At 62.5% G+C, this 56931-nt stretch carries 52 protein-coding genes and 1 tRNA gene (1 of these 53 running past the window's edge); 22 read left to right on the forward strand and 31 right to left on the reverse strand.

Going from position 1 to position 56931, the window contains the following annotated elements; translation table 11 throughout:
- A protein-coding gene (locus LB516_RS05720; protein ID WP_224719098.1) for a lytic transglycosylase domain-containing protein crosses the window boundary here: on the forward strand, positions 1-944 show its final stretch. 1087 nt of this gene lie to the left of the window's left edge; 944 of the gene's 2031 nt are visible here — the last part of the coding sequence; its start codon lies beyond the left edge, outside the window; its stop codon occupies positions 942-944.
- Between the two features lie 109 nt (positions 945-1053).
- Entirely contained in the window at positions 1054-1953 is a 900-nt protein-coding gene (locus LB516_RS05725) for an alpha/beta fold hydrolase (RefSeq protein ID WP_015318587.1), read from the forward strand.
- Positions 1954-2011: 58 nt separating this feature from the next.
- Here the strand turns inward: LB516_RS05725 and LB516_RS05730 are convergent, their stop codons facing one another.
- The 4 genes from LB516_RS05730 to LB516_RS05745 all read right to left on the reverse strand — a co-directional run bounded on the left by LB516_RS05730 (position 2012) and on the right by LB516_RS05745 (position 5009).
- Positions 2012-3088: a tyrosine-type recombinase/integrase gene (locus LB516_RS05730; protein WP_015318588.1), complete on the reverse strand. Its 1077-nt coding sequence runs from the start codon at positions 3086-3088 to the stop codon at positions 2012-2014.
- Positions 3089-3330: 242 nt separating this feature from the next.
- Complete coding sequence (locus LB516_RS05735; protein ID WP_224719099.1) at positions 3331-4476, reverse strand: porin; 1146 nt, start codon at positions 4474-4476, stop codon at positions 3331-3333.
- A 96-nt stretch (positions 4477-4572) separates the two neighbouring features.
- On the reverse strand, positions 4573-4824 hold the full coding sequence (locus tag LB516_RS05740; protein ID WP_140618505.1) for a GIY-YIG nuclease family protein: 252 nt from the start codon (positions 4822-4824) through the stop codon (positions 4573-4575).
- A 94-nt stretch (positions 4825-4918) separates the two neighbouring features.
- Positions 4919-5009: transfer RNA gene (locus LB516_RS05745), tRNA-Ser, on the reverse strand.
- Between the two features lie 450 nt (positions 5010-5459).
- Between LB516_RS05745 and LB516_RS05750 the strand changes: the two genes are divergently transcribed.
- Positions 5460-6653, forward strand: coding sequence for a porin (locus LB516_RS05750; protein WP_224719100.1), 1194 nt, complete (start codon positions 5460-5462; stop codon positions 6651-6653).
- A gap of 188 nt (positions 6654-6841) precedes the next feature.
- On the opposite strand, the gene LB516_RS05755 is transcribed toward LB516_RS05750, so the two are convergent.
- Positions 6842-8506, reverse strand: coding sequence for a tetratricopeptide repeat-containing sulfotransferase family protein (locus LB516_RS05755; RefSeq protein ID WP_224719101.1), 1665 nt, complete (start codon positions 8504-8506; stop codon positions 6842-6844).
- A 143-nt stretch (positions 8507-8649) separates the two neighbouring features.
- A complete protein-coding gene (locus LB516_RS05760; RefSeq protein WP_224719102.1) occupies positions 8650-10317 on the reverse strand; it encodes a tetratricopeptide repeat-containing sulfotransferase family protein in 1668 nt (555 codons plus the stop codon).
- A 117-nt stretch (positions 10318-10434) separates the two neighbouring features.
- Between LB516_RS05760 and LB516_RS05765 the strand changes: the two genes are divergently transcribed.
- Positions 10435-11547 (forward strand): pyridoxal phosphate-dependent aminotransferase, encoded by a 1113-nt coding sequence (locus LB516_RS05765; protein ID WP_140878548.1) that lies wholly within the window; start codon positions 10435-10437, stop codon positions 11545-11547.
- Here LB516_RS05765 and LB516_RS05770 read toward each other — a convergent pair.
- Complete coding sequence (locus LB516_RS05770; RefSeq protein ID WP_181174105.1) at positions 11544-11813, reverse strand: hypothetical protein; 270 nt, start codon at positions 11811-11813, stop codon at positions 11544-11546. The genes LB516_RS05765 and LB516_RS05770 overlap by 4 nt on opposite strands.
- Before the next feature lie 68 nt (positions 11814-11881).
- Here LB516_RS05770 and LB516_RS05775 point away from each other — a divergent pair, with 68 nt between their 5' ends.
- The 7 genes from LB516_RS05775 to LB516_RS05805 all read left to right on the forward strand — a co-directional run bounded on the left by LB516_RS05775 (position 11882) and on the right by LB516_RS05805 (position 18685).
- A complete protein-coding gene (locus LB516_RS05775) occupies positions 11882-12166 on the forward strand; it encodes an acylphosphatase (RefSeq protein ID WP_140788136.1) in 285 nt (94 codons plus the stop codon).
- Between the two features lie 65 nt (positions 12167-12231).
- Positions 12232-12882 (forward strand): TetR/AcrR family transcriptional regulator, encoded by a 651-nt coding sequence (locus LB516_RS05780; RefSeq protein ID WP_224719103.1) that lies wholly within the window; start codon positions 12232-12234, stop codon positions 12880-12882.
- A complete protein-coding gene (locus LB516_RS05785) occupies positions 12851-14014 on the forward strand; it encodes an isovaleryl-CoA dehydrogenase (RefSeq protein WP_140726725.1) in 1164 nt (387 codons plus the stop codon). The genes LB516_RS05780 and LB516_RS05785 overlap by 32 nt, the downstream gene beginning before the upstream one ends.
- 1 nt (position 14015) lies before the next feature.
- The gene (locus LB516_RS05790; protein ID WP_224719104.1) at positions 14016-15623 is read left to right on the forward strand and encodes a carboxyl transferase domain-containing protein; all 1608 of its coding nucleotides are present in this window, start codon (positions 14016-14018) and stop codon (positions 15621-15623) included.
- A gap of 1 nt (position 15624) precedes the next feature.
- Positions 15625-16155 carry an O-acetyl-ADP-ribose deacetylase gene (locus LB516_RS05795; RefSeq protein WP_224719105.1) on the forward strand — a complete coding sequence of 177 codons (531 nt, stop codon included), beginning with the start codon at positions 15625-15627 and terminating at the stop codon, positions 16153-16155.
- Positions 16156-16275: 120 nt separating this feature from the next.
- Entirely contained in the window at positions 16276-16650 is a 375-nt protein-coding gene (locus tag LB516_RS05800) for a hypothetical protein (RefSeq protein WP_224719106.1), read from the forward strand.
- 49 nt (positions 16651-16699) lie between these two features.
- On the forward strand, positions 16700-18685 hold the full coding sequence (locus tag LB516_RS05805) for an acetyl/propionyl/methylcrotonyl-CoA carboxylase subunit alpha (protein ID WP_224719107.1): 1986 nt from the start codon (positions 16700-16702) through the stop codon (positions 18683-18685).
- An 81-nt stretch (positions 18686-18766) separates the two neighbouring features.
- Here LB516_RS05805 and LB516_RS05810 read toward each other — a convergent pair whose 3' ends face one another.
- Positions 18767-19888: a branched-chain amino acid ABC transporter substrate-binding protein gene (locus LB516_RS05810; RefSeq protein ID WP_140718108.1), complete on the reverse strand. Its 1122-nt coding sequence runs from the start codon at positions 19886-19888 to the stop codon at positions 18767-18769.
- A 427-nt stretch (positions 19889-20315) separates the two neighbouring features.
- Positions 20316-20582 carry a sel1 repeat family protein gene (locus LB516_RS05815; RefSeq protein WP_010915070.1) on the reverse strand — a complete coding sequence of 89 codons (267 nt, stop codon included), beginning with the start codon at positions 20580-20582 and terminating at the stop codon, positions 20316-20318.
- A gap of 439 nt (positions 20583-21021) precedes the next feature.
- Between LB516_RS05815 and LB516_RS05820 the strand changes: the two genes are divergently transcribed.
- The 5 genes from LB516_RS05820 (at position 21022) to LB516_RS05840 (ending at position 24697) form a co-directional block, all read left to right on the forward strand.
- The gene (locus LB516_RS05820; protein WP_140618524.1) at positions 21022-21363 is read left to right on the forward strand and encodes a DUF2147 domain-containing protein; all 342 of its coding nucleotides are present in this window, start codon (positions 21022-21024) and stop codon (positions 21361-21363) included.
- A 208-nt stretch (positions 21364-21571) separates the two neighbouring features.
- The gene (locus LB516_RS05825) at positions 21572-21727 is read left to right on the forward strand and encodes a hypothetical protein (RefSeq protein WP_224598326.1); all 156 of its coding nucleotides are present in this window, start codon (positions 21572-21574) and stop codon (positions 21725-21727) included.
- Between the two features lie 40 nt (positions 21728-21767).
- Positions 21768-21962: a hypothetical protein gene (locus LB516_RS05830; RefSeq protein WP_015318605.1), complete on the forward strand. Its 195-nt coding sequence runs from the start codon at positions 21768-21770 to the stop codon at positions 21960-21962.
- 117 nt (positions 21963-22079) lie between these two features.
- The gene (locus tag LB516_RS05835; protein WP_224641891.1) at positions 22080-23540 is read left to right on the forward strand and encodes an AMP nucleosidase; all 1461 of its coding nucleotides are present in this window, start codon (positions 22080-22082) and stop codon (positions 23538-23540) included.
- Between the two features lie 146 nt (positions 23541-23686).
- A complete protein-coding gene (locus tag LB516_RS05840) occupies positions 23687-24697 on the forward strand; it encodes an endonuclease/exonuclease/phosphatase family protein (protein ID WP_224719188.1) in 1011 nt (336 codons plus the stop codon).
- 63 nt (positions 24698-24760) lie between these two features.
- On the opposite strand, the gene LB516_RS05845 is transcribed toward LB516_RS05840, so the two are convergent.
- Positions 24761-25357: a DUF922 domain-containing Zn-dependent protease gene (locus LB516_RS05845; protein ID WP_015318608.1), complete on the reverse strand. Its 597-nt coding sequence runs from the start codon at positions 25355-25357 to the stop codon at positions 24761-24763.
- A gap of 138 nt (positions 25358-25495) precedes the next feature.
- Positions 25496-27175: an electron transfer flavoprotein-ubiquinone oxidoreductase gene (locus LB516_RS05850; RefSeq protein WP_224719108.1), complete on the reverse strand. Its 1680-nt coding sequence runs from the start codon at positions 27173-27175 to the stop codon at positions 25496-25498.
- A 220-nt stretch (positions 27176-27395) separates the two neighbouring features.
- Here LB516_RS05850 and LB516_RS05855 point away from each other — a divergent pair, with 220 nt between their 5' ends.
- The 3 genes from LB516_RS05855 to LB516_RS05865 all read left to right on the forward strand — a co-directional run bounded on the left by LB516_RS05855 (position 27396) and on the right by LB516_RS05865 (position 29854).
- Entirely contained in the window at positions 27396-28040 is a 645-nt protein-coding gene (locus tag LB516_RS05855) for a hypothetical protein (RefSeq protein ID WP_224719109.1), read from the forward strand.
- 90 nt (positions 28041-28130) lie between these two features.
- On the forward strand, positions 28131-28997 hold the full coding sequence (locus LB516_RS05860; protein WP_140618530.1) for a uracil-DNA glycosylase family protein: 867 nt from the start codon (positions 28131-28133) through the stop codon (positions 28995-28997).
- 53 nt (positions 28998-29050) lie between these two features.
- On the forward strand, positions 29051-29854 hold the full coding sequence (locus LB516_RS05865) for a helix-turn-helix domain-containing protein (protein ID WP_015318612.1): 804 nt from the start codon (positions 29051-29053) through the stop codon (positions 29852-29854).
- Here LB516_RS05865 and LB516_RS05870 read toward each other — a convergent pair whose 3' ends face one another.
- Positions 29855-30820: a DMT family transporter gene (locus LB516_RS05870; RefSeq protein ID WP_140618532.1), complete on the reverse strand. Its 966-nt coding sequence runs from the start codon at positions 30818-30820 to the stop codon at positions 29855-29857.
- A 269-nt stretch (positions 30821-31089) separates the two neighbouring features.
- Between LB516_RS05870 and pepN the strand changes: the two genes are divergently transcribed.
- Both pepN and LB516_RS05880 read left to right on the forward strand, forming a co-directional pair.
- Positions 31090-33735 (forward strand): aminopeptidase N, encoded by a 2646-nt coding sequence (pepN, locus tag LB516_RS05875; protein ID WP_224719110.1) that lies wholly within the window; start codon positions 31090-31092, stop codon positions 33733-33735.
- 196 nt (positions 33736-33931) lie between these two features.
- Positions 33932-36253 carry a PAS domain-containing sensor histidine kinase gene (locus LB516_RS05880; RefSeq protein WP_224525819.1) on the forward strand — a complete coding sequence of 774 codons (2322 nt, stop codon included), beginning with the start codon at positions 33932-33934 and terminating at the stop codon, positions 36251-36253.
- A 45-nt stretch (positions 36254-36298) separates the two neighbouring features.
- Here LB516_RS05880 and LB516_RS05885 read toward each other — a convergent pair whose 3' ends face one another.
- The 15 genes from LB516_RS05885 to LB516_RS05955 form a co-directional block, all read right to left on the reverse strand.
- On the reverse strand, positions 36299-36499 hold the full coding sequence (locus tag LB516_RS05885; RefSeq protein WP_224719111.1) for a hypothetical protein: 201 nt from the start codon (positions 36497-36499) through the stop codon (positions 36299-36301).
- A complete protein-coding gene (locus LB516_RS05890) occupies positions 36448-36771 on the reverse strand; it encodes a hypothetical protein (RefSeq protein WP_224719112.1) in 324 nt (107 codons plus the stop codon). Before LB516_RS05890 ends, LB516_RS05885 begins: the two co-directional genes overlap by 52 nt.
- Positions 36772-36821: 50 nt before the next feature.
- The gene (locus LB516_RS05895; protein WP_224719113.1) at positions 36822-39782 is read right to left on the reverse strand and encodes a bifunctional [glutamine synthetase] adenylyltransferase/[glutamine synthetase]-adenylyl-L-tyrosine phosphorylase; all 2961 of its coding nucleotides are present in this window, start codon (positions 39780-39782) and stop codon (positions 36822-36824) included.
- The gene (locus LB516_RS05900) at positions 39782-41257 is read right to left on the reverse strand and encodes an ATP-binding protein (protein ID WP_140618542.1); all 1476 of its coding nucleotides are present in this window, start codon (positions 41255-41257) and stop codon (positions 39782-39784) included. The genes LB516_RS05895 and LB516_RS05900 overlap by 1 nt, the downstream gene beginning before the upstream one ends.
- Positions 41258-41265: 8 nt before the next feature.
- Positions 41266-41940: a response regulator transcription factor gene (locus LB516_RS05905; protein ID WP_041163488.1), complete on the reverse strand. Its 675-nt coding sequence runs from the start codon at positions 41938-41940 to the stop codon at positions 41266-41268.
- A 354-nt stretch (positions 41941-42294) separates the two neighbouring features.
- Positions 42295-43845, reverse strand: a complete 1551-nt coding sequence (locus LB516_RS05910) for a Do family serine endopeptidase (RefSeq protein WP_140618544.1) — start codon at positions 43843-43845, stop codon at positions 42295-42297.
- A gap of 132 nt (positions 43846-43977) precedes the next feature.
- Complete coding sequence (locus LB516_RS05915) at positions 43978-44445, reverse strand: cytochrome c-type biogenesis protein (RefSeq protein ID WP_224525828.1); 468 nt, start codon at positions 44443-44445, stop codon at positions 43978-43980.
- A complete protein-coding gene (locus tag LB516_RS05920) occupies positions 44442-46427 on the reverse strand; it encodes a heme lyase CcmF/NrfE family subunit (protein WP_224719114.1) in 1986 nt (661 codons plus the stop codon). Before LB516_RS05920 ends, LB516_RS05915 begins: the two co-directional genes overlap by 4 nt.
- 32 nt (positions 46428-46459) lie before the next feature.
- Entirely contained in the window at positions 46460-46903 is a 444-nt protein-coding gene (gene ccmE / locus LB516_RS05925; protein ID WP_015318623.1) for a cytochrome c maturation protein CcmE, read from the reverse strand.
- Between the two features lie 8 nt (positions 46904-46911).
- A complete protein-coding gene (ccmI, locus tag LB516_RS05930; protein WP_140618550.1) occupies positions 46912-48048 on the reverse strand; it encodes a c-type cytochrome biogenesis protein CcmI in 1137 nt (378 codons plus the stop codon).
- 121 nt (positions 48049-48169) lie between these two features.
- Positions 48170-48610: a hypothetical protein gene (locus tag LB516_RS05935; RefSeq protein ID WP_041163489.1), complete on the reverse strand. Its 441-nt coding sequence runs from the start codon at positions 48608-48610 to the stop codon at positions 48170-48172.
- 186 nt (positions 48611-48796) lie between these two features.
- Positions 48797-50185 carry an ATP-binding protein gene (locus LB516_RS05940; RefSeq protein ID WP_224719115.1) on the reverse strand — a complete coding sequence of 463 codons (1389 nt, stop codon included), beginning with the start codon at positions 50183-50185 and terminating at the stop codon, positions 48797-48799.
- Between the two features lie 28 nt (positions 50186-50213).
- Positions 50214-50879: a response regulator transcription factor gene (locus LB516_RS05945; protein ID WP_015318627.1), complete on the reverse strand. Its 666-nt coding sequence runs from the start codon at positions 50877-50879 to the stop codon at positions 50214-50216.
- Between the two features lie 78 nt (positions 50880-50957).
- Positions 50958-51257 (reverse strand): hypothetical protein, encoded by a 300-nt coding sequence (locus LB516_RS05950; RefSeq protein ID WP_015318628.1) that lies wholly within the window; start codon positions 51255-51257, stop codon positions 50958-50960.
- Positions 51258-51427: 170 nt separating this feature from the next.
- Entirely contained in the window at positions 51428-51835 is a 408-nt protein-coding gene (locus tag LB516_RS05955) for a DUF3168 domain-containing protein (protein WP_015318629.1), read from the reverse strand.
- A 318-nt stretch (positions 51836-52153) separates the two neighbouring features.
- Here LB516_RS05955 and LB516_RS05960 point away from each other — a divergent pair, with 318 nt between their 5' ends.
- Positions 52154-52942, forward strand: a complete 789-nt coding sequence (locus tag LB516_RS05960; RefSeq protein WP_224719116.1) for a 2-keto-4-pentenoate hydratase — start codon at positions 52154-52156, stop codon at positions 52940-52942.
- Here LB516_RS05960 and LB516_RS05965 read toward each other — a convergent pair.
- From LB516_RS05965 to LB516_RS05980, 4 genes are all read right to left on the reverse strand, one after another.
- A complete protein-coding gene (locus LB516_RS05965; protein ID WP_140726684.1) occupies positions 52939-53754 on the reverse strand; it encodes an ABC transporter permease in 816 nt (271 codons plus the stop codon). The two genes, LB516_RS05960 and LB516_RS05965, sit on opposite strands and share 4 nt — an antisense overlap.
- Positions 53754-54587 carry an ABC transporter permease gene (locus tag LB516_RS05970; RefSeq protein WP_015318632.1) on the reverse strand — a complete coding sequence of 278 codons (834 nt, stop codon included), beginning with the start codon at positions 54585-54587 and terminating at the stop codon, positions 53754-53756. The genes LB516_RS05965 and LB516_RS05970 overlap by 1 nt, the downstream gene beginning before the upstream one ends.
- A 22-nt stretch (positions 54588-54609) precedes the next feature.
- Entirely contained in the window at positions 54610-55722 is a 1113-nt protein-coding gene (locus LB516_RS05975) for an ABC transporter substrate-binding protein (RefSeq protein ID WP_140663157.1), read from the reverse strand.
- Positions 55723-55792: 70 nt separating this feature from the next.
- Entirely contained in the window at positions 55793-56887 is a 1095-nt protein-coding gene (locus tag LB516_RS05980; RefSeq protein ID WP_224719117.1) for an ABC transporter ATP-binding protein, read from the reverse strand.
- Positions 56888-56931 lie beyond the last annotated feature (44 nt).

Below are 56931 nucleotides of genomic sequence, written 5' to 3' on the forward strand. Positions count from 1 at the left end.
CCGACCTTGCCCAGGGACCGATGACCCTGTCGCGCGCCTATTACTGGCTCGGCCGCGCGGCGGAAGTTGGAGGCCCTGGCAATGCCAAGGACTATTTTGGACGTGCGGCGACCTACGGCACCACGTTTTACGGCCAGCTCGCCGCCGAACGTGTCGGCCGGCAGGCGCTCAACATCGTCTATCCCCAGCCAAGTGCCGCCGACCGGCAGAGCTTTGCCGGCCGCGAGGCCGTCTCCGCCATCAAGCGCCTGCAAGAGGCGGGCTACGATCGCTATGCCGAAACGCTCTACCGCGACCTTGCCGGCCAGTTGACCAGTCCGGGGGAACTGGCGCTGCTCGCCATTCTGGCGGAAAAGCAGGATAACCATTTCATGGCGCTGAAAATCGGCAAGATCGCCGGAGCGCGGGGCATCGACGTCGGAGCGCTGTCCCATCCGCTCGGCGTCATCCCCGATTCGGCCAATATTTCCGGTTCCGGCAAGGCGCTGGCCTACGCGATCGCCCGCCAGGAAAGCGAATTCAATATCGGCGCCATATCCAGTGCCGGCGCGCGCGGGCTGCTGCAGCTGATGCCGGCAACCGCCAGGCAGTTGGCGAAGAAGGCCGGATTGCAGTTTTCGCAGACCAGACTGACAACCGACGCCGCCTATAATGCGACGCTTGGTTCGGCCTTCCTCGGCGAACAGCTGGATCGCTTCAACGGCTCGTACGTATTGACCTTCGCGGGCTACAATGCCGGCCCGGCCCGGGCCGGCCAGTGGGTGGCGAAATATGGTGACCCGCGCGGCAAGGACATCGATGCGGTGGTGGACTGGATCGAACGGATTCCCTACACGGAAACAAGAAGTTACGTGCAGCGCGTGATGGAGAATTACGAGGTCTACAAGATGCGTATCTCCGGCAAGTACGACATCGTCGGCGATCTCGTGAACGGGCGGAGTTGAAGTTTTTGCTCTTCCTTCGTGAGGAGAAGGAGGAGCCTTTCCCATTTGACCCTCCCGCGCTCCGTCTATAGCAGACGTGGACGATCCCTTCGGCTAGAGAACCCGTCCCATGTCGAGCAACCCAGGTTTCTCCGACTTCTTCTATGCCGCGCCAGATGGGCTGAGACTTCACGCGCGCGTCTATGGCGAAGCGAATTCCGCACATTGGCCGGTCGTCTGCCTGCCTGGCCTCACACGTAATGCGCGGGATTTTCACGAGCTGGCGCTCTATCTCTCAACGCGATCCGCCTTTGCGCGCAAGGTCATCGCCTTCGACTATCGCGGACGCGGACAGTCGGCCTACGATCCCGATGTCAGTCACTATAATGTCGGCGTCGAGGCGGGGGACATCCTTGCCGGGCTGACGGCGCTCGGCATCAAACAGGCGGCCTTCATCGGCACCTCTCGCGGCGGGCTGATCATCCATGTGCTTGGCGCGATGCAGCCGGCGGCGCTGAAAGCCATCGTGCTCAACGACATCGGGCCAGTGATCGAGCCCGCCGGCCTTGACCATATCCGCGCCTATCTCGATCCCACGCCAAGACCGAAGAGCCGTGCCGAGACTGTCGATGCCCTGCGCGACACCCATAGCAGCGACTTTCCCGCCCTCGCTTCGGCGGATTGGGAGCGGATGGCGTCAGCGCTCTATCGCGAGACAGATCAGGGGCTGATGCCGGATTTCGACCCGAGGCTGGTTGAAACGCTCGCCGCCCTCGACCTAAGCAAGAAACTGCCGGATTTGTGGGCGCAATTCGAGGCGCTGGCCGTCATGCCTATGCTGGTCATACGCGGTGCCAGTTCGAGACTTTTCTCCGTCGAGACGCTTGAAGAAATGAAGAAGCGCCACCCAAACCTCGAGGCGATCACGGTCGAGGGCCAAGGCCACGCGCCTTTCCTCGAGACCGGCAGCCTGCCCGTCGCCGTTGCTGCTTTTCTCGATCGCGCCGAGAGGCAAATAAGCGGCAAATAAGCCCCAAGACCAGATCAGATCCCGGGGCTGTTACGGCGGCAAAGGCAAACTGTCGGAACTACTTGGCCTTGGAGCTTTTGCGGGTCGCCTTTGGCGGCGCCTTCGCCGAAGCGCCCTCATCCGTCTGCTTCCGCTTCGCCGACGGCGTCGTCACCGGCGACGAAAACAGCGAGCTTTCCGCGTTGCCGGCCGGTTGCTCGCCGCGAGGCTTCTCCAGCACGACAACGCAACCATCGAGATCATTGGTGGCCAGATGCGCGTAGCGCATGGTCATCGACAAGGTCTGATGGCCAAGCCACATCTGCACGCGGCGGATGTCGATGCCGCCCTGGACAAGACGCGAAGCGCAGGTGTGGCGCAGGATGTGCGGCACGACCTGGTCGTCGGCGCCGAGCCCGACTTCCGCCTTGGCATCGTTCCAGATGGCGCGGAATTGTGCCTGGCTGAGCTGGGTGAACGGGCCCTTGGGTCGGCGTCCTTCGGCCGGAGGCAGCTTGATGACCTCCTTGACCCGTTCGGTCATCGGAATGGTCCGGCTGCGGCCGGATTTGGTGATCCAGAAGGAGACGCGATGTTCCTGGATATCGTTCCAGATCAGCCCGAGCGCCTCTCCGAGGCGGCATCCGGTGTCGACCAGGAAGACGGAAAGCCGGTAAGCATCCTCGCTGCGGCTCTTGATAGCGGCAAACAGCCTTGCCTCTTCCTCCCTCTCGAGGAAACGAATTCGTCCCGCCCGCTCCTTCTGGCGGCGAAACTCGGGCAAGCTGTGGATATCTCCCATCTTGTAAGCCTTGCGCAGCAGTTTGCTGAGAGCAGCCATCTTTCGATTGATGGTCGCGTTGCTGTTGCCGCGCTGGCGCAAGGTGCCGATAAGGTTGTCCAGGGTACTCTGGTCAAAGGCGCTGAAACGCTCCCCAAGGAGGATCTCGTCTATCTCGCCGATGAAGGAGCTGACATTATATTTATGTCGCCCATCATCCCACAATATGTCTCGATAAGCTGAAAAAAGCTCTCCGACCCGGTATGACTTTACTTCTCTTATCTTGTTATATGTGTAGTTGATCTTCGAGTTCTGAGAAGAAAACGTCGAAAACTGATCAGAGGGGTATCCCTCTTGAATCGCTTCGTTGGTCATTATCCGTCACTCCCCCGAGTGGATTGGAATCAGCCCTATCCGCTTGGGAGCGTCCTTTCAAGAGATTAAATCACGCAGTTGTGATCTCACCCGCCCACCGCGGATCCCACGAGACCAAGCCTACGGATCTGTTCAGCTACCGATTCCCCCTTTTCCTTCGTTTGCGTTGACCCAGTCACGAAACAAAAACAGCCCGGGCGTTTGTGCGCCCGGGCTGGATTTTACCTGTAAGGAACCAGCCCTTAGAAAGAGCGCTGGAAGCGGAGGAGACCGCCGATGTTGCTCTTCTTGTTGGCATGGGTCCAGTTGGAGAAGTCGGCGTCGTCGAACTTGCCCGCATTGAGGTAGTCGACTTCAGCCGTGACAGTGAAGCCGGGAACAATGTCGTAGGCGATGTTTGCGGCGATGCCGAGGTTCTTCCATTCGTCATACGAAGCCTGGAGATTGAACGAGGTCTTCTCGTTGAACTTGTAGGTGCCACCGCCCCACACTGCCCAGTTGCCGCCCCACTGCTTGTACATGCCGCGACCGCCAGCAGGGAAAGCCAACGTGCCGTCGGTGAGGTTGTCATCGGTGCCGTAGCCGACCATGGCAAACAGCGACAGTTCGTTGGAGACGTTGACGTCCAGGCGGACCTTGCCGGCGACTTCTTCGTAGTTGCTGTCATAGGATACAACGCCGGTGATGGCACCCCAGCCCTGCGTCCACTTCACGCCGCCCACGACATGCGGAACATAGCTGTCGATCGTGTAGGCGCCATAACCTTCTTCGAGGGAGACGACTGCCGAGAAGCCATTGCCAGCGTCGAAATAGTACTGGATGACGTTGGTGTCGAAGCCGCCATAGGGAACCAGCGTATCCTGGATGACGTTGCCGGCGTAGCCGATGAACGTATCGAAGGCGGATTCATCCTTACCGACGCGGAGACCACCGAGCTGGACCCATGCGAAGTTCAGCGAAACAGGTTCGTTGCCAGCTTCATTAATGAAGGGGCTCGTATCGCGCTGGGTGTTGCTGAAATTGAAACGGGTCTCCGTGTAGGTCTTCAAGGTGCCGAGTTCGGTTTCCTGGCCGGTCCAGGTCTTCAGCGCGAAGCGGGCCCGCTTGCGCCAGGTGTCGTTGCTGTCGCCGATATCCATGTGATCTGCGCTTCTAGCGCCATCGAACGAACCGACGTCGCCGCCGCCGATGTCATAGCGGATATAGCCGCCGATGCGCAGGCAGGTTTCGGTGCCGGGGATGTAGAAGTAGCCAGCGCCGTAGACGTCGCAAATCTTGACGTATTCAGCGGGTTCCGGCTCGGCGACGACGACGGCGTCGGCGGCGCGCGCACCGGAAACTGCGATCAGGGCCGCAGCGGAGCCGAGAAGAAGGCTCTTGATGTTCATTTTCTGACCTCCAGTCAGAATCGCGAGCGAAGGCCGACGAAAAGCTGCCAGGAGAGCCGTTTTCCTTTTTATTTCAGGTAGATAATATGGTGGCGGTCAGCGAGGCGCGGTCTGCAAGAAACGCTTGGTCGCGAAAGCCTTGCCCGATCCGGTCTTGAAATATCTCTCAAGTTGGCGAGCGTTGGCCTCGGTTTCGACCGCGATGTAGCTCTTCAAGGCTACGGGCAGGTAGGCCTTTGTCGATGGAACATTGCCCAATCGGTGCGATTCGGTGCGGCGTCGAAGGTCGTTTGTCGATCCGACATAGATATCGCCGTTACGGAGCTCCAGGAAATAGACGTACCACATGGTCCCCCTACGCTACTTCGTAGCTTCGGGCGACACTCCTACGCCCAAATGCGGTTCCGGGTGGCCTGCCACCCGAAGCCCGCAGGGCGTAGGGTGGCGGAGAGGATGGGATTCGAACCCACGAGAAGCTTTTGACCTCTACTCCCTTAGCAGGGGAGCGCCTTCGACCACTCGGCCACCTCTCCGTTGAGCCGCTGGATAAAGAAAAGCGCCGGCACAATCAACAACCCCGCATCATTAATATAGAAAATAACGGCGCTCTGTCGCCGCGGATTCCGCGATGGGGCGGTTATGCGGCAAACCCCTGGCAGGTGACTCGCGGCCTCGCCACGATTCCATCGGCCGAATGCCGGATTCGGCCGGAAATAGCCGGCTGCGGCGGGCCTGATGGTTAACGAGAGCTTTCTGAGTGAGGCCAAATCGTGTCATTTGTGCAACAACGCCGGGGGATAGCAGCCGAACAGCCCTTTCGCCGGTACGATCGTTGTTGAACGCCGCCGGCTCATGGGTAATGTCGAGTTCGAAGGAGCGGCGCGGTGCGCATCTTTTTCGGTAGTGGGGATGGGGCAGGGAACGCTGTCCTTCAGCAAAGAATACCCAGACCCGTTTTTTAACTTTTGACTGGAGGTCAGAAAATGAACATCAAGAGCCTTCTTCTCGGCTCCGCTGCGGCCCTGATCGCAGTTTCCGGTGCGCGCGCCGCCGACGCCGTCGTCGTCGCCGAGCCGGAGCCCGCTGAATACGTCAAGATTTGCGACGTCTACGGCGCTGGCTACTTCTACATCCCCGGCACCGAAACCTGCCTGCGCGTCGGCGGCTATATTCGTGAGGATATCGGTGTGGGCGACGGTGGCTCGTTCGATGGCGTCAATCACGTCACGGACCACCAGCACGGTGATGACGACTCGACCTACTGGAAGCAGACCCGCTTCACGCTGAAGACCTGGACTGGCCAGGAAACCGAACTCGGTACGTTGAAGACCTACACTGAGTACCGCATCAACTTCGGCAACAGCTACGGCGACTATGGCACCCCTGGTCTCGCAGGCAACACCGAAGCGAACCCTAACGCTGGCGGCGACGGCTGGCAGGCGCGCAACAAGACCAGCGCCTTGGAATTTGCCTGGATCCAGCTCGGCGGTCTGCGTGTCGGCGCTGACGAATCGGCCTTTGATACGTTCATCGGCTACGCCGGTAACGTCATCAACGACACGATCGTCCCTTACGGCAATTTCCAGACCAACGTCATCCAATACTACTTCGACGCTGGAAACGGCTTCTCGGCCGTGGTCTCGCTCGAAGAAGGCTCCGGTGAGGTTGGCACCATCGACAGCTATGTTCCGCATGTCGTCGGCGGTCTGAAGTGGACACAGGGCTGGGGCGCTCTCACCGGCGTCGTCGCCTATGACAGCAACTACGAAGAAGTGGCCGGCAAGGTTCGCCTGGATGTCAACGTTTCCAACGAACTGTCGCTGTTTGCCATGGTCGGCTATGGCTCGGACAACAACCTCAACGACCCGACCAACAACATCGATGCGCTCGGCCGCGGCTTCTACAAGCAGTGGGGCGGCAACTGGGCTGTGTGGGGCGGCGGCACCTACAAGTTCAACGAAAAGACCTCGTTCAACCTCCAGGCGTCGTATGACGACTGGAAGGACATCGGCGTCGCAGCGAACGTTGCCTACACGGTTGTTCCCGGTTTCACGATCACTGCCGAAGCCGATTGGCAGCGCGTCGGCCAGGGTGCCATCGACAATCAGTCCGTCTGGGTCAACGCGACCAAGAAGAACAACGTCGGCGGCCTCCTCCGCTTCCAGCGCGACTTCTAACCAATTTCGCCTTGGCGAAATCGAAACCCGGCGGGCAACCGCCGGGTTTTTTCGTGGGCTCAATAGAAGTGCGGCCCTGCTTCCCAGGCCGCGTGCTTCATCCTGTTTGGAGGCGACAGTAGCTGATCAACGAGGCTGAGGGAGCCGACTGATCGCGAGCCGGGCAACGCCTAGCCTTCATGCCCGGATCAATTCCCGGACAGATCACCCAGAGCCTCAATCAGCGGCAGGATTGAACTTCCATAGCCCTTCCAGCGATTGACCGAAGAGGTGTAGATCGGTTGTCGAACCTGCCAGCGGCTGAACGTGTTCACCGAACCTGGCTTGTCGAAGAAGCGCAGACAGGCGTCGTCCCAGGGCAGTCCCAGATGGTCGATCAAGCGGCGCGATTGCCTTTCCTGGTCGGAGACCATGTCCTCATAGCGGTTCTCAAGGATTTGGCCCGGTAAAACGCAGTCCCAATGACGCATAAGCCGGTCGTACTCACGATAATACAGCCCAAGCGTGTGGAGATCGGCCGTATAGGTATTGTCCTCGTTGAAACTCAGGAAGTAGCACGAGATGCAATTGTCGATGGCATCGCGACGGCAGTGAATGATGCGCGCCTTGGGAAACAGGATTCTAATCAGCCCGATAAGCTCGAAGTTATGAGGCAATTTGTCGACTATTCTCTCGGCATCGGGCGATTGCCGCCTGATGTGAGCGAGATATTCTTCAGCCAAGGACTTCGACTGATCAACCGTCATGTCCAGGATCGATCGCCGCAATTCCTCCGGCGAGCGCGTTTTAGGCGCGAGCCCATTCGTGATGCGCCGGAGTTTTGTCAACTCGCCTGCGCCACGAACCTCAGGATGGCTCCCCAGGATCTGCTCGGTCAAAGTGGTGCCCGAACGCGGCATGCCAAGCACGAAGACAGGCACTTCCGAAGAGCTTCCGTGCCCCGCCTTGTCAGCCAGCGTCTCAGGGCTGAACAAGTCGATCATGAAATCGATGCTGCGGCGGTAACCCTGGATGTCAAAGTGGCGCATCGACCGTTTTGCCTGCCGGAAATGATCCATCGCCTCGTCATAGCGCCTGATATCGTTGAGCACCTTCCCCGCCGCATAATGCAGTTGCTGTATGCTTTTCTCATCAAGCGCCGGATTTTTCAGCTCAGCCAGAATGGATTTGAATTCCGCCGGCTCATCCATGAATTTCCGGATGCTGACCAGGCCGGCATAGGCAGCGGCGACGTCCTGCCGATGCCCGATTGCTTCTTTCATGGAGCTGGTTGCCTCATCCATGCGACCGAGACTTACCAGAGCATTGGCCAGCCCCATTCGAGTGGCAGGATGGTTGCCGTCGATTTTGAGTGCTTTCTCATAAAGGGGCACGGCGATGTCGGCCTTGCCGTACCGGGTATAGGCGCGACCCAGTGCGCAAAGCGCCTCGACCCAATCGGCTTTCAACTCGCAGGCCCGTTCAAAATGCCTGATTGCATCCGGATGCTCGCCGACCTTCAAATAGGTTTCGCCCAATGTCAGGTGATAATGCGGGTTTAGGGGTGCCTCCTTCACTGCCCGCTCAAAACATCGAATGGCCATCTCGTCGTCCAGACCGAGAGCAAAGGTTCCAAGCAGATACAAGGCAAGGGGGTGTCGCGGGTTGTGAGCCAGGACGCGCTGACATAGCGCCTCCGCCTCCACCAACCGATTGGCTTGATGAAGTTCGAGCGCCTGCCGGAGCAGCGCGTCGTCAAGCCGCGCGCGCGATTGCGGGCTCGCTTTAGGCTGCGCAATTTTCGACTGCGGAATTTTCGGGCCGGGCGGACCTTTAAGGTGTTTGGACCATGCGGGCGGCAGGCGGTTGTTCATCGCGACTGGCTAGCAAAATAAACCAATCGAATCCACAAAATCCGACCCTATCGGTAGCTTCCAGGCAGAAGTCCTCGCTTAGCACCAGGCGCTTGAGAGTGGCCTAAACCGAGTTGTTGAGAGCGCAGCGGGCGCCTGACTTTTCAGACGTCCGCCAGGTCACCCAAGGCTTCAATCAGCGGCTGAATCTCCGCCTCATAGTTCTTCCAGCGCTTGACGGAAGATTTGTAGATCGGTTGACGCACCTGCCAGCGGCTGGGTGTGTTGACCGAACCATCCCTGTCGAAAAAGCGCAGGCAAGCGTCGTCCCAAGGCAGCCCAAGATAGTCAATAAGCCGGCGTGACTGCGCTTCCTGATCGTCAACCAGCGTTTCATACCGATTTTCAAAGATCAGGCCTGGAAAAACCTTGTTCCAATACCGCATCAGCCGGTCATATTCGCGGTAGTACAGGCCAAGCGTCTTTAAATCGGTGTTGTAGCTGTGTCCCTCACCGAACTTCAAGACAAAGCATGAGACGCAATTGTCGATGGCGTCGCGACGGCAATGAATGATCCGCGCATTTGGGAAGAGAATACCGATCAACCCGATCAATTCAAAATTGTGCGGCATCTTATCCACGATCCGAGGTGCGTCGGGTGCTCGCTCGCTCAGATAAGTCAGGTGCTCTTCCGCCAACGTTCCCGACAGGTTTTTTGTGATCGACGCGACCGCCTGGTTCAAATTTCCGGCCGACGACTTTCTGAGTCCGATCGCATTCGCGACCCGCCTAAGCTTCATCAGTTCGCCCGCGCCATGAACGCTTGGATGACTTGCGCATATCTGTTCCGTAAGCGTCGTACCCGAGCGAGGCATCCCGACCACGAACACAGGAACCTCGGAAGGATTTCCAAAGTCGCTTCTGGCAGCCAGCATCTCAGGCGTGAAAGTCTCGATCAGCGCGTCGACCCAGCGACGATATAGGTCGATATTAAAGCTGCGGCCTGAGGCCTGTTTCGACTTTTTGAAATGGTCGAACGCCTCCTGATAGCGCTTAAGGTCGTTCAGCACCTTGCCTGCCGCTAGGTGGAGCTTCTCCTCGCCATCGGCGTCAAGCTTGGGATTTCCAAGTTCGCCAAGGATGGACTTCAGTTCCTTTGGCTCTTCGGTGAATTTTTGCGTCTGCACAAGATCGTTATATGCGGTCGGCACCGCGATGCGGCGTTCGATTGCCTCATGGAGGTAACCGGCCGCTTCATCCATGCGTCCCAAGCTGGTGAGCGCACGGGCCAATCCGATCCGCACCTTTGGATGCTCCCGGTTGATTTTAAGTGCCTTCTCGTAAAGCGGCAAAGCCATCTCGGGTTTGCCAAAATCAAGATAAGCATCCCCCAATGCGCTAAGTGCCTCGATAAGGTTCGGCTGCAAATCCAACGCATGCTGCATATGTGTGATTGCTGGCGAATATTCGCTTACTTTCACATAAGCCGAGGCCAGGCCAAGATGGTAGTAAGGGTTCTTAGGTTCCTCATTGACCGCGCGAGCGAAATACCGCAACGCCGCCTCATCCTCGTAGCCCAGGCAAATAGTCCCCAGGATATACAGGGCGAGGGGGTGGTTTTGCGTACGCGACAGAACTTGAAGGCACAAGTCCTGAGCCTCGTTGAGGCGCTTGGCTTGCTGAAGGACGTATGCCTGCTTCAGCAGCGCCTCATCGGCCTGGATACGTGAAAGCGAATTTGCCGTCTGCGGATTGGCTTGTGGCGATCTTGGCTTCGGCGTGGGGCCAGGCTTGACGTGTTTGGACCAGGCGGGCGGGAGACGATTGTTCATGGAGCCTCGCTATCAAAAAGAGGCGAAGGAATCCAGTGTTGAGGGTGTAGCGTGGCGACCTTGCGCCAACCATCCGGTCACGTTAGCAAGAAGGTCCCTTCCAAGCGAGCTTCCGACATGCCTCAGCGCCCTGCCCTCTCACCCCTCATCGCAGCGCTTCCGTCGACCGTGCCGTTTGTCGGCCCCGAAGCGCAGCAGCGTGAGCGCGGGCGCGCTTTCCGTGCCCGTATCGGCGCCAATGAGAGCAGTTTTGGTCCTTCGCCGCGCGTCATCGCCCGCATGGAGAGCGTCGCGCGCGACCAGTGGATGTATTGCGACCCGGACAATTACGATCTGAAGGTCGCGGCTGCGGCGCATCACCATGTGGCGGTCGAAAATATCGTGGTCGGCGAAGGCATCGACGGTCTGCTCAGCCTGGTGGCGCGCATGTACGTGGCGCCTGGCGATGCCGTGGTCACCTCGCTCGGCGCCTATCCGACCTTCAACTTCCATATTGCCGGTGTCGGCGGCCGGCTGGTGACCGTCCCTTACGAGAATGATCGCGAAAGCCTTGACGGTCTGCTGGATGCGGTCGTCAGGGAGAAGGCGCCGCTGGTCTATCTGTCCAACCCGGACAATCCGATGGGCAGTTGGTGGGAAGCCGACGAGGTCATCCGCTTCATCGAAGCCTTGCCGGAAACCACCATGCTGGTGCTCGACGAGGCCTATGGCGAATTGGGACCAGCCTCGGCCCTGCCGCCGATCGACATCTCGCGGCCGAACGTCATCCGCATGCGAACCTTTTCGAAGGCCTATGGACTTGCCGGCATACGCTGCGGCTATGCGTTGGCCGAGACGCAAGTGATCAGCGACTTCGAGAAGATCCGCAACCACTATGGCGTCAGCCGCATGGCGCAGATCGCCGGCGTCGAGGCGCTCGCCGACCAGGCCTATCTCGAGACGGTGGTGGCCCGGGTCGCCGCCGGACGTCGGCGCATTGCCGATATCGCCGAACAGAACGGGTTGAAGCCGCTCGCCTCGGCGACCAATTTCGTCACCATCGACTGCGGCCATGACGGTGCTTTCGCCGTGAAAGTGCTGCAGGGGCTGTTGTCGCGCGACGTCTTCATCCGCAAGCCGATGGCGCCACGGCTCGACCACTGCATCCGCGTCAGCGTCGGTCTCGCCCACGAACTGGACATCTTCGCCGAGGAATTGCCTGGCGCCTTGGCAGCGGCGCGCGGAAACTAGGGCACTTCGCGGCGCTCGGGAGCCATCGCGGCGCCGAGCAGATGTCCGGCACGCGCCAGCACATCCGACAATTCCGCGGCTTCCCTGTCATTCAAGCCCGCGGTCAGGCGGGCCAGATCACGATCCGTGGCCGCATGAAGTGCGGCAAGCGCGGCCTGGCCGCGCGCGGTGAGCGAAAGAACGCGCGGCCGGAGTGGCGCGGGATCGGTACACATCTCGGTCAGGCCGGCGGCAGAAAATTTGGAACGGAGGCCCTCGATTTTCATCGGGGTCACCGTTTCAACCGTTGCCTTCGTTCGATGCTGCGCCAGACTCTATGGAACGGGAGCGAGCCATGAATGAGCGGAAAAGGGCAGTGCAGGCGCACATATACGGCACGGTCCAAGGGGTCGGCTACAGGGCGTGGACGCGCGATGAAGCGACAAGGCTCGGGCTGTTGGGCTGGGTGCGCAACGAAAGAGACCGCTCGGTGACGGCATGGCTTACCGGCGCCGACGCGGCGATTGCGGCCATGATTGAACGGCTTCGGCAAGGCCCGCCTGGCGCGGCTGTCTCTCGCATCGATGTGGAAGAGCTGGAAACCTGGGCCACGCCTGGAGATTTCAGGATCATCGGATAGACGGATTTCCGCCTGCTTGAATTAATTGAACGTTTGTTTTATTATTCTGCCGTCACGAGGCGACGATGGCGCGCACCACAGGATCACACGGCGAGCGAACCGAAGCGGCAGTCCGTGAAGCGGCGGCCACCCTGATTGCGCGTTACGGTTATGAAGCAATGTCGATGCGCCAGTTGGCCGCCGAGGTCGGCGTGCAGGCGGCCGCGCTCTATCGCTATTTTCCGACCAAGGAAGACCTGCTGTTCACGCTGATGCGCGACCATATGCAAGCGCTTCGCGAGGCCTGGGAGCGTTCCAGGCCGGCCGACGCGGATCCGGTGCGGCAGCTTGCCGCCTATGTGCGCAACCACATCGCCTTTCATATCCGGCGCCGCCACGCCACACATGTGTCGAACATGGAATTGCGCAGCCTGTCGCCCGACAGGCTGACACAGATCCTGCGCATGCGCACGGCCTACGAAAAGGAACTGCGTTCGATCCTGCGCGATGGCGCCGAGGCGGGTTTTTTCCGCATCGAGGACACCGGCCTGACGGCCATGGCTCTGATCCAGATGATGACCGGCGTCATCGTTTGGTTCCGGCCGGGCGAGCGATTGTCGATCGCCGAGGTCACGCAGACATACCTTTCGATGACAATGCGCCTGGTCGGCGCGAACATTGGCGTTGGTACCGGGGAGGAACGGCATGTACACGAACACGCTCAGCTTCGGGCATGATGAGGACATCGAGGCGTTGCGCGACCTGGTGCGCCGCTTCGCCCAGGACAGAATCGCGCCAATAGCCGCTGACATCGATCGCGAGAACGAATTCCCGGCGCATCTATGGGGAGAACTCGGCACTCTTGGCCTGCTCGGCATAACCGCCGATCCCGATTTCGGCGGCAGCGGCATGGGCTATCTCGCCCACGTGATCGCGGTCGAGGAAATCTCACGGGCCTCGGCATCGGTCGGCCTTTCCTACGGCGCCCACTCCAATCTCTGCGTCAACCAGATCAACCGCTGGGCAACGCCGGCACAGAAGGAAAAATACCTGCCGCCGCTATGTTCGGGCGAGCACGTCGGCGCGCTTGCCATGTCGGAGCCCGGCGCCGGCTCCGACGTGGTGTCGCTCAAGTTGCGCGCCGAAAAGCGCAATGACCGCTATGTGCTCAACGGCACCAAGATGTGGATCACCAACGGCCCGGATGCCGAAACGCTGGTCGTCTACGCCAAAACCGACCCGGACCGGAAATCGCGCGGCATCACCGCCTTCATCGTCGAAAAGGCGATGCCGGGGTTTTCGGTGGCGCAGAAACTCGACAAGCTCGGCATGCGGGGGTCCAACACCGGCGAACTGGTCTTTTCGGATGTCGAGGTGCCGTTCGACAATGTGCTGCACGAGGAAGGACGCGGCGTCGAGGTGCTGATGTCCGGCCTCGACTATGAGCGCACCGTGCTTGCCGGCGGCCCGATCGGCCTGATGGCGGCCTGCCTCGACGTAGCGATCCCCTATGTTCACGAGCGCAAGCAGTTCGGCCAGCCGATCGGGGAATTCCAGCTGGTGCAAGGCAAGCTTGCCGACATGTATACGGCGATGAACGCCGCGCGTGCCTACGTATACGCCGTCGCCGCCGCCTGCGACCGCGGCCAGACCAGCCGCAAGGATGCAGCCGGCTGCGTGCTGTTCGCCGCCGAGAAAGCGACGCAGATGGCACTCGACGCCATCCAGCTGCTTGGCGGCAACGGCTATATCAACGACTATCCGACCGGCCGGCTTTTGCGCGACGCGAAGCTCTACGAGATCGGCGCCGGCACCAGCGAGATCCGTCGCTGGCTGATCGGCCGCGAGATCATGGCGGAGGGGGTGTAGCATGGCTATCCTCCAAACCCAGATCTCGCCCTCCTCCGAAACCTTCCGTGCCAATGCCGAGCGCATGCGCGCGCTGGTTGCCGACATCGCTGAAAAGGCCACGACAGTCGAGCGCGGCGGCTCGGATGAGGCCCGCGATCGCCATGTCGGTCGTGGCAAGCTGCTGCCGCGCGAACGTCTGGCGCAATTGCTGGACACCGGTTCGCCCTTCCTCGAGATCGGCCAGTTCGCTGCATGGTCCATGTATGGCGAGGAGATTGCGTCGGCCGGCCTGATCGCCGGCATCGGCCGCGTCGAGGGCACCGAGGTGATGGTCGTTGTCAACGACGCCACGGTGAAGGGCGGCACCTACTATCCGCTGACGGTGAAGAAGCATCTGCGCGCGCAGGAGATCGCGCTGCAGAACAATTTGCCATGCGTCTATCTGGTCGACAGCGGCGGCGCCAATCTGCCCAACCAGGACGAGGTCTTTCCCGACCGCGAGCATTTCGGCCGCATTTTCTACAACCAGGCCAACATGTCGGCTGCCGGCGTTCCGCAGATCGCCTGCGTCATGGGCTCCTGCACCGCTGGCGGCGCCTATGTGCCGGCGATGTCGGACGAGACGATCATGGTGCGCAACCAGGCGACCATCTTCCTCGGCGGACCGCCGCTGGTGAAGGCGGCCACCGGCGAAGACGTCAGCGCCGAGGAATTGGGCGGCGCGGATGTACACACCAGGCTTTCCGGCGTCGCCGATCACTATGCGCTGGACGACGAACACGCGCTCGCCATTTGCCGGCGCATCATCAAGAACCTGAATCGGAACAAGGCTGTAAGCCTGAGCTTACAGAAAGCTCATCAGCCGCTTCATCCCGCGGAAGAGCTCTATGGCATCGTCCCGACCGACCTGCGCCAGCCCTATGACGTGCGCGAGGTGATCGCGCGCATCGTCGACGGCTCCGAATTCGATGAGTTCAAGCAGAACTACGGCACCACGCTGATCACCGGTTTCGCCCACCTCCATGGCATGCCGGTCGGCGTCATCGCCAACAATGGCGTGCTGTTTTCCGAAAGCGCGCTGAAGGGCGCGCACTTCATCGAGTTGTGCTGTCAGCGCAAGATTCCGCTGGTTTTCCTTCAGAATATCACCGGCTTTATGGTCGGCCGCAAATACGAGGCGGGCGGCATCGCCAAGGACGGCGCCAAGTTGGTGATGGCGGTGGCGACCGCCAGGGTGCCGAAGGTGACCGTCATCATCGGCGGTTCGTTCGGCGCCGGCAACTACGGCATGTGCGGCCGCGCCTACTCACCGCGCTTCCTGTGGATGTGGCCGAACGCACGCATCTCGGTGATGGGCGGCGAACAGGCGGCAACCGTGCTCGCCATGGTCAAGCGCGAAGGCATCGAGCGAAAGGGCGGCGAGTGGAGCGCCGAGGAGGAAGCGAAATTCAAGAAGCCGATCCTGATGAAGTACGAGCATGAAGGCCATCCGCTCTATTCCTCGGCAAGGCTCTGGGATGACGGCATCATCGATCCGGCCAGGACACGCGAGGTGCTGGCGCTCAGCCTTTCCGCGTCGCTCAACGCCGAGATCGAGGAGACACGCTTCGGCGTGTTCAGGATGTGAGATGAGCAAGGCCCAAGACAGGATCCGCATCCACACCGGCGACATCACGAAGCTGGATGTCGACGCCATCGTCAATGCTGCCAACACCTCGCTTCTCGGCGACGGTGGAGTCGATGGCGCCATCCACCGCGCGGCGGGTCGTGAGCTCGAGATAGAATGCCGGATGTTGAACGGATGCAGGGTCGGCGACGCCAAGATCACCAAGGGTTACAAGCTGCCAGCTCGACATATCATCCACACGGTCGGGCCGGTCTGGCAGGGCGGCGGCAAGGGCGAAGCCGAACTGCTGGCCTCTTGCTATCGCAGGTCGCTGGAACTCGCGACCGCCAATGATTGCCGTTCGGTGGCGTTTCCCGCGATCTCGACCGGTGTTTACCGCTACCCGAAAGACGAGGCGACCGAAATCGCCGTCTATGAGGTCAATGACTTCATCAAGCACAACGCGCTTCCCGAAATCGTTGTTTTCTGCTGCTTCGACGAAGCGATGGCGGAACTATACCGTCAACATCTTGCAACATTGGGTGGAGATTGAATTTTATAGGCCAGGCCTTTCGTTCGCTCACGAAATCGCGAGCTCATCCCGCAGCTCTGGCGGCGCCGGAGAATATTCGCTATCGCTCCTGCTGCACTTTGCAATGGGGATGGGGTGAGAATGAAACGGAAATATTCACGGAATGTGTCTACTTTAATACTTTCGGCATTGCTGCTAACCGCCGCGCATGGCGCGGGCGTGGCCGGATCGCTGGCGGGAAGCGAGGGAGACAAGCGTTTCCCGCCCTATTTGCCACGAAATTTGAAAGATCCATGTACCAAGACCTACAAGGCCTATGTGGCGGCCGGCGGCCATTCGGCCTACGCCACCACGCCTTATGCCCGGATCATGTCATCATACATAATCTGCGGCGGGCATCTGAACGCGCCGTCACAAAAGGCAGCGGAAGAACTGGCTATGAAATCCTGTCTGGCCACGCGCGCGCACTACAAGGTAACCACCGGCGGCGCCTGCGAGATCGCCGCTTCGAAATAGGCCGGTGCCTACCAAAATGGCGCCGCCCGATACTGACCCGGGAGGCTCCATGTTCACGAAAATCCTGATCGCCAATCGGGGCGAGATCGCTTGCCGCGTCATCCGCACGGCTCGCAAGCTGGGCGTGCACACTGTCGCCGTCTATTCGGATGCCGACGCGAGATCCCTGCATGTCGAGATGGCCGACGAGGCGGTCCATATCGGTCCTTCGCCCGTCGGCGAGAGCTATCTGCGCGGTGACAGGATTGTCGCCGCGGCCCTGGCCACGGGTGCGCAGGCCATCCATCCCGGTTACGGCTTCCTGTCGGAAAACCCCGATTTCGTCGACCAGGTGGTAGCCGCCGGTCTCGTTTTCATCGGCCCGTCGGCGACCTCGATCCGCGCCATGGGGCTGAAGGACGCCGCCAAGCGGCTGATGGAAAAAGCCGGCGTTCCGGTCGTTCCGGGCTATCATGGCGAGGCGCAGGAAATCGTGCTGCTTGCGTCAAAGGCCCGCGAGATCGGCTATCCCGTGCTGATCAAGGCGCGCGCTGGCGGCGGCGGCAAGGGCATGCGCCGCGTCGAGCATCCCGATGACTTTTCCGAGGCACTCTCCAGCGCCCGGCGCGAAGCAAAGGCCGCTTTCGGCGACGACCGCGTGCTGGTCGAGAAATATGTCGACAAGCCGCGCCATATCGAAGTGCAGGTGTTCGGCGATAATTTCGGCAATGCGGTGCATCTCTACGAGCGCGACTGTTCGGCGCAACGCCGCCACCAGAAGGTAATCGAGGAGGCCCCCGCCCCCGGCATGACGCCGGCTTTGCGCAAGGCAATGACCGAGGCGGCGGTGAAGGCCGCCAAGGCAATCAACTATTCCGGCGCCGGCACCATCGAATTCATCGTCGACGCCTCGCAAGGCCTCGAGGCCGATCGCTTCTGGTTCATGGAAATGAACACCCGGCTGCAGGTAGAGCATCCGGTCACCGAGATGGTCACCGGCACCGATCTCGTCGAATGGCAGCTACGGGTCGCCAGCGGCGAAAGACTGCCGAAGACACAGAGCGAGATCACGCTTTGCGGCCATGCTTTCGAGGCGCGCATCTATGCCGAGGATGCGGCCAAGGGGTTTCTGCCGGCGACAGGCACGCTGCACCACCTTAGATTTCTGGACGTTGCCCCCGAAGGCGCCGCGATACGCATCGAGACCGGCGTGCGGGCTGGCGATGCCATCTCGCCCTATTACGACCCGATGATCGCGAAGCTGGTCGTCCATGCCGGAGACAGACGGGCGGCGCTGGAGGCGCTCCGCACCGCGCTCGCGCAAACCGAGATTGCCGGCTCCACCGTCAACACCGCTTTTCTTGCCGCTCTTGCCGCCGATCCGGATTTTGCGGCTGAAGACATCGATACCGGCCTGATCGGCAGACACCAGGAGGCGTTGACGGCGGTCGCGCCGCCGACCGGCGAAATCATCGCGGCTGCCGCCCTGGCGGCCTCGGGCGCCGGAGCACTGCCGCCGTCGAACGACCCATGGTCGTCACTCGCCGGCTATGCGCATTTCCACGGCGTGGCGCGGCGCATGCGGCTGACGTTCGGCGACGAAGCCATTCAGGCAAGGATATCAGTGCGATCGGACGGGCGCTTCCAGGTGGCGCTCGATGCGCCTTATGACAGCACCGATTCGCATGATCTTCGCGCCGTTCCCCGCCTCGCCCGCTGGCCTGGCCACATCACAGCGTTCGAAGGCGCCGTCGGCTACACTTTCGCGGTGCCGGACCCCTTGGCCAGGAGCGATGAAGCGGCCGCCGCCACCGGCAGCCTGCGCGCACCGATGCCGGGCCTGGTCAAGCTTGTGCGCGTGGCGAAAGGCGACGCTGTGATCAAAGGACAACCTCTGCTGATCCTCGAGGCGATGAAGATGGAGCACACCATCGCCGCCCCGCATGACGGGGTGATCGCCGAGGTCGCCGGGGAAGGCGCACAGGTCACCGACGGGACAGTGCTGGTGCGGTTCGCCGAGGACCAGAACGCGTCCACCGCGGCCGCCGGCGGATAGAAGGAGCGCACCGCGGACCGCAAACGGAAATGGCCAGGACGAACCCGGCCATTCCCTTGGAGTACCCGACCGCCAGGGCGATTACTGCGCGATCGGCGCGTACTTGCCGTCATGCCACTGGTTGATGTCGTAGCTGGCATTCTTGAGGTCGCCCTTCTCGTCGAAGGTGACGTCGCCGACAACGGTGCTGATCGCCGTGCCATTCTTCAGCGCCTCGGCAACCTTGGCCGGATCATCGCTGCCAGCACGCTTGATGCCTTCGGCGAATGCCTGGACCACGGCATAGGAGAACAGCGTGAAGCCTTCCGGCACGAAGCCGCCGGCCTTGATCTTCTCGACGGCTGCCTTGGCTTCCGGCTTTGCCTGCGGATCCGACGGGAACACGAACATCGTGCCCTCGCCGGCCGGGCCGGCAACCTGCCAGAATTCCGGCGAAGCGATCGAGTCCGGCATGATCAGCTGGAACTTGAAATTCTGTTCCGCCGACTGACGCAGGATCAGGCCAGCTTCAGGATGATAACCGCCGAAATAGACGACATCGGCCTTGAGATCCTTCAGCTTGGTGACAAGCGCCGAATAGTCCTTCTCGCCGGGGTTGATGGCGTCATAATAGACCTCCTTGAGGCCACCGGTATTCATGGTCGCCTTGACGGCATCAGCCACGCCCTGGCCGTAAGCGCTCTTGTCGTGCAGGATGACGACGTTCTTGCCGGCGTATTTCTTGGCGATCCACGGGCCGATGAAGGCGCCCTGCGCGTCGTCACGCGTGTAGAGACGCATGATTGTCGACCAGCCGGCCTTGGCGGCCGCATCGGTCAGCACCGGGTTCGAGGAAGCCGGGCTCATCATCAGGGCGCCGGCTTCGGCATAGACCGCCGAGGCCGGAATGCTGGAGCCCGAGCAGGCATGCCCGTCGATGAACTTGACGCTGTTGGCGACGATGCGATTGGCGACCGACACCGCCTGCTTGGGATCGCACTGGTCGTCCTCGATGTCGAGCTTGATCTGGGAGCCGTTGACGCCGCCAGCCGCGTTGATGGCATCGGCGGCGGCCTGTGCGCCTTGCTTGAACTGATCGCCGATGGTGGCGAGCTGTCCGGTCATCGGGCCGACCACGGAGATGGTGATGTCATCGGCGAACGCGACCGGCGCGCTCATCATCAGGCCGAAAATGGCCGCGCTCAAAACACTCATTTTTTTCATGACAATAGAACTCCTCCACTCACGCGCGGCCGCCCGGCCGCGCTTCTTCCAGAGAGGCGGGACAATTTCATCCTTCATCGGACCTGTCTAGGCGCATTGGCGCCACTCGATTAGGCCTGCGCGGCCTCATCCACGCAAAAAGCCACGCCAGCCTTGTTCCGGCCGGTCGTGGCTTTTTTTGCCGGTCAGGCTGTTTCCCCGGCGCCCCCGCGCTGTGAACCCAACCCACCTTCCCTGTCTTCATGTTGGCCATGATCCTTCCGAAAACCGGAGTCTTCGGGATCATGGTCCGTCGCGCGGCTTGGACCTGTCGGCGTGCCGCATTCTCGTTGTCGATGGCCGTGGCCTGGCTGTTTGCGCAGCCTTTTCCCTGTTGGCCCGACCGTCTTTCTGCGGTCTTGGCCGGAGCGTCTCCGTCTGGCGGAACTCAGTGCATGGTCATCCATTCGCGGGCTTCGCGCAGCGCCTTGGCGATCTCGACCTTCGACATGGCCGCCGAGAGTTCCGAGCGCAACTCGGCGGCGCGGGCCGATCCCTTGATGGCGGCGATGTTGAACCATTTGTGGGCGGCAACGACGTCGGTTTCGCAATCGCGGCCGGTCGCATACATCATGCCCAGTTCGAAAAGAATGTCGGCCTGGGCAGTTGCCCCCATGGCGCCGAAGCCTGCTTCAAGCATTTCAAAACGTGCCATTTTTAGTCCCCTGTCTGGCTCCCGAGAGCTGCCTCCGTTCGTCTTGTCCGGGCCGCTCTTTCGATGCTTTCGAGAATGCCGCGCAGGCTTGAATCCGTCGTTAAATGGCGTGCTTAATTTGAGGAAAACAAAGCTAAAACAAGAGGTAAACGCGAAAATTCGTTAAGGATACGAAGCCAGCAATTCAGCTGGTTTTCGCCAAATTTGCCGAAAATTTTCGAGCGCGCGGTCAACACTCTGCTAACCCTAGAAAGCAAACACGAGGCGCTGGTCGTTTTCATTTCCGGGCCGACAGGGCGAATTCAGGCGCTTTCGAAATGCCAAAACCTTCCGTCGCGGCACCGCTTTCGTTTTGACGGAAGCTGGATTAGCTTACGTTTGCGTAAGCGGCAGACCGGCGAGGCGGAGCATTCGGCCGGCTATCCAAAGGGAGGAAGACATGTCTCGAAAAGTGAGCCTGGCCCTGGCGGCCACTTTGATCCTGAGCGGCGCGGCGTGGGCCGATCCGATCGAGGGCAACTGGAAAACGCAAGCCGGCGACACCGCTGCCATTTCAGGCAGCAGCTCGTTCTCCATCACGCTCAAATCAGGCAAATATGCCGGCAAGACCATCGGCTCGCTCAAGGCGGCCGGCGACAACAAATACACCGGCAACATCACCGATCCGGCAAATGACAAGACCTATTCGGGCAAGGCAACCTTGTCGGGCGCCTCGCTCAAGATGAGCGGTTGCGTGCTCGGCGGACTGATCTGCAAGAGCCAGACCTGGCACAAACTCTAAGCGACCATTTCCGTGTGATCTCTAAACGGGGCCTGGCGGGCCCCGTTTTCGTTCTGTCGATGAGCAGGCAGCGCTCGGTCGGCATTCTGGTTGCCGCAACCCAGTCAACATCCCTTCAATCAATTTGAACGGCAGATGAACGCCGGCATCAGAGTCGGTTCAGAGGCGTCAGGGCATTCTCATGCGTGTTGAAGGAGACACGGACCCAATGCTTGCTCGCCGCTTCGCCATCGTCTGCCTGCTGATGAGCCTGTTTGGAATGTTCTTCGCCATCCTTGTCGCCGAAGCGGGCCGTTCCCCGCGCTCCTGGGACGGCGCCACCAGAATGTGCCATCTCGCCTGCCCGACCGATTTTCGTCACTGAAGCAGAGAACCCGGACCTCGAAAAGAAAAGCACAGAGATCATGAACCGCATCGCCGCCAACCTCTCCAAGACCCTCCGGCTCCTGCCGCGGGCGGCGCTCATCCTGATACTTCTGGCCGCTCCGGTCCTGGCGGTGCCGATGATGCGCGCCGATAGCGGCTCGACGATCGAGGCGCCGGCGCTCAGAAAGTCCGGCGTCGGGTTCGTGCTGCTGGTCAGCCTGCAGCGGGGTTGAAGAAAAAAGCGCGCTTTGAGCGCCTTCGGCGGCGAGCCCCCTCCCAACCGCCCGTCCAAGTCTCTATATTGAGCCATGGAAAAGCGAATCTATCCCCAAGCCATCGAATCTGTCGTCATGCCCGAGCCCTTTGGCCGGCAAAGCTTCGATAACGCCGAAAAGGCCGTTGCCGCGCTGCAGGTGCTCTACGACCGCAATACCAAGTTTCTGCGCGATTCCTTCGCGGCCCTAGCCGCCGGCGGCGACAGCAGCAAGCGCTACCGGGCCTTCTACCCCGAGATCGGCGTCACCACGAGTTCGTTCACCCAGGTCGACTCGCGCCAGGCCTATGGCCACATGCCAACACCAGGGCATTTCGCCACCACGGTTACCCAGCCGGACCTGTTCGAGACCTACCTCATCGAGCAGCTTCGGCTGATCATGCGCAATCACGGCGTGTCGGTAGCCGTCTCGGAATCGACCACCCCGATCCCGCTGCATTTCGCTTTTCTGGAAGGCACCTATGTCGACGGCGCCGCTGCCGAACGCATCAAGCGGCCGATCCGCGACCTGTTCGACGTGCCGGATCTCGACGGCACCGACGATCAGATCGCCAATGGCACGTTCGAAGTGGCCTTCGGCGAGCCCCGGCCGCTGGCGCCGTTCACGGCGCAGCGCATCGACTATTCGCTGCACCGCATGACGCACTACACCGCAACCAGCCCGCAGCATTTCCAGAACTTCGTGCTGTTCACCAACTATCAATTCTATATCGACGAGTTCGTCGCCCGCGCCCGCGACCTGATGGAAAAGGGCGGTGACGGCTACACGGAATTTGTCGAACCTGGCAACGTTATCACCCGGGCCGGGCAGAGCGCGCCCAGCGAAGGCGTAGCGCCACAGCGCCTGCCGCAGATGCCGGCCTACCATCTGAAGAAGCCGAACCATGGCGGCATCACCATGGTCAATATCGGCGTGGGTCCTTCCAACGCCAAGACCATCACCGACCATGTCGCGGTGCTTCGGCCACATGCCTGGGTGATGCTTGGTCACTGCGCCGGGCTGCGTAACACCCAGGCGCTCGGCGACTATGTGCTCGCGCATGCCTATGTGCGCGAGGACCACGTGCTGGACGACGATCTTCCGGTCTGGGTGCCGATCCCGCCGCTGGCCGAGATCCAGGTCGCGCTGCAGGAAGCCGTCGCCGAGGTCACTGGCCTGTCGGGCTATGATTTGAAGCGCATCATGCGTACCGGCACCGTCGCCACCATCGACAACCGCAACTGGGAACTGCGCGACCAGCGCGGACCGGTGCAGCGCCTGTCGCAGTCGCGCGCCATTGCGCTCGACATGGAATCGGCGACCATCGCCGCCAATGGCTTCCGCTTCCGCGTCCCCTACGGCACGCTGCTGTGCGTTTCCGACAAGCCGCTGCATGGCGAGTTGAAGCTGCCTGGCATGGCAACCGAATTCTACAAGCGGCAGGTGGCGCAGCACCTGACTATCGGCATCAGGGCGATGGAGAAGCTGGCGGAGATGCCGATGGAGCGGCTGCATTCGCGCAAGCTCCGGAGCTTTTCGGAAACGGCATTCCAGTAGGCGACCGCGAAGCCTCGGCGAGGCAATTCGTCGTCTTGCTCAGGCCGCAATTTGGCCGATAAGCAAATCCAACGGACCGACAGGCGGCATTCAGCGGATACAACCTCGCAGACACGACCTCAATGGCAACAGGCGCGCGCTTGAACATGACGGCTGGGCTGGCATTCCTGGCGATGACGGCATTGTCGGCCGCTTTGTTGGCCGGATTTTTCGGCACGCTGCACCCGGCGTTCGATTCCTTCTCGCATTTCCGCATTCATCTCAGCGTGCTGATGGCACTTCTGGCGCTGCCGCTGCTCGCCAGCTCGTTTCGGCTGCAAGCGGCGGGTGGGCTGCTTTTCGCCATTTCCTGCCTGGCCACAACGACGGGTGCGCTGCCCAAATGGTGGCCACAACAGGCGGCCGCCAAGCCGACCGGCCAGATCGTCTACAGCCTGCTGCAGATGAATCTGCGCTTCAACAACCCAACACCTAAGAAAGTGCTCTCACTGATCGGCCGCACCAATCCGGACGTGATCACGCTCGACGAGGTGTCGCAGATGTGGACGACCGAGCTTGGCTACATCGCCAGCGCCTACCCCTACCGAATCCTCTGCCCCTACCCAAACGGCATGTTCGGCGTGGCGCTGCTGTCGCGCCGGCCCTTTGCCGCCGACGCCGCGCCGCGCTGCGAGCCGCGCGGCGCGATGGCTATCGCCACGGTCGACTTCGGCGGCACCGATGTCGATGTCGCCGCGATTCATTTGAGCTGGCCCTGGCCGAAGGAGCAATACTGGCAGATCGGCGAACTGGCGCAGCCACTGGCCGCGCTCGGCGAGACCGCGATCATGGCGGGCGATTGCAACGCCGTGCCGTGGAGTGCCGCGGTGCGGCGGGTCGCGGCTCTCGGCGGGCTGACACTCATGCCTTCCGCCGGCCCGACCTGGATCCACCGGACACTGCCGGACTTCCTGCGCCGCTATGCAGGCCTGCCGATCGACCAGGTGTTCAGCAAAGGCGGCGTGACGATCCTGTCTTCGAGGCGGCTGGAAGATACCGGCTCCGACCACCTGCCGGTGCTGGTCGAATTTTCGGTCCGGTCCGATGAGAAACAGCCTGAGGATGGGCACGCCACCGCGCTCGCGGCGCACGATTTGCCTGCTGAGCCGCACGGCTGACGCGTCAACGAATGGAGCACCCGCGCCGCGGCGAAGCGTTGAGATGGCGAACGGATTGCTCGTTCAAGGTTTCCCGATCAAGGCAGCGATCAGATGTTCGACATGGCCGCCATCGCGATGCTCACGCCGATCGAAGGCGTTTTGCCTCGCCTCATATTCTGCATAAACGGCCTTGATGCGAAGCCGAGCCTCGCGGCGCGCCTTGTCGCATGACGGGTCGTTGGCGACCCGCAGGCCAGTTATCGACCTTTCTGTCACGCGCATCATCTCCCTGGCGATGCGCCCATGTGTTTCCTCATGGGCGCGAACACCGGCGAAAAACCTGTTCCAACGCCTCTTCAACGTCGGCGCCATGGGCGAGCCGACGCGAGGGAAGGTGTAGAACAGATTGAGCGTGCCGTTGACCCGCCGCAGCCGGCAGACGCCGTTGTCCTGGCCTCCGCCGAGATCCCAGTCGACCGTATAGGCGGTTGTGGCGATGGCATGCGTCATGAAGCCATGCTTGGGCCCCTTGCTGTCCATAGCGTCGATGAAGGCCGTACCCGAGTTTCCCGTGATGTCGTAGGTCCGCGTCTGGACGATTGCCCTGGTGCCGGCAAAGGCCTCAGGCGCGCACAGTGTCCCGATGACGGCGAGGCATGTCAGAACTGTCCGGCGCATCGGCCTTCTCCTTGTCCCAGGAGAAGGGAACCATAAGCCGGTGATAGTTTCAACGATTCTGCTGCGCTGCATGGTCTCGAAGCCAGAACTCCGCTGCAATTTTGCTGCCGCGCCCTGGACGGCCCGGCGGCGCAGGGGTCACATGCCCTGGTAGACCGGTCCTTCACCGCCTTGCGGGGGCACCCAGTCGATGTTCTGGTTCGGGTCCTTGATGTCGCAGGTCTTGCAGTGGACGCAGTTCTGCGCGTTGATGACGAAGCGCACATCCTTCGCCTGCGGGTCGGCGGCGGCGTTGCCGTCCTTGTCGACCCATTCGTAGACGCCGGCCGGGCAATAGCGTGTGGAAGGTCCGGCAAAGACATCATGTTCCGAGCGTTTCTGCAGGTCCATGTCGCCGACCAGCAGATGGACCGGCTCGTTTTCCTCGTGATTGGTGTTGGATAGGAACACCGAGGACAGACGGTCGAAGGTCAGCACGCCATCCGGCTTCGGATAGACGATCTTCTTGTGCTGGGCGGCAGGCTCGAGCGTGGCATAGTCGGCCTTGCCGTGCTTCAGCGTGCCGAAGGGCGAGACGCCGAACAGCGTGTTCAGCCACATGTCGAGGCCGCCGAGGCTGACGCCGATGATGGTGCCGAAGCGCGACCACAGCGGCTTGACGTTGCGCACCTTCTTCAGGTCCTTGCCGATGTCGGTCGCCCGCCAGGCATCCTCATAGGCGGAAAGCTCGTCATTGGCTCGGCCGGCGCCGATCGCCTCGGCGACATGCTCGGCCGCCAGCATCCCCGACAGTACCGCATTGTGGGAGCCCTTGATGCGCGGCACGTTGACGAAGCCCGCCGCGCACCCCATCAGCGCACCGCCCGGGAACGACAATTTCGGCACCGACTGCCAGCCGCCCTCGGTTATGGCGCGCGCGCCGTAGCCCAGGCGCTTGGCGCCCTCGAACGTGCCCGCGATCGCCGGATGGGTCTTGAAGCGCTGGAATTCCTCGAAAGGCGACAGATAGGGATTCTTGTAATTGAGGTGGAGGACGAAGCCGACCGCCACCTGGTTATCCTCCAAATGATAGAGGAACGAACCGCCGCCAGTCTTCATGTCCAGCGGCCAGCCGAAGGAATGCTGCACCAGACCCGGCCGATGGTTCTCCGGCTTGACCTGCCAGAGTTCCTTGAGGCCGATGCCGTATTTGCCGGGCTCGCGGCCATCGGAGAGTTTATATCTAGCGATCAACTGCTTGGCCAGCGAACCGCGCGCGCCTTCGCCGATCAGCACATATTTGCCCATCAACGCCATGCCCGGCGCGAAGCCCGGACCATGCGTGCCGTCCTTCTCGACGCCCATGTCTCCGGTGACGACGCCGGTGACGGCACCTTCTTCATTGTAGAGCAGGCCGGCCGCGGCAAAGCCTGGGTAGATCTCGACGCCGAGCGCCTCGGCCTTGCCAGCCAGCCAGCGGCAGACATTGCCGAGCGAGACGATATAGTTGCCGTGGTTGTTCATCAGCGGCGGCATGAAGATGTTGGGCAGGCGGAACGAACCGGCGGGGCCGAGCACCAGGAAATGGTCCGCAGTGACCGGTGTCTTGAAGGGATGACCATCCTCCTCGCGCCAGCCAGGCAGCAACCGGTCGATGCCGATCGGATCGACGACGGCCCCCGACAGGATGTGGGCGCCGACTTCGCCGCCCTTTTCCAGCACGACGACGGAGAGCTCGGGATTGACCTGCTTGAGGCGGATGGCCGCGGCAAGGCCGGCCGGTCCGGCACCGACGATGACCACGTCGAATTCCATGCTTTCGCGTTCGATATCGCTCATCAACCCCTCCGCACTGGCTTGCCGCCGTTGGCGTATCTTGCTGGCTCCTGCGCTGCATAGCGCATCAATTGGCGACAGGAAACCGGCGCATACGTGACAATGCCGATTTGGCCAAAAAGTCGCGCTTTGCGCGGCAGAGAGGCCATTTCCGCGCGGCGCGGCCCGCGAGGCTTGCGTTTTTTATTGTTCGACGGCTTGCTTATCGGCCATACTTCCCGCCATGCGCATTCCCGGGCCAGGCGGCTTCTCTTCGACGCGCTTTCCATCAACGCCCGGCCGGGCCTGCCGGGCGCTTATTTTGGCCCTTCTGGCGTCGAGCCCGTGTCATGCCGTCGCGGATGAAGTGAAGGTCTGGGCGACAGGCGCATACTCGTTTTCCGACGAGCTTGGCGGTTTCCGCATCACCGGAGCCTCCGGCATCGGAACCAAGGACGATCCGCTGGTCATCACCGAAGAGCTGAATTCGGCGACACCCGTGACGCTGACCATCCGCACCACAAAGCCGATCCAGGCATTCGGCAGAGCAGGCGAGTTCGCCAATGGCATCATGTATATGCGCATCGACGCGCTCAACAACAGCGGCCAGGCCTGGATCGAGTTCCAGTTCGAGCTTCAGGAAATACTGGACCAGCCAAGCGTGTTCGGAGACGGGCTTTCGTTCGACCAGCGCAACAAGACGCCCGACAATATCTGGTCGAGCAATTTCGCCGATTTCGACCGCGATTTCGAGCCCTATGACCGACTGCTGTTCAAAAACGGCAAGGTGGACCCGCTGAAGACCGCCAGCTTCGAATTCCTGATGACCGACTACACGCCGCGATGGACCTTCTATTTGGTTCAGGATCCACGCATACCCACTGGCTAGACCGCGACCTCACCTTGGCAGGCGGGATTGGCTGCCGCCATCGACCTCGCCGAGGTTGCAAATTGATCCCGCCCGGACGATGGTGCGGCCATGACTGCCGCCTCTCCCAACAATCCGGTCGATTTGGCCGATCTGCTCGCCTTCTATGCCAGCGCGGGTGTTGACGAGGCTTTGGAGGATGCGCCGGTCAATCGGTTCGCGGAGGCCGTGCCGAAGCCGGCGGAGCGCACGCCGGCGGCGCCGCGCGAAAGCAAGGCACCGGAGCCGCCCACGGCTCCGCCGCGCCTCGATGGGCGCGCCGTGCCGGATGCTCCGGCCCCGCGCCCGCCGACCTCGGCCGTGCCCGACGAAGCGCAGGCGGCGCTGGCGCGCCAGCTGGCGACCGCGGCAATGTCGCTGGACGAATTACGCCAGCACATGGCCGCTTTCGAGGGCTGCAATCTCAAGGCGACCGCCAAGAACCTGGTATTCGCCGACGGCAACCCGCAAGCGGCTGTCATGCTGGTCGGTGAAGCCCCAGGCCGTGACGAGGACATTGAAGGACTGCCCTTCGTCGGCCGCTCGGGCCGCCTGCTCGACCGGATGCTGGCTGCGATCGGCCTCGACCGTAGCTCGGTCTACATCGCCAACGTCATTCCCTGGCGCCCACCCGGCAACCGCACGCCGACGCCGCACGAGACCGAGATCTGCCGGCCGTTCATCGAGCGTCAGATCGAGCTGGTCAATCCCAAGGTGCTGATCAATCTCGGCGGCCCGTCGGCCAAGACCCTGCTCAACACCTCGGAAGGAATCCTGCGGCTGCGCGGCAACTGGCGCGTGCACACAACGGGTTCCGGCATTGCCATTCCAGCTATGCCGACACTGCACCCGGCCTATCTCTTGCGCACCCCCGCGCACAAGAAGCTCGCATGGCGGGATTTTCTCGAAGTGAAGGCGAAGCTGCGGGAAGTGAGCTAACGATGACCTTGCAGGTAATTGAAATACATTCAGCGTCAGCCTAGTCGTCCTGCATGACAACGCCCCAAACCTCCGCCGGTAGCCTGATCCGCGAATGGCGCACGCGACGTCGCATGAGCCAGCTCGACCTCGCCATGGAGGCCGAGATCTCGCAACGGCATCTCTCCTTCGTCGAAAGCGGGCGTGCCGCGCCCTCGCGCGACATGGTGCTGCATCTGGCCGAGCAGCTTGCGATCCCGCTGCGGCAGCGCAATCAATTGCTGCTGGCCGCGGGCTTCGCGCCGAGCTTCAGCGAACGGCCGCTCACCGATACGACGCTGGCACCGGCAATGGCGGCGGTCGAGATGGTGCTCAAGGGGCATGAGCCGTTTCCGGCATTGGCGGTGGACCGGCACTGGAACCTGGTTGCGGCGAACACGGCGATCGGGCCATTCCTGGCCGATGTTTCCGAGCCCTCTCTGCTCCAGCCACCCGTCAATGTGCTGCGGCTCAGCCTGCACCCAGGTGGTGTCGCGCCACGGATCGTGAACCTCCAGGAATGGCGCACCCACCTGCTCGAACGGCTGAAACATCAGAACGATGCCGCCGGTGACCCGGTGCTGGTGGCATTGGAGCAAGAGCTTCGCGGCTACCCCTCTGGCCTGCAGAGCAGCCGGCCGGCGCCAGTCGAGCCGAATGCGATCGTGCATCCGCTGCGGCTTGCCCATGGCGACACGGTGCTTTCCTTCATCAGCACCATCACCGTGTTTGGCACGCCACTGGATGTCACCCTTTCGGAACTGGCGATCGAATCCTTTTTCCCGGCCGATGAGCAGACACGGGCGATGCTGGTACGCTTGGCGAAGGAACGGTCCTGATCACCCTTGCGGCAGCGCAGCTTTGCGGGTGCGCGTCCGCTCCAGACCCAGCTGCCGTTCGCGCCAGATGATGAAGATGCCGGCGGCGACCACGATCACGCCACCGACCAGCGTGCCGGGCGAGGTCACGTCGCCGAAAACGAAGTAGCCGACGACGACGCCCAGGATCATCGAGGTGTATTCGAAAGGCGCCACGACCGAGGCTTCGGCATGACGGTAGGCCGCGGTCATCAAAATCTGGCCGAGCCCGCCACAAAAGCCGGCGAGGATGAGCAACGTGGCTTGTATTGGCGTCAGCGACTGCCAGCCGAAGGGCAGCGTCAACAGCGAGAGCACGCTCGCCGTCGACGAGAACCATAGCACGATGGTCGCCGTCTTCTCCGTCTGCACGAGATTGCGCACCAACAGCATGGCGACAGCGGAGATTGCCGCGGCCGCCAGCGCGGCCATGACGCCCAGGACCTCCTGGTCGTCGAGACCTTCATCCGAATTGAGCAGCGTCAGCTCCGGCCAGGAAATGACGAGCACGCCAATGAGGCCGATCGCGACAGCGCTCCAGCGATAGACGCGGATCGTCTCGCCAAGGAAGACCGAGGAGAACACCACGACCAGCAGCGGCTGTGCATAGTTCAGGGTGATCGCCTCGGGAAGAGGCAGCCTGGTGAGCGCGAAAAAGCCGAGCCCCATGGCACCGACGCCGACGACGCCACGCGCGACGTGGTTGAAGGGGCGTTTCGTCACAAATGCCGTGGCCAGATGTCCCTTCAACGTCAGGAAGACAATGATCGGGAAGATGGCGAAGAAGGAACGAAAGAAGACGATCTGCCCGGCAGGCACATCGCCTGCCGCCTTGATACAGGTTTGCATGCCGACAAAAACCGCCACGGAGACGATCTTCAGCACGATGCCTCTCAGCGTGCCGTGGCCGCCCGTCGTCTCTGGTTGCGCCCCCGCTCCTGATGTCACTTTGGCAATGCGTCTCTGCCCGCGGTCGAGGGCACGTTGCGGTTCTCGAAATGGCAGAACGGGAAATTGTCGGGGCGCCGAACGAAAGCGCCCATCCCGAATTTCGGTGTGACGGCCGTCATGACTGCCTCACGACAAGGAAAGGATGACCTGAATTAGGCCCTGCCGCAGTTTTGTCGAGGGAGTGTTTCGTGTAAAGAGCGCGGACTTCGAATTTTTGGACCGGTCAGATCATGTCCGGTCCCGGAAAAGACAGGAAAAGCCAGGGAATGCGCACCGATACAGGTCAGGTCTTCAAACTCGAGGACTATCGCCCCAGCGACTACCTCATTCCGAAAACCAGCCTTGAATTCCGTCTTTCGCCGCAGGCAACGGTCGTCACCGCGATACTGACCGTCGAACGCCGCGAGGACATATCCACGTCGGCTCCGCTGGTGCTCGACGGCGATGGGTTGACGCTCAAACGCGTCGAAGTCGACGGCAAGGTGGTGAGACCGGCGGATCTGCTGGCGAGCCCCGACCAACTGACCCTGCTCAAACCGCCGGCGGCACCTCGTTTCCAGCTGCTGATCGAAACCGAACTGGCCCCAGCCGGCAACGAGGCCTTGATGGGCCTTTACCGCTCGAACAACGTGTACTGCACGCAATGCGAGGCGGAGGGTTTTCGCCGCATCACCTATTTCCTCGACCGCCCCGATATCCTGTCGGTCTACACGGTGCGCATCGATGCGCGACGCGACGAAGCGCCGCTGCTCCTGTCGAACGGCAATCCGGTCGAGAGCGGCGATCTCGCCGAAGGCTGGCACTACGCCACATGGCACGACCCCTTCCCCAAACCATCCTATTTGTTCGCGCTGGTGGCCGGCAATCTCGGCCAGGTCGCCGACAATTTCGTCACCATGTCCGGCCGTAAGGTCGAGCTCGGCATCTATGTCGAGCCCGGCAAGGAGGCGCTCGCCGGCTACGCGATGGACGCGCTGAAGCGGTCGATGCAATGGGACGAGGAGGCGTTTGGCCGCGAGTACGACCTCGACGTCTTCAACATCGTCGCCGTGTCGGACTTCAACATGGGCGCAATGGAGAACAAGGGCCTCAACATCTTCAACGACAAATACGTGCTGGCCGACCAGGAGACGGCGACGGACGCCGATTTCGCCAATATCGAGGCGATCATCGCGCATGAATATTTCCACAATTGGACAGGCAACAGAATCACTTGCCGCGACTGGTTCCAGCTTTGCCTGAAGGAAGGGCTGACGGTCTTCCGCGATCATGAATTCTCCGCCGACCAGCGCTCGCGCGCGGTCAAGCGCATAGCCGAGGTGCGCACGCTGCGGGCCCACCAGTTTCCCGAGGACCAGGGCCCGCTGGCGCATCCCGTGCGGCCGCGCCGCTACCGCGAGATCAACAATTTCTATACGGCGACGGTCTACGAGAAAGGCTCCGAAGTGGTGCGCATGATCCGCACCATTCTCGGGGCCGAGGTCTTTCGCGCCGGCATGGACCTCTATTTCGAACGCCACGACGGCGAGGCCGCGACCATCGAGGATTTCATAAAGGTGTTCGAGGACGCGTCCGGCCGCGACCTGTCGCAATTCGCGCTATGGTATCACCAGGCGGGCACACCCAACCTGACGGTGAGTTCGACGCACAATCCGGCCGCACAGGAATTCACGCTCGAGATCGAGCAGTCGGTGCCGCCGACCCCCTCCGAAAGCCGCAAGCGGCTGATGCACATCCCGCTCGCCTTCGGCCTGATCGGCGCCGGCGGCAAACCTGTCGCGTATAGCGGCGTCGAGGGCGCCAGCGTCGAGGACGGCGTCATCCATGTCCGCAAGCGTCGCCATGTGGTGCGTTTCTCGGGCGTGGCCGAGCGCCCGGCGGTGTCGCTCAACCGTGGCTTTTCGGCGCCGGTGACGCTCTCGGCCGAGCAGAAGGCGGCCGACCAGTACTTCCTCGCCCGCCATGACAGCGACGCCTTCTCGCGCTGGCAGGCCTTCAACACGCTGTTGACCGATGCTCTGATCGCTGCCTTCCGCCAGATCCTTGGCGGCAAACAGCCGGACTTCGCCCCACGGCTGACCGAGCTTGCCGGCAGCATCGCCAGCGACGAGACGCTGGAGCCAGCCTATCGGGCCCTGGCCCTGGCGCTGCCTGGAGACGCCGATATCGCCCGCGACATCGGCAAGAACATCGATCCCGACGCCATCCATGCGGCCCGACAGGCGCTTGCGCTGGCGATCGGCATGGCCAATGGCGAGGCATTTTCCGGCCTCTACGACAGCCTTGCCGACAAGAGCGCTTTCAGCCCCGACGCGGCGAGTGCCGGACGGCGCGCCTTGCGCAACATTCTGCTGGATTATCTCTCGCTGCTGCCAGGTGGAGCGGCGTTGGCGGCCGGGCATTTCCAGTCCGCGAGCAACATGACCGACCGGGCGGCCGCATTGGCCGTGCTTGCGCATCGCCACCAAGGATCGCCGGAGGCAAGCAAGGCGCTGGCGGCTTTCGAACAGACATATGCGTCCGACCCGCTGGTGATGGACAAATGGTTCCAGATCCAGGCCAGCGTGCCTGGGCCGCAGGCGGTGGAGACGGTTCGCGCCCTGACCGCTCATGCCGGCTTCTCGATGGGCAATCCGAACCGGGTGCGCTCGTTGATCGGCACATTCTCCAGCGCCAACCAGACCGGCTTTCACCGCGCCGACGGCGAAGGCTACCGCTTCTTCGCACGAACGGTGCTCGAGGTTGAAAAGCGCAATCCGCAAGTGGCGGCAAGGCTGGCGACGGCGCTCAGGTCATGGCGCTCGCTCGAACCGGGCAGGCAAGCCCAGGCTCGGGAAGTGCTGGTTTCGATCGCCAATGCCGAAAACCTGTCGGCGGATCTGCGCGACATCGTCGAGCGCACGTTGGCTTAGGCGCTCCCGCCTTCTTCCCTGCGGGAGAAGGCCGGGTTCTAAAAGCCCATTATTTTAGTCGATTTTTAATCTTTTTTCGCCCGACCACTGGACAAGGCGAATCACCTTTGATTCTTTAATGGCGATTCGGAAGTGCGGTGTTGCCGGATCACCAGCACATAGAAATGCGGCATACTGAAATCGGGGAGTGCCATTTATGGCAAAGGCGGACGCGTGGGGCGCGCCCGGTGGGATGGTTTTTGCGCGTCGCGAGACGCGCGGCGACGGCCTTGCCGGGAATACGCGGCTCATTGCCGAACCGGCCTACAAGCGGCTTCTGGCGGCCGAACCGCTGCTGCGCCGGTCGATACCGGCCCTCATCGTCATCTTCCTGCTCGTCATCGCGGCGCTGCGTGTAATCTCGCTGATGAACGAGCGCGACGACGTGGAGCGCGATGCCAAGGCTATCCTGACGCTGGCCGCCGCGCAGCTCGCCAGTTCGCTCGCCACCACATCGGACACGCTGCCGGGCGCCACCCAGGACCTGCTGGAGACCACCAGCCGCCAGGGCGCCATGGGCCGCAGCCATGTGCTGGTCATCACCGACAGCGCCTTCAGGATCACCGCGGTGACGCCGCGTTCGGTGCCCTGGCAAGGCCATTCGCTCGACGGCCTCGTCCAGGGCGGCCAACCTCTGTTCATGTTCGGCGACCGGGCTGGCGTCATGGAGGTCAACATCGGCGGGCAGGACTGGTACGCGGCGGTCAGCCTGAGCAAGGACAGGAAGGGAGCCGCGGCGGCGCTCGTCCCCCAAGAGGCGGTCTTCGACACGTGGCGCAAGACCGTCTCGCTCAACGTCACCCTGTTTGTGCTGACGGCCGGCGTGCTGATCATCATCCTCTATGCCTATTTCGGACAGGCGGCGCGCGCGCAGGCAGCCGACCGCATCTATGTCGAAGCGCATCAGCGTATCGACATGGCGCTGGTCCGCGGTCGCTGCGGCCTGTGGGACTGGGACATGGTGCGCGGCAAGATGTACTGGTCACGCTCGATGTACGACATGCTCGGCTATGAGCCCTGCGAGACGATGCTGTCCTTCGGCGAGGTCGACGAGATCATCCATCCCGAGGATGGCGACCTGTTCGAACTCGCCAACAGGATCGTCGCGCGCGAGATCGACCACATCGACCAGGTGTTCCGGATGCGGCATGCCGATGGCCAGTGGGTGTGGATGCGCGCCCGCGCCCAGGTCATGGACCCGGAAGCGCCGGAGATCCAGCTCATCGGCATCGCCGTCGACGTCACCGAGCAGCGCCATCTGGCGCTGCGCTCCGAAGCGGCCGATCTTCGCCTGAGGACCGCGATCGAGAACATCAATGAATCCTTCGTGCTGTGGGATTCGGCTCAGAACTTGATCATGTGCAATTCCAAATATCAGCAGGACAACGGGCTCTCGGATCGCGACGTGATGCCAGGCGTGACGCGCGCTTCCCTGGAAGAGCGGATGCTGGCCTTCGCTTCGGAGCGCCGGCTCGCCAATACCAACGGTCCGCAGGGCGGCGCCACGTTCGAGCGGCAGCTGTCCGACGGCCGCTGGCTGCAGGTCAACGAGCTCAGGACCAGGGACGGTGGCATCGTCTCGGTCGGGTCCGATATCACCCAGATCAAATTGCACCAGGAGAAACTCGTCGACAGCGAACGCCGGCTGATGGCGACGATCCATGATCTCAGCCTCGCCCGCCGGGCCGAAGAGGAACGGGCGCGCGAACTGGTCGACCTCAACCGCAAATACATGAAGGAAACCGAGCGCGCCGAAGCGGCGAACCGGGCCAAATCCGAATTCCTGGCCAACATGTCGCATGAACTGCGCACACCGCTCAACGCCATCATCGGCTTCTCCGAACTGATGGAACAGAGGCTGTTCGGTCCGTTGGGCTCGGAGCGCTACGAGGAGTACGCCACCGACATCAACAGCAGCGGCAAATACCTGCTCGGCGTCATCAACGACATTCTCGACATGTCCAAGATCGAAGCCGGCCAGTTCTCGTTGGACCAGGAACAGATCGACCTCGGTCCGCTGATCAGCGAGACGGTGCGTGTCGTCTCTCTGCAGGCGGCGCAGAAGGCGATCACCGTGGAAACGCGCATTGCCGACGCCTTGACTTTGTTTGCCGATCGCCGGGCGATCAAGCAGATCGTCATCAATCTTCTGTCCAACGCGGTGAAATTCACCGGCCAGGGCGGCCACATATCGGTCAGGGCCCGCAACACGTCAGGCGCGCTGGTGCTGACGATCGAGGACAATGGCTGCGGTATCCCGAAGGAAGCCCTCGGCAAGCTGGGGCGCCCCTTCGAGCAGGTGCAGAACCAGTTTTCCAAGAACCATGCCGGCTCCGGCCTTGGCCTTGCCATTTCGCGCTCGCTTGCCGAGTTGCAAGGCGGTGCACTGAAGATCCGCTCGACCGAAAGTGTCGGCACGATCGTATCGGTGCGCATTCCCGTGAAGAAGGCGCCAACAGCGGTCAAGGCCGCGGCCTGAGCGGCAGGCTCCGGTTGGCGATGTCGGAGCCCGCATCAACCAATCTTACTGCACGCCGCCTTCGTTGCCTTCGCCATCCCATTGACGGTCATCGCGCCCGTCCTTCGGCAGTTCGCCCTTCTCGATCTTGCCGTCATTGTTCTTGTCGAGCATCGCAAAAAGCTTCTTTTCGCGGCCGGTGATGTCATCCGATGTCAGCGTGCCGTCGTCCTTGCTGTCGTAACGGGCGATGATGCGCCTGGCCATGCGTTCGAAGCGCGCCTCTCCAGCGCGTCGGCGAGTTGAGCGACAGTCAGCTTGCCGCCATTGTCAGCGACAAGCTTCTTGAGCCGCGCGTCCATGACATCGGAGAACTGGTCGAAGGTGATTTTGCCGTCATTGTCCTTCATCGCCTTGTCGAGCCGCATCATGGTGCGCTCACGCACGTTGGCGCTGTCGAGGTTCTCGGCATAGGCCGCGCCGCCGACGGCTCCGGCCAGGGCGATGTATGCAAGTGCGAGCTTGGTTGTCTTTCTCATGGTTTTCTCCTGTTGCATCGTCACCCCCGATGCGGCCGAACGGTCGTTGGTCACGACCCTCCGGCACGAAGCAGAAGGTCGAAATCCTTCCTGACCTTTTGCGACGTCTCCTTGAGATGTGCTTCCAGCACACCGAAATCCGGCAGGTCGGTGACCGCCAGAAGCAGATCCGAAAGCCCCGGCGGAACGTCGTCACGTTCGAATGGTCCGGTGAGGCACAGCCGCGTCATCTGGGTCAGTGCCAGATAAAGGGAGTAAGCCTCGCCAAGGTCCTGCCGGATCACGGCATTGGCGAAACGGGGCGTCAGACGAGACAGGATCTCGGCCGTACCGGTGGCGCGTGGCCCGGCCTCGACCTGCCCAGTGATGACAGCCACCTGGGCGATGAATTCGAGATCGATCAGACCGCCCGGTATTAGCTTGATGTCCCACAGGTCGCGGGGCGGTTTTTCCTGCTGGATCATGGCGCGCATGTCGGAAGCTTCGGTTTTCACCTTCGCCGCGTCGCGTGGCTGACCGAGCAGCGCGGCGACCTCCGCTTCAACCTCGGCGCAGAGGCCGGCGTCGCCGGCAATCGGCCGCGCCCGCGACAGCGCCATGTGTTCCCAGGTCCAGGCTTCCTGGCGCTGGTATTTCTTGAAGGCATCGATATGGGTGGCGACCGGTCCCTTGTTGCCGGACGGCCGCAAACGCAGGTCGAGCTCATAAAGCACACCTTCCGCCGTCGGCGCCGATACCGCGGATATCAGCCGCTGCGTCATGCGGGTGTAGTAGTGCGACGGCGCCAGCGGCTTTTCACCATCGGAGTCCTCGGCGTCCGCATCGTGATCGTAAAGCAGGATGAGATCGACATCCGATCCGGCCGTCAATTCGCGGCTGCCGAGCTTGCCCATGCCGAGCAGCGAAACCACGCCACCGGCGATCGTGCCGTGGCGCACCGCGAATTCGGCGATCACCGCTTGCAACGCCGCCGCAATGGTCAGGTCCGCCAGATCGGAGAAAGCGCGGCCGGCGCGGGCCGGGTCGATCGAGCCCGCGAGCAGCCGCACACCGATGAGGAATTTCTGTTCGGAAGCAAATATGCGTAAGCGATCGAGCACGTCCTCGTAGGCCCTGTCGCCCTCGAGGAAGGCGGAAAGCCGCCCCGAGAGATAGGCGCGGTCTGGCAGCTCGGTCAGCAATGCTGGGTCGAGCAAGCCGTCGAAGACATGCGGCCGGCGAGTGATGATGGCCGCCAGCCTTGGTGCCGCGCCCATGATCGTCGCCATCAGCTTGAGCAGTGCGGGATTCGACTGCAGCAGCGAAAACAGCTGGATGCCGGCCGGCAGGCCGGCGAGGAACTCGTCGAAACGGACCAGCGCCTCGTCGGCCCGGCGCGTTTGGCCAAAGGCCTTGAGCAGTGCCGGCGTCAGTTCCGTCAGCCGCTCGCGCGCCTCCGCCGACTGGGTGACGCGATAGCGGCCGAAATGCCAGCCGCGGATGACACGGCAGATATCGCTCGGCCGCTGAAAGCCGAGGCCGTGCAGGGTCTGCAGCGTGTCCGGGTCGTCGACGTCACCGGTGAAGACCAGGTTGCCGATGCCGGCCGAAAGCTCGGGCGCGGTTTCGAACAGCGCCGCATAGTGGCGCTCGACCTGCTGCAGCGAGGCACGGAAGGCCCCGGCGAACGCGGCGGCGTCGGCGAAGCCCAGCATGCGGGCAATGCGCTCCAGCCCTTCATCGTCTTCCGGCAGCGTGTGCATCTGCTCGTCGGCCACCATCTGGATGGCGTGTTCGACCCGGCGCAGGAACCAGTACTGGAGGGCGAGTGCGTCTCTTGCGTCCGATGTGATCCAGCCTCGGGCCGCGAGCTGACCGAGCATCGGCACGGTTTCGCGGCCGCGCAGCTCCGGAAAGCGGCCGCCGGCGATGAGCTGCTGGGTCTGGACGAAGAACTCGATCTCGCGGATGCCGCCGCGCCCGAGCTTGACGTTGTGCCCCTTCACCGCGATGTCGCCATGGCCCTTATGGGCATGAATCTGGCGCTTGATCGAATGGACGTCGGCAATCGCCGCGTAATCCATGTATTTGCGCCAGATATAGGGCTGGAGCTCCTTGAGGAAGGCATCGCCCGCGGCGAGATCGCCGGCCACCGGGCGGGCCTTGATCATCGCGGCACGCTCCCAGTTCTGGCCGCGCGCTTCGTAGTAGCGAAGCGCGGCTTCAACCGGGATAGCCAGCGGGGTGGAGCCGGGATCGGGACGCAACCTCAGATCGGTGCGGAAGACATAGCCGTGCTCGGTGCGGTCCTGCAGGATGCGAACCAGCCGGCGCGTCAGGCGTGAGAACAGGTCGGTGGCGTCGAGAGGATCGACCACGGCGGGTGCCTCCGGATCGAAGAACACGACGAGGTCGATGTCGGAGGAGAAATTCAGCTCATGCGCGCCGAGCTTGCCCATGCCGAGCAGGATCCAGCCCGATCGATGCGAGGGGGTGTCGAGGTCGGGCAGCTTGAGCTTGCCCTGGCCATGCGCGTCACGCAGCAGGAAATCGACTGCCGCGCGGGTGCAGGCGTCGGCGAGATCGCTCAACCGCCTTACGGTCAGCGAGGTTTCGGCTTCGCCCGAAAGATCGGCGAGCGCGATCAGGAAATGCGCCTCTGCCTTATGCCGGCGCAGCGCCATCATCAGGCCGGATTCCGAGACCGTTTCGGCCAGCGGCGCCTGGTCGATCGCGGCGGTGATCGCCTTCAGACGGGCCTCTATCGGCAGGTCGAACAGCCCGTCCAGGATTTGCGGCCGGCGGCGCGCCGTGTCGCGCAGGAATGGCGAAAGGTCGAAGACAGCGGCGAGGAGATCCTGCGCCTTGCCTTTGCCGGCCAGGAATTTGGCCACCCGTGTCAGCCCCTCTTCGCGCGCTGCGTCCGCGACTTCGGCCAGCTCCTGTCGTGCCCGGGCTGCGCCGAGCGGGACAAGCGGGGTTTCCAGGCTGAGCAGCCAGTCTGTCTTGCTCCGCTTGGCAACGGCCGCCATCAGTGATCCTCGCGTGCCGGGAAACTCATGACCACGGATAGTCCTGGATTGCCAGGCAGCAGGTCAAGCCGGCCGTAATGGAATGTCATGACCGCCTTGGCGAGACTGAGGCCAAGGCCGGAACCAGGCTGCGAACGGCTCTTCTCCAGCCGCACGAAGCGCTCCGTCGCCCGGGCGCGATCGGCGTCGTCGGGAATGCCCTGGCCATTGTCCGTGACGGAAAGCCTGATCTCGCCATGCGTGCGTTCGAGCTTTACACGGACCGCCGGCTTGGACGTCGAATCGGTCGAGTACTTGATCGCATTGTCGACGATGTTGGAGAGCGCCTGGCCGATCAGCTCGCGGTTGCCGTCGACGACAAAAGCACCATTCACCTCGGCGTCCAGCGAAACGCCAGCCTCCTCGGCCACCGGCTCATAGAGTTCGACGACATCACGGACGGCCACCGCCAGATCGACGCGGCTGGTGTGCTCGGAAGAATAGCCCGCCTCCAGGCGGGAGATCATCAGGATGGCGTTGAAGGTCTTTATCAACTGGTCGGACTCGGCGATGGTGCCTTCCAGCGCCTGTCGATAGTCCGATGTCTTCTGCTTGCCGGAAAGCGTCGCTTCGGCCCGGTTGCGCAGCCGGGTCAGCGGCGTCTTGAGGTCATGCGCGATGTTGTCGGAAACCTGCTTGAGGCCTTCGTTGAGCGTGGCGATCCTGGCCAGCATGGCGTTGAGGTTTTCCGAAAGCCGATCGAACTCGTCGCCGGCGCCGGTTACCGGCAGCCGGCCGGAGAGATCCCCGCCCATGATGCGCCGGCTTGCCTCCGATACGCCATCGATACGCTTCAGCGCCGCGCGGCCGACAAAGAACCAGATCAGGATGCCACCCAGGGCCATCATGCCGAGCGCCAGCATCAGCGAACGGCGGATGACGGCACGGAACCGCTCTGGTTCCCCGAGATCGCGGCCGACCAGCATGATCATCTGGTTCGGCAGCCGCAGCACCAGGGCAATGGCGTTGTGGCCCTTCTCGCCCTGCGCTTGCGTGTCGCTCTGGTCGGGCTGTGCGGTCCCCTTGTCGGCAGGCAAGTTGCGTAGACGGTCGAGTTCTCCCTCGCCAAAGCGCTGATAGGAAAAAGGGCTGGTGGTCCAGCCTTCGTTTTCGAGAACGCCCGGCTCGAGGCTCTGCACGTTACCGGTCAGGATCTGGCCGTTGGCATCGGCGATCAGATAGAGATTGGCGCCGGGCTGTCGCGAGCGGGCCTCGACCACGCGGACCAATACGGGAAGGCCACCGCGCTGATAGGCGCGGGCAAGGCCGAGCACCTCGTCGTTGATGGTCTCCTGCGTCTGCCCGGTCAGCATGCGCGCCGAGAGCGAAGTCATATAGAGGACGAGCAGCACCGCGCAGAGCGCGAAGAGCAAGAGATAGAGCGCCGAAAGCCGCGCGGCCGTCGTCTTCATGATGGCGGGCACGGAAAGCGCCATGCCGCCGCCTAGCCGCCCTTCAGCATGTAGCCGGCGCCGCGAACGGTATGCAGGATCGGCTTGTCGAAGCCCTTTTCGATCTTGCCGCGCAGCCGAGAGACGTGGACGTCGATGACATTGGTCTGCGGATCGAAATGATAGTCCCAGACATTTTCGAGCAGCATCGTGCGCGTCACAACCTGGCCGGCATGGCGCATGAGATATTCGAGCAGGCGGAATTCGCGTGGCTGGAGCGTGATCTCACGGCCCGCCCGGCGGACAGAATGCGATAGCCTGTCGAGTTCAAGATCGCCAACCCGGTAGACGGTCTCGGCCTCCTTGGCGCTGGCGCGTCGGTTGAGCACCTCGACACGAGCCAGAAGTTCGGAAAAGGCATAGGGCTTGGTTAGGTAATCGTCACCGCCGGCGCGCAGGCCGGTGACCCGGTCATCGACTTCGCCCAGCGCCGAAAGGATGAGCACCGGCGTCGTGTTGCCCCTGGAGCGGAGGGCGGCAATAACCGACAGGCCGTCGCGGCGCGGCATCATCCGATCGATGACCATCACATCGTAGTCACCCGCATCGGCAAGCGCGAAGCCGGTCTCGCCGTCACCCGCAACATGCGCGGTATGACCGGCTTCGGTGAAGGCTTTCTGCAGATAATCCGCAGCCTCGCGATCGTCTTCTATGACGAGAATCTTCATAGGGCCGTTATACGCGATTTCGCTTGAAGGTTGAGTAGCCGGCATCTGCATTTTAGCCTTTGCCAAAGCGCATCGCGATCAAGACGATCGAGAGCGTACGCGATAAAATCTTTGTTCCGTGGCGTCGTTAGGCCGAACATGCCAGTTCCCGGTCATGTCGTTACCTGCAACCCGGGACCAACCGGCATCGGGCACGAGGGCCTGAGTGGGCAGCCACATACGGGCGCGGCAGCGGGCGATGGGAAGCCCGCTGCCGCTGAAGGAGAGCGCGATGACTGACTAACGGGCTCTCCTTCTTACTTTCCCCATGCGGCGACTCGGGGGTGTTGAAACCGCCGCATTGGAAAAGTCGTCTCAGCCCTTGGCCACCGGCACCGCGACGAATCGGTTGTTGTCGTCACGGGTGATCTGCATCAGCACCGCCTTGCGTCCGGATTTGACCGCATCGGCCATGGCCTTGGTGACGTCTTCGGTGCCATTGACCTCCGCCGAGTTGACCGCGGTGATGACGTCGCCCGGCTGGATGCCGCGATCGGCGGCGGCGCTGTCGGGGTCGACGTCTGTCACCACCAGACCTTTGCCGTTTTCAGACTTGGTGACGGTGAGACCGAGATCAGCCAGCGTGTCAGGCTTTGCCGGAGCGGCAGGCTGCTGTTGCTGGTCGTTCGAGGCCTGCTTGTCGCTCGCCGGCAGTTTGCCGAGATCGACCTTGACCGTCTGGCTCTTGCCGTCGCGCCAGACCGTGACATCAACAGACTTGCCGGGCGAATAGGCGCCGATCAGGCGGGCGAGCTCCTTCGGCGACGCAACGTCCTTGCCGTCGACCTGGGTGATCACGTCGCCGGCTGATATGCCGGCCTTCTTGCCGGGGCCATCGTCCTGGGCGCTCGAAACCAAGGCGCCATTGTTGGACTTCAGGCCGAGCGACTCGGCGATGTCGGAGGTGACCGGCTGGATTTCGACGCCCAGCCAGCCGCGCTGCACCGCACCGCTCTTCATCAGGTCCCCGACGACCTGCTTGGCGGTCGAGGCCGGAATGTCGAAGGCGATGCCGACGCTGCCGCCGGAAGGCGAGAAGATGGCGGTGTTGATGCCGACCACCTGGCCGTTGAGGTTGAAGGTCGGGCCGCCTGAATTGCCGCGGTTGACCGAGGCGTCGATCTGGAGGAAATCGTCATAGGGGCCGGCGCCGATATCGCGGCCGCGCGCCGAGACGATGCCGGCGGTGACGGTGCCGCCGAGGCCGAACGGATTGCCGACAGCCACGACCCAGTCACCGACACGAACCTTGGAATCGTCGGCGAAGTCGACATAGGTGAACTTGCCGCCACCATCGACCTTGAGCACGGCGAGATCGGTGCGCGGATCGGTGCCAACCAGCTTGGCATCGAGTTCCTTGCCGTCATTGGTCACAACGGTGAAGGCGGTGCCCTCTTCGACGACGTGGTTGTTGGTGACGAGGTAACCGTCTTCGGAGATGAAGAAGCCGGAGCCCTGCGCTACCGGGCGCGGCTCGCCATTGTTGCGGTCGCGATGACCGAAGCGACGATGACCTTCGTCGTTCTGGCCGCCCTGGTCGCCAAAGCCGCGGAATTCCTTAAAGAAACGACGCAGCTGCGGATTGTTGGGAAGATTGTCGAGGCCGTCCTGATCGTCGGAGCCATCATCGGCGGTCGGCTGGATCTTGGCCTTGACCTTGACGCTGACCACGGCTGGCGACACACGCTCCACGACATCGGCGAAGCTCGGAACCTGCGGGGCCTCGACGCGCACGGCGTCAGCGAGAACGGGGCTGGTTCCGCTGGTCAGCGCGCCAACGCCGATCGCACCGGCGACCGCGATAGACGCGGCAGCAGCCAGAAGACGCTTGCGGGTGCGAAAATATGAATCGGGGGCAATATTCATGGATCTCTTATCCTCTTTCAAGCGGACGCGCCTTGATCGGCATCCTCAAGGAACGAGAATTAGGGAAGCGCACATTACGACGCCATTTCCGGCACATGAAACTTTGGTAATGTTGGCGGGCGACGGCAGCCGTCAGTCGCGGCGGAGGATCGCGTCCAATGCGGCCTGCTCTTCGACCGAAAGCGCTGCCGTTGCCGGAAGCCGGCGCGACCGCGCACTGAGCACTATAAACACGCCGCCGGCCAGAAGCAGGAGAACCGGCGTGCCCCACAGCAGCGCGTTGCGCAGATCGAAGCGTGGCTTCAGCAGCACGAACTCGCCGTAACGCGAAACCACATAATCCATCACCTGCCGGTCGGTATCGCCCGCGACAAGGCGTTGTCGCACCAGGATACGCAGGTCCCTGGCAAGGTCCGCATCGGATTCGTCGATCGACTGGTTCTGGCAGACCATGCAGCGCAGGCCTTCCGACAGCGCCCGCGCCCGCGCCTCGAGTGCCGGGTCGGCCAGCATCTCGTCGGGCTTCACCGCCATTGCCGTTCCGGCGAAGAACAACGCCAGCAGCAAGACCATCGACGTCAACGAAAGCCTTGCCCTCATGGCAGGCCCGCCGGCGCCACGGCCTGCTTGCGACGGCGCGAAGGCGCGCCGACCCGCAGGCGCCTGTCCATCAGCGACATCGCCGCACCCGCCATCATCACCAGGCCGCCGCCCCAGATCAGCGTCACCAGCGGCTTCCACCACAGACGCACCACGACCGAGCCGTCCTTGCCCTCGTCGCCGAGCGAAATGTAGAGCTGGGAAAGGCCAAGAGTCTTGATGCCAGACTCCGTCGTCATCATCTGCCGCACAGGATAGAAACGCTTGGCGGAGCTGACTTCGCCGACAGGGCTGCCGCTGACGCCGATCAGCTCGAAACGCCCGCGATCCTCGCTGTAGTTCGGTCCCTGTGCAGGATAGAGCCCGACGAACCGCACCGTGCGGCCGGAGATTTCGACGGTTTCACCAGCATGCATGGACAGGATCTTCTCCGTCCCGAAGCAGAGCGTGCCAACAATGCCGAGCACGGTCAGGCCGAGGCCAAGATGCGCGAAAGCAGTCCCGAAGACCGAGCGTGGCAAACCAACCAGACGCCTGACCATTGTCGGCGCGGCGACATTGCCGACCCCCGCCTTGGTGGCGAGGTCGGTCAGCGCGCCAAGGATCAGCCAGACGCCGAGGCCGACGCCAAGCGCGGCAAGCACCGAAGCGCCGTCGATGAACAGGACCGTAACCAGCGTCGCTAGAAGTGCGGCCGCGAACGCGGCCATCAATCGCTGCGCAACGCCGAAGACATCGCCGCGCTTCCAGGCCAGCAGCGGCCCAAAGGGAACCATCACGAGCAGCGGCACCATCAGCGGCGCGAAGGTAAGGTTGAAGAACGGCGCTCCTACCGAAATCTTGTCGGCCGAAAAAGCCTCGACCGCCAGCGGATAGAGCGTGCCGACGAGCACCGTGGCGGTCGCAGTGGTCAGAAACAGATTGTTGAGGACGAGCGCGCCTTCACGCGAAACCGGGTGAAACAGGCCGCCTGCCGTCAGCTTCGAGGCGCGCAGCGCAAACAGCGCCAGCGAGCCGCCGATAAACAGCGTCAGGATGCATAGGATAAAGACGCCGCGCGTCGGATCGGTGGCAAAGGCGTGGACGGAAGTCAGGACGCCCGAACGCACCAGGAAGGTGCCGAGCAGCGACAGCGAGAAGGTGAGGATGGCGAGCAGCAGGGTCCAGATCTTCAACGCCGAGCGCTTTTCCATGACGATGGCCGAATGCAGCAGCGCGGTGCCCGCCAGCCACGGCATGAAGGAAGCGTTCTCGACCGGATCCCAAAACCAGAAACCGCCCCAGCCGAGTTCGTAATAGGCCCAGTACGATCCCATGGCGATGCCGCCGGTCAGGAACATCCAGGCGACCAGCGTCCATGGGCGCACCCAGCGCGCCCAGGAGGCATCGATGCGACCCTCGATGAGGGCGGCGACCGAGAAGGAAAAGCAGATCGAGAAGCCGACATAACCGAGATAGAGCATCGGCGGGTGAATGGCGAGGCCAAGATCCTGCAGGATCGGGTTGAGATCGCGGCCTTCGATGGGCGCCGGATTGAGCCGGATGAAAGGATTGGAGGTCACCAGGATGAACAGGAAGAAGGCAGCGCCAATAGCGCCCTGCACGGCGAGCACATTGGCGCGCAGCGTCGCCGGCAAGTTGGAGCCGAAAGCGGCCACAAGCGCGCCGAAGAAGGTCAGGATCAGCACCCAGAGCAGCATCGAACCTTCGTGATTGCCCCAGGTTCCGGTGATCTTGTAGATCAGCGGCTGCAGCGAATGCGAGTTCTCCCAGACGTTCGCCAGGGAAAAATCAGAGCTTGCATAGGCGCCCGCAAGGGCCGCGAAGGACAGCGCCGTCAACGCGAAACCGGTCACCGCGACCGGACCGCCGACCGCCATCAGGCGCTGGTTGTTCAGCCGCGCGCCAAACAGCGGCACGATCGTCTGCACCAGTGAAAGCGCGAACGCCAGAACCAGGGCGAAATGTCCGGTTTCAACCATTCGCGCGGCTCACACTTGCTCTTCCGCCAGAGTTACTCACTCTTGCTCTCCTGCCAGACGCCCTTGGCCTTCAGGCCGTCGGCTACTTCCTTGGGCATGTAGCGCTCGTCATGCTTGGCCAGAACGCTGTCGGCGACAAAGACGCCGTCAGGACCGAAGGTACCCTCGGTGATGACACCCTGCTCTTCGCGGAAAAGGTCGGGCAAAATGCCGGTATAAGTCACCTTGACCGATTTGTGGGTGTCGGTGACCGAAAAGGCAACTGTTGCGCCCTGGCCGCGCTGGATGGTGCCTTTTTCGACCAAACCGCCGAGCCTGATGCGCTGGCCCGGCTGAACGCTGGCGGTGGTCAGATCGGCCGGCATGTAGAAATAGGACGCCTTCTGGCCAAGCGCATAGAAGGTCAGCCCGGTGGCGGCGCCCAGAAAAACCAATCCGCCCGCGATCACCGACAATCGTTTCTGCTTGCGCGTCATACCCAATTCTACTCCGTCGCCGTCAAGCCGAGCGAGGCGGCAAAGGCGGTGAATTTCTTGGCTTCGTCACTATCGGCGCCAAAGACCGCGATGGCGCGGCCCAGCGCATCGCGCGCCTGATCGGCCTTGCCCAGCACGACATAGGAACGAACCAGCCGCATCCATCCTTCCGGGTCGCGCGGATTTTGACGAAGTTTGTCGTCCAGGCCGGCGACCATGGTGTTGATCATGGCTTCCCTGTCCTGCTGCGACATTGAGGACGCCGCGTCGACATCGGCGGCATCGGGGCCTTTCGCGGTCGTGCCGGAGGCGACTTCCGGGCCGCCGGATTTGGCCAGCGCCTGTTCGACAGCGCCGCGCCACGGCGAATCCGGCGGCAGCGTACCAAGCATAGCCTGCCAGGCCGCGGCCGCTTCCTTGCCACGACCCTCCTGCGCCAGTGCCATGGCCAGATAGAAACCGGCTTTCGCATTGGCCGGGTCAAGCTTCAAGGCCGCCTCGAAGGCATCCTGGGCATCGGCCGAAACAATGCCGCCCGCCGCACCGGCGATCGCCTCGCCGAGACCGGCCTGACGGACAGCGCTGTCGCCGTCGAGGCGAATGGCGTTGCGGTAGGCCGCCGCGGCGTCGGCAAAGCGCTGCATACGCAGATAGACCGGCGCCAGCACGTCCCAGCCCCTGCCGTCGGAAGGATTGGCGGCAAGATGGGCCTCGGCGCGCGCCACCAGCTCATCGACCGAACTGTCGGCGGGGTTCTTGGCCAACCGCTCACTGAGCGGCTGCGACGGCAGGTCAGGCGAGCCGATCTGACTGTAGAGCCCCCAACTGACCAACGGAACCGCCAGCACCGCAACGGTCGCGACAAGCCGTACGGTGCCCGATGACCTGCCGGACGCCTTGGCCGCCATATCCGCGTTGCCCAGGCGAAGGATGCGGCGGGCGATCTCGGCGCGCGCCTCGGCCGCTTCAGCGGGCCCGATCAAACCGCGCCCGGCATCGCGGTCGAGTTCGGACAGTTGATCGCGATAGACTTCCAGATCGTGATCGCCGCTCGATGATGCGCCCTTGGAGGCACCAGCCAACGGCAAAAGCACCGCCAGGCTGGCGCCCAGCGTGAGAATTGCGGCTATGACCCAGAACAGCATGGTTCTTCCAATAACGGCAGAGCCCTGCCCTGCCAACACAGGCATCCTGCGACGCTTTGACGGCACGCGCCGAATGTCGCGATCGAAATCCACCGGCCGGATCGCAACGAGACCCGGCTGGCTAGGTCAATGGCGTCCAACTGCCGTCGGCATTGCGGCAGGCTGTTCCGTGCGCCGTGACGCTGGCGCCGCCCGTGAACACCGTCTGCGTGTATTGGCGGCAATCCTGCGAACCGACGCGGTAAGGCTGGGCAGGGACGACCTCGCCATAGCGTGAGGCCTGATCGCCCTTCCAGGTCACCTTCTGGCCGCTGGTGTTGTATTCGAGCGCCTTGTATTCGGCCTCGAGCGCGCTGCGCTTCTCCGTGTCGCTCAGACCGTTGCCGATCGACCCGCCAATGAGGCCGCCGCCCATGGCGGAGATGATCGACTTGGTAACGACCTTGCCGCCGGCCGGAGGCGTCGAGGCCGGTGTCGCCGCCACGGTCGGACCCTTGCCGCTCAAGGTGGTGCAGCCCGACACGGCCAGCAATGCGGAAACAAGCGCGACGCGAATCTTCATGCCAACAACCGGTTTTCTTGAGTTGGAGTCTGCCATGGATGCGCCGGGGGCCGCGTCATCGGAGAAGTAGGCGTGGCTATAGTGTTGATATTTGTCGGAAATTTGGCCGCTGGCGGCTGCTCTGGGGTCAATCGATATGCCGCCACAATATGCGCCTTCCATTGCTGCCGATTGGCCTGGGTAGCATTACTGCAGGCTCCGCAATCGCACCGTCGCCTTCAGTCCGCCCATGCCGGACCGCTCGAGTGCCAGGACGCCTCCATACTCGTTGACGAGATCGGCGACAATGGCAAGGCCCAGGCCTGTCCCAGGCTTGGTCTCATCGAGGCGCCGCCCTCGCTTCAGCGCTTCACGGGCCTTGTCCTCGGGAATACCCGGTCCGTCGTCCTCGATGCTGATCTCGAACAGGCTCTCATCCTTGCCGGCCAAGGGCACGACCGAGATCGCGACAGCACTCCTTGCCCATTTCACCGCATTTTCGAGAAGATTGCCAAGCAGTTCCTCGAGGTCCTCGCGTTCGCCGGCAAAGACGATCTCGGTGGCCGGCAGCGACAGCGACAGGCTGGTCCGCGGGTTCAGCTTCTGCAAAACGCGCACCATGCGCTGCACCAGCGGTGCCACCGGCGTGCGATAGACGACGCTGTCGCGCTGCGCCGCGACGCGGGCACGCTGCAGGTAATGGTCGATCTGCTTTTGCATGGAGGCGGCCTGCTCGGCGATCAACTGTCCCTTGGCGCCGCCAAGCGCCCGGCCCTCGTTGAGCAGAACGGCAAGCGGTGTCTTCAAGGAATGGGCGAGGTTGCCGACCTGGGTCCGAGAACGCTCGACGATGCGTTTGTTGTTTTCTATCAAGGCGTTGGTTTCGTTGGCTAACGGTTCGATCTCGGCCGGGAAGCGGCCGTCGAGCCTCTGTGCGGTGCCCTCGCGCACCATGGCGAGTGCGTTCCGGACCCTGCGCAACGGCTGCAGCCCGAGCAGGATGGCGATGGCGTTGATGGCGATCATGCCGATTCCGAACAGGCTGAGATAGGTCAGCAGGCGGCGCTGGAACGTTCCTATTTCCTGCTCCAACTCGGTCTTGTTGCCCATGACGCGGAAGCGCGCGGCGCGGTTCTTCGCGTCGAGAACGAATTCGCTCTCGAACACGACCAGCTCCTCGCCATTGATGCCTTGCGCGGCATAGCTGCGCTGGAAATTGGCGTTGAAGGGAACATCCGCCACGTCCGGCGACGGGATGGTCCGGGTCATGGACGACGAGTGAAGATCGCCATGCACGCCTTCCGAGGCGGGCTCGACGGACCAGTACCAGCCCGAATTCGGTTCCGAGAAACGGAGATCGCCAAGATCGGGGGAGCCGGTCAACGCGCCGCTGTCGGAGATGCCGATGGAGCCGATCAGGTTGAACAGATGCGCCGACAACAGGCTGTCGAAGCCCCGCTCGCTGGCCTGTCGGTAGAGCGTTGTGATCAGGGTGAAGATGACGACCAGGGTCAGGATCGCCCACACGGTGGAGAAGGCGATGACGCGGAACGTCAGCGAGCGCGGCCACGCGCGCAGCGAGAGCCGTCTGCCCACGGCCGGGTTGGTGGGGAGCGGTTCCGCCTTACGCCTCCGGCTCGCGCATGCGGTAGCCCATGCCGCGTACGGTTTCGATCATGTCGATGCCCATCTTCTTGCGCAATCGTCCGACAAAGACCTCGATGGTGTTGGAATCGCGGTCGAAGTCCTGGTCGTAGAGATGCTCAACCAGTTCGGTGCGCGAAACGACCTCGCCCATGTGGTGCATCAGATAGGCAAGCAGCCGGAATTCGTGCGAGGTCAATTTCAGCGGCACGCCGTTGACATCGGCCTTCGAAGCCTTGGTGTCGAGACGCAGCGGCCCGCAGGTCAGTTCCGACGAGGCGTGGCCGGCCGCGCGGCGGATCAGGGCCCTGACGCGCGCCAGCACCTCCTCGATGTGGAACGGCTTGGTGACGTAGTCGTCGGCGCCGGCGTCGATGCCGGAGACCTTGTCGCTCCAGCGGTCACGCGCGGTCAGGATCAGCACCGGCATCTTGCGGCCGCCGCGACGCCAGCGCTCGACCACGCTGATGCCGTCCATCTGCGGCAGGCCGATGTCGAGCACAACGGCATCGTAAGGCTCTGTGTCGCCGAGGAAATGGCCCTCCTCGCCGTCGAAGGCACGATCGACGACATAGCCGGCATCGACCAGCGCATCCGAGATCTGCCGGTTGAGATCCTTGTCATCCTCGACGACGAGTACGCGCATACGGGGACCAATGCCTGTTGATTGAAGATTTCAGATATAGGCCGATTCCGCTGGCCTGGGAAACGGAGGGAAGACCGGTCAGTTCTGCGGAACGACGATTTCGGAGCGGCGCGGACGTTGTCCGTCCTTGCCGGGCACGAGCACGACGATGACGCAGACCGGCTGGCCGCCACGCGTCGATGCCGAAGCCTTGGCGAGCGTTCCGCCATTCTGCTGAGCCACCTGCTGACCGATCGCATAGCAGTCGGATGCAGCCAGGACGATCGGGCTGGCCTGGTCGGGCTCGATGACCGGTATCGCCATTGCCTGCGACGCAAACAGCCCGGCGGCACTAAGCGCCAGGGTCGCGGTTCGGAAATGGGAGCGAAGCGTTTTCATGACCCGCGTTGTAACGCATCGGTGCTGAACGTGAAATGAACAGTGAACGGCCCTGAAACCATGCTCGCCACACCCCTGCAACACGAGACAGACATCTTGAATTTCACCGCCCCCCAGTGAAACCCGCGAAAGCTCAGTCTAGACTCCGTTTTGGTGATATTGAAAGTGCGTCAGGCGTTTTCCTGCGTCAGCGCACGGAATCGCAGCAGGCCATGGTGGACAAGGAGTTCCTCATCGTAACGCGCCTCGCTGAATTCCAGCGACAGCCGCGTCTGGCCACGCGGGCCTATAACCAACACCGCTCCGGCAAGCCGCGCCTTGATGGCATCCATGATCGCCCGGGTCTCGGCCTCGCCATGCGCCTTCGACCAGACATGCAGCGTGATCAGCTGGTCGTCGTTGTTCTCGGCGCCGGTGTCCCAGTCAAAGGCAGAAGTCTGGCCTGAAGTCACATAGGGAAAGGCGACGTTGTCGGTTGCCCGCTCGAGCAGTCCGGCGCCACCCAGCAGCGCCGACAGCGACGCATCGCTTTTCAGTCTTAGAAACAGGGCCTGCTGCAAATCGCCGGGCGCGGTCATCGTCCATTTCCTCAAGCCGTTGCGCCACCGACAATGCTTTTCCAAAGCCTGCCCATGTCCGCATCCCTTCTCAGATATAGCGGTTCGCCACGCGAAGACGATGGCGATTCGTCATCGGAATCATGAACGCCGATGATCTCGAAAATGCGACTTGCCGACAATCTCGTCGGCCGGCGCGGTAGAGCCAAATTGACCATGAGCTTGCCTCCGATTGTCTGGTCACGCGATCTTGCCCCATATAGGCTGGTCCATACGACGGAATGTTCCTTGCCGGCTTGGCCGGACAGAGGGGCATGTTCCCGATTTCCGGAGCTGATCATGCTCGATCCAGAAAAGGCCAGGGCCGCGTCACGTCTGCTGGTAGGCCATTGGGACAATGGCACCCACTTCGACGCCATACCCGAGGAACTGCGGCCGAAAACGCGCACCGAAGGTTACGCCATCCAGTCGCATGTCATGGAGCGTTCGGCGGCCCCGCTTTTCGGCTGGAAGATCGCGGCAACCAGCCTGGCCGGTCAAAGGCATATCAACGTCGACGGCCCGATGGCCGGGCGTCTGCTCGCCGAAAAAGCGGTCGAGGTCGGCGGGATCGTCTCGCTCGCGACGAGCAAGATGCGGGTCGCCGAGGTCGAATTCGCATTCCGTTTCGGCCGCCGGATCCCACCTCGCGGGGCACCTTATGAAATCGCTGAAGTCATGGACGCCGTGGCGACCCTGCATCCGGCGATCGAAATACCGGACTCACGATATGATGATTTCTGCGCTGTCGGCGCGCTGCAGCTGATCGCGGACAATGCCTGCGCCAATCTGTTTGTCATCGGCCAGCCTGCCGAAGACGATTGGCGCGACGTGAACCTCGCGGAGTACCCGGTGACGGGTTTCGTTTCGGGTAAGTCGCGGCACGACGGAACGGGCGCGGCTGTCCTCGGCGACCCGCGCATCGCCCTGACATGGCTGGTCAATGAGCTGTCGGGGCTTGGCATAGGGCTCCAACCGGGACAGGTGGTGATCACCGGAACTTGCGTGACACCGATCAGCGTCGCCGCCGGTGATGAAGTCATTGGCGATTTGGGCAGGTTCGGCAAAGTGTCGGTGCGGTTCGTCTAGACCGGCTTGCTCCCCCGGTTCAGCCTGACCACGACGCTCCTCACCGCCAGAACCAGCACGGTAATGATGATCAAAATCACCGACAGTGCGGCGATCGCCGGGTCGATGTTGTCGCGTAGTCCCATCCACATCAGGCGCGGCAGCGTGATGGCGTTGACCGAGGTGATGAACAAAGTGACGCCGATCTCTTCCCAGGACAGCACGAAGGACAGCAGCGCCGCGGTGACGATGCCGAACTTGACGTTGGGCATGATGACGCGCGTGGCGCGCTCCCAAACACTTGCGCCAAGCCCCCGCGCGGCAAGGTCGATGCGTCGGTCTAGCTGGCTGAGCGAGACCAGGATCAGCACCGTCGCGAACGGCACCGTCATCACCGAATGCGCCATGGCAACGCCGAGCCAGGTATCGTAGCCGAAGAAGGAACTGACGCCCGAGATGGAGGTGAGCAGGAAGTAGAGCGTGACCGCCGAAACCACCGGTGGCACCACCATCGGCAACAGCACGAAGCCGACGAGGGTCGCGGTGAAGCGCGGCTGGAACATCCAGACGCCGAGGCTGAAGCAGAGCGCCAGCACAGTTGAAATGGCGCTGCTGACGATGCCGATGCGGATCGAAAGCAGGATCGACTGGAGCCAGCGCGGATCCTCGATCAACGATCGGTAGTGGCGCAACGACAATTCGCCCGTCGGCATCGCCAGCATGCGGCTCGGCGTCAGCGACACGGGGATGACGGCCAACAGCGGCAACAGCAGGAACAACGCCACCAGGGCGGCAATAACCAGGGAGACAGGACCGGGGCGATAAGTCGGCATCAGATCAGCTGCTTCGGTCTGACATAACGGAACAAGAGCGCCATCAGCGCGCCGACGAACAGTACCAGCACGACGCTGATCGCAGCCCCCAGCCCCCAGTCCGGGCTCTGGAATATCCTGAGATAGATCAGTTCGGCGATCATGACGCTGCGCCCGCCACCGAGAATCGCCGGCGTGACGAAGAAACCGAGCGAGAAGACGAACACGATCATCGCGGAGCCGATAATGCCGGAGCGCGTCATCGGCACGAACACCGTCCAGAAGGTGCGCATGCGGCTGGAGCCGAGGCCGCGCGCGGCGAGCAGAACACGCTCGTCAAGGCTGCGCATGGCCGAAGCCAGCGGAAAGACGGCGAAAGGAATGAGGAAATGCGTCATGCCGACAATGACGCCGAATTCGTTGCGTACCAAAGTCAGCGGTTCGGAGATAAAACCGATCGACTGCAGCCAGGTGTTGATCAGGCCGCGATTGGACAGCAGTGCCACCCAGCCGAAGGCGCGTGTCAGCACCGAGATCCAGAACGGCACCAGGATGCAGAATTCGGCGATGAGGCGCTGCGCCGGGCTGCCGCGAACCCAGACGACCGTAATAGCATAGGCGGCGGCGACCGACACTATAGTGACGATCGCGGCGATGCGCAGCGTGCGGATGAACACCGACTGGACCAGATCGTCGGTGAGCAACGCCTCGTACTGGCCAAGCCCGGGCGTCGGCAAGGTGAAACTCCATTTCACCACGCCGAGAAATGGCCAGGCATAGGCAAGGCCGAGAAAAAGGAGCAGCGGCGCCATCAACAGCGCCGCGCCCATCCTGTCGGAGAGAACGCCTCTCATGTTAGATCAGCATCGCCGCCGGTCAGGCGGAGATGATCTTGGTGTATTCGTCGAGCGCCGGCCCATAGTTCTTGGCGTACCAGTCCATGTCGAGCGGGATCTGCTTCTTCATGTTCTCGGGATCGACGGGGTTGATGCGCTTCTTGTCGGCGGGGATCAGCGCGTCGGCCGCCGGATTGGCCGGACCCTGGCCGAGCTTGTCGAACATGACGAGCTGCTTTTCCGGATCCTGGGCGCTGGCGATGAACTTCATCGCCGCATCCTTGCCGCCGGGGTTGTTCTTGAGCACGGCCAGTGCGCCGGGCGAGATCAGGCCCTGGTCCCAGATGAACTTGATCTTGCCGCCGGAATCCTGCTCGATCAGCGAGGCGCGCGTCGACCAGACGATCGCCATGGAGGCTTCGCCATTGAGCAGCACGCTCTGGCTCTCGGCGCCGCCGCCCCAATAGGCGACGACGTTTTCCTTGAAGGCTGATATCTTGTCATGCGCACGTTTTAGGTCGAGCGGGTAGAGCGAAGCCGGCGCGATGCCGTCGGCCAAAAGGGCCGCTTCCCAGCTCGACACGCCCCATTTGTAGAGCGAACGCTTGCCCGGGAATTTCTTCACATCGAAGAAATCGGCCATGCCAGTCGGTGCATCCTTGCCGTATTTCTCGGAATCGTAGGCGATGACATAGGAGAAGAAATAGGTCGAGGCGGCATAGTCCCAGCCGAAGCCCGGCCGCATCTTCTTTTTGTCGACGATGTTGTAGTCGATCGGCTCGAGCATGCCTTGGGCGCCGAGCGTAATGGCCGAGAACGGGTCGACGTCGACCAGGTCCCAGGTCGGGGCGCCGCTCTTGGATTGCGCGGCGATCGCGCCTTCGGTCGGGCCCGACCCGTCCATCTTGACGGTGATACCGGTATCCTTGGTGAAGGCCTGGCCATAGGCCGCGTCGTAGGCCGTGATGGCATCGCCGCCCCAGTTGACCAGCACAAGTTCCTTCGCTGCGGCAAAGGCACCGGTCGAGCGCAGCAGCATCGGCGTGCCGGCGAGCACGAGGGCAGCGAGTTGCGTGAACTGCCGACGCGAGATCTCGCCGCGTCTCGTCCTTTCGGACAGCGTTTCGATGGCCTGTTTCTTGGTGTCGTTCATGTCAGTTCCCCTTTGTTTTCGTTGATTTTGATTCCGGAAGCCGGTGCGGCTGATCAGGCCGCGCCGGCGCTCATTGTCCTCCGTCCGGAAGGAGGAAACCCTTTTCCGCCGGCCATGTCAGCCACACGGAATTGCCCTTGCTGAGCGCCGCCGCCGCGACCTCGTTGGGCACCGAGACGGTGACTTTGGCACCTTGGCGCGTGGTGAGGTCGAGCTTGGTCGCCGCCCCCAGATAGGTCGAGGCGATTGCCGTCGCGGCAATGCCGTTCTCTCCGGCGGCGGCCTCGCGTGCTATCGACATGTGTTCGGGCCGGATCGCCAGGATGGCGTCGCCACGCACCTTCTCAGCCTTGCAGTGCATGCTGACCGCGCGGTCCTCACAGAGGCCAGTCGAACCGTTGTCGACGGCCTTAACCCCCTTCAGCGGCAGCATATTGATCTCGCCGAGGAACTCGGCGACGAAGCGATTGTCCGGCCGGTCGTAGACCTCGTCCGGTGCGCCGACCTGCAGCAGTTTGCCATGATTGAAGATGGCGACGCGCGAAGACAGCGCCAGCGCCTCGCTCTGGTCGTGGGTAACGAAGACGAAGGTGGTGCCGGTCTCCTGGTGCAGGCGCTTCATCTCTGCCTGCATCTGGCCGCGCAGGCTCTTGTCCAGCGCCGAAAACGGCTCGTCGAGCAGGAGCACGCCCGGCTCGAACACCAGCGCGCGGGCCAGCGCGACGCGCTGCTGCTGGCCACCGGAAAGCTGCGAGGGCAATTTCTTCTCGTGGCCGACCAGACCGACGCGCTCGATCATCTCGCCGACACGCTTCCTGATCTCGGCGGCCGATTTCTTGCGGACCTTGAGCGGGAAGGCGATGTTGGCCTCGACGCTCATATGCGGAAAGAGCGCATAGCCCTGGAACACCATGCCGGCGGCACGCTGCTCGGCCGGGCGGTCGGTGATATCGGCGCCGTCGCTGAAAAGCCTGCCCTCGCTCGGCTGCACGAAGCCGGCCAGGATCATCAGGAAGGTGGTCTTGCCGGAGCCGGAAGGCCCAAGCAGCGTCAGGAACTCGCCGCGGCCTATGTCGAGCGTCAGATTGTCCAGCGCACGGAACGAGCCGAAGCTCTTGCCGATCCCGATTGCCTTGATCTCTGCGGCCCGGCCGGGTTGCTGCATCCTGCCTCTATCCTTACCGTTGAGCCAAATCGTAGGCAGGGCGG

Origin of the sequence: Mesorhizobium sp. CO1-1-7 (genome assembly GCF_020164885.1) — a bacterium.
In the GTDB taxonomy this organism is placed as follows: domain Bacteria; phylum Pseudomonadota; class Alphaproteobacteria; order Rhizobiales; family Rhizobiaceae; genus Mesorhizobium; species Mesorhizobium australicum.

What these genes read in the sequence shown, in the direction of transcription:
- LB516_RS05725 (WP_015318587.1), top strand. Translation starts at nt 1,054, where the DNA reads ATGTCGAGCAACCCAGGTTTCTCCGACTTCTTCTATGCCGCGCCAGAT.
- LB516_RS05730 (WP_015318588.1), bottom strand. Translation starts at nt 3,088, where the DNA reads ATGACCAACGAAGCGATTCAAGAGGGATACCCCTCTGATCAGTTTTCG.
- LB516_RS05735 (WP_224719099.1), bottom strand. Translation starts at nt 4,476, where the DNA reads ATGAACATCAAGAGCCTTCTTCTCGGCTCCGCTGCGGCCCTGATCGCA.
- LB516_RS05740 (WP_140618505.1), bottom strand. Translation starts at nt 4,824, where the DNA reads ATGTGGTACGTCTATTTCCTGGAGCTCCGTAACGGCGATATCTATGTC.
- LB516_RS05750 (WP_224719100.1), top strand. Translation starts at nt 5,460, where the DNA reads ATGAACATCAAGAGCCTTCTTCTCGGCTCCGCTGCGGCCCTGATCGCA.
- LB516_RS05755 (WP_224719101.1), bottom strand. Translation starts at nt 8,506, where the DNA reads ATGAACAACCGCCTGCCGCCCGCATGGTCCAAACACCTTAAAGGTCCG.
- LB516_RS05760 (WP_224719102.1), bottom strand. Translation starts at nt 10,317, where the DNA reads ATGAACAATCGTCTCCCGCCCGCCTGGTCCAAACACGTCAAGCCTGGC.
- LB516_RS05765 (WP_140878548.1), top strand. Translation starts at nt 10,435, where the DNA reads ATGCCTCAGCGCCCTGCCCTCTCACCCCTCATCGCAGCGCTTCCGTCG.
- LB516_RS05770 (WP_181174105.1), bottom strand. Translation starts at nt 11,813, where the DNA reads ATGAAAATCGAGGGCCTCCGTTCCAAATTTTCTGCCGCCGGCCTGACC.
- LB516_RS05775 (WP_140788136.1), top strand. Translation starts at nt 11,882, where the DNA reads ATGAATGAGCGGAAAAGGGCAGTGCAGGCGCACATATACGGCACGGTC.
- LB516_RS05780 (WP_224719103.1), top strand. Translation starts at nt 12,232, where the DNA reads ATGGCGCGCACCACAGGATCACACGGCGAGCGAACCGAAGCGGCAGTC.
- LB516_RS05785 (WP_140726725.1), top strand. Translation starts at nt 12,851, where the DNA reads ATGTACACGAACACGCTCAGCTTCGGGCATGATGAGGACATCGAGGCG.
- LB516_RS05790 (WP_224719104.1), top strand. Translation starts at nt 14,016, where the DNA reads ATGGCTATCCTCCAAACCCAGATCTCGCCCTCCTCCGAAACCTTCCGT.
- LB516_RS05795 (WP_224719105.1), top strand. Translation starts at nt 15,625, where the DNA reads ATGAGCAAGGCCCAAGACAGGATCCGCATCCACACCGGCGACATCACG.
- LB516_RS05800 (WP_224719106.1), top strand. Translation starts at nt 16,276, where the DNA reads ATGAAACGGAAATATTCACGGAATGTGTCTACTTTAATACTTTCGGCA.
- LB516_RS05805 (WP_224719107.1), top strand. Translation starts at nt 16,700, where the DNA reads ATGTTCACGAAAATCCTGATCGCCAATCGGGGCGAGATCGCTTGCCGC.
- LB516_RS05810 (WP_140718108.1), bottom strand. Translation starts at nt 19,888, where the DNA reads ATGAAAAAAATGAGTGTTTTGAGCGCGGCCATTTTCGGCCTGATGATG.
- LB516_RS05815 (WP_010915070.1), bottom strand. Translation starts at nt 20,582, where the DNA reads ATGGCACGTTTTGAAATGCTTGAAGCAGGCTTCGGCGCCATGGGGGCA.
- LB516_RS05820 (WP_140618524.1), top strand. Translation starts at nt 21,022, where the DNA reads ATGTCTCGAAAAGTGAGCCTGGCCCTGGCGGCCACTTTGATCCTGAGC.
- LB516_RS05825 (WP_224598326.1), top strand. Translation starts at nt 21,572, where the DNA reads ATGCTTGCTCGCCGCTTCGCCATCGTCTGCCTGCTGATGAGCCTGTTT.
- LB516_RS05830 (WP_015318605.1), top strand. Translation starts at nt 21,768, where the DNA reads ATGAACCGCATCGCCGCCAACCTCTCCAAGACCCTCCGGCTCCTGCCG.
- LB516_RS05835 (WP_224641891.1), top strand. Translation starts at nt 22,080, where the DNA reads ATGCCCGAGCCCTTTGGCCGGCAAAGCTTCGATAACGCCGAAAAGGCC.
- LB516_RS05840 (WP_224719188.1), top strand. Translation starts at nt 23,687, where the DNA reads ATGACGGCTGGGCTGGCATTCCTGGCGATGACGGCATTGTCGGCCGCT.
- LB516_RS05845 (WP_015318608.1), bottom strand. Translation starts at nt 25,357, where the DNA reads ATGCGCCGGACAGTTCTGACATGCCTCGCCGTCATCGGGACACTGTGC.
- LB516_RS05850 (WP_224719108.1), bottom strand. Translation starts at nt 27,175, where the DNA reads ATGAGCGATATCGAACGCGAAAGCATGGAATTCGACGTGGTCATCGTC.
- LB516_RS05855 (WP_224719109.1), top strand. Translation starts at nt 27,396, where the DNA reads ATGCGCATTCCCGGGCCAGGCGGCTTCTCTTCGACGCGCTTTCCATCA.
- LB516_RS05860 (WP_140618530.1), top strand. Translation starts at nt 28,131, where the DNA reads ATGACTGCCGCCTCTCCCAACAATCCGGTCGATTTGGCCGATCTGCTC.
- LB516_RS05865 (WP_015318612.1), top strand. Translation starts at nt 29,051, where the DNA reads ATGACAACGCCCCAAACCTCCGCCGGTAGCCTGATCCGCGAATGGCGC.
- pepN (WP_224719110.1), top strand. Translation starts at nt 31,090, where the DNA reads ATGCGCACCGATACAGGTCAGGTCTTCAAACTCGAGGACTATCGCCCC.
- LB516_RS05880 (WP_224525819.1), top strand. Translation starts at nt 33,932, where the DNA reads ATGGCAAAGGCGGACGCGTGGGGCGCGCCCGGTGGGATGGTTTTTGCG.
- LB516_RS05885 (WP_224719111.1), bottom strand. Translation starts at nt 36,499, where the DNA reads ATGGCCAGGCGCATCATCGCCCGTTACGACAGCAAGGACGACGGCACG.
- LB516_RS05890 (WP_224719112.1), bottom strand. Translation starts at nt 36,771, where the DNA reads ATGAGAAAGACAACCAAGCTCGCACTTGCATACATCGCCCTGGCCGGA.
- LB516_RS05895 (WP_224719113.1), bottom strand. Translation starts at nt 39,782, where the DNA reads ATGGCGGCCGTTGCCAAGCGGAGCAAGACAGACTGGCTGCTCAGCCTG.
- LB516_RS05900 (WP_140618542.1), bottom strand. Translation starts at nt 41,257, where the DNA reads ATGGCGCTTTCCGTGCCCGCCATCATGAAGACGACGGCCGCGCGGCTT.
- LB516_RS05905 (WP_041163488.1), bottom strand. Translation starts at nt 41,940, where the DNA reads ATGAAGATTCTCGTCATAGAAGACGATCGCGAGGCTGCGGATTATCTG.
- LB516_RS05910 (WP_140618544.1), bottom strand. Translation starts at nt 43,845, where the DNA reads ATGAATATTGCCCCCGATTCATATTTTCGCACCCGCAAGCGTCTTCTG.
- LB516_RS05915 (WP_224525828.1), bottom strand. Translation starts at nt 44,445, where the DNA reads ATGAGGGCAAGGCTTTCGTTGACGTCGATGGTCTTGCTGCTGGCGTTG.
- LB516_RS05920 (WP_224719114.1), bottom strand. Translation starts at nt 46,427, where the DNA reads ATGGTTGAAACCGGACATTTCGCCCTGGTTCTGGCGTTCGCGCTTTCA.
- ccmE (WP_015318623.1), bottom strand. Translation starts at nt 46,903, where the DNA reads ATGACGCGCAAGCAGAAACGATTGTCGGTGATCGCGGGCGGATTGGTT.
- ccmI (WP_140618550.1), bottom strand. Translation starts at nt 48,048, where the DNA reads ATGCTGTTCTGGGTCATAGCCGCAATTCTCACGCTGGGCGCCAGCCTG.
- LB516_RS05935 (WP_041163489.1), bottom strand. Translation starts at nt 48,610, where the DNA reads ATGAAGATTCGCGTCGCGCTTGTTTCCGCATTGCTGGCCGTGTCGGGC.
- LB516_RS05945 (WP_015318627.1), bottom strand. Translation starts at nt 50,879, where the DNA reads ATGCGCGTACTCGTCGTCGAGGATGACAAGGATCTCAACCGGCAGATC.
- LB516_RS05950 (WP_015318628.1), bottom strand. Translation starts at nt 51,257, where the DNA reads ATGAAAACGCTTCGCTCCCATTTCCGAACCGCGACCCTGGCGCTTAGT.
- LB516_RS05955 (WP_015318629.1), bottom strand. Translation starts at nt 51,835, where the DNA reads ATGACCGCGCCCGGCGATTTGCAGCAGGCCCTGTTTCTAAGACTGAAA.
- LB516_RS05960 (WP_224719116.1), top strand. Translation starts at nt 52,154, where the DNA reads ATGCTCGATCCAGAAAAGGCCAGGGCCGCGTCACGTCTGCTGGTAGGC.
- LB516_RS05965 (WP_140726684.1), bottom strand. Translation starts at nt 53,754, where the DNA reads ATGCCGACTTATCGCCCCGGTCCTGTCTCCCTGGTTATTGCCGCCCTG.
- LB516_RS05970 (WP_015318632.1), bottom strand. Translation starts at nt 54,587, where the DNA reads ATGAGAGGCGTTCTCTCCGACAGGATGGGCGCGGCGCTGTTGATGGCG.
- LB516_RS05975 (WP_140663157.1), bottom strand. Translation starts at nt 55,722, where the DNA reads ATGAACGACACCAAGAAACAGGCCATCGAAACGCTGTCCGAAAGGACG.
- LB516_RS05980 (WP_224719117.1), bottom strand. Translation starts at nt 56,887, where the DNA reads ATGCAGCAACCCGGCCGGGCCGCAGAGATCAAGGCAATCGGGATCGGC.